Genomic DNA, 57,671 nt, shown 5'->3' with positions numbered 1-57,671 from the left:
TTACAGTGTGCTCAATTCACTTGAGTTCATAGGCGAAATTCTTATTAGCAAAGCAAAAAAATCTTTAAATCCTAAATATATTAATTTAATTAATAAATTTAAAGAAAAGGATTTTATTAAAGGATTTAAAAATAACGGCGAAACAAAGTATCAAAATAATTATACATATACAGAATCAAATAGTTCGGATAGAACACTAGCGCAATTTGCACATATGTGAGTTCAAATTAGCAACGATCAAACTGGATATTTTAATCAGCAGGACACTAAAGATATATTCAGCGCCGCTACGCAATGAAAACCAAATTTATATAATGACAGTTATGTTCAAAATCATAAATGAAATCAATTTCCGCTAGACAATTACTATAATTTAATTGATCAGGCAATTAGTTTAGCTAAAAAAGATAAAAAACTTACGAGTATAGAGGATTTATATGCAACTGTAGATACCATTGCAGGATTTGGCTTTGCAAAATTTAAGGAAAATCCAAGTAAAGATGGAATTTTTTCCGTTGCTGCTTTATTAGATAATGCAAGAACTCATCAAGAAGTTAAAGGAAATGAGTACCTTGTAGCTGCTTTTGTAGGTGGAGCAACAACATACGATTATTTCCGTAGGCAAAATAAAAATAGTAATTTATTGACGCATTACGATTTAGGTTGGAAAATATAAAAAAATGATTTATGCTTTTTTTAAAAAAGAATAAGAATAATTCAAAATATTAATAAGTTTGTAAGTTATTTTAGTAGTGCAAGCAAATTCAAAAACTAAAAAATCAAGAAGTTTTTAGCCTTATCATTGATTTATCTTTGTAGATAATCAATATATTAGTGGGGGTTAATGATAAATATTGAGCAAAATAAAGAATTTGTTATTGCTCAAAATAATTTTAAAAAATGCCATAAACAATTGTTTTAATGAAAAAAATATTATATTTGGATTGTGATTATCTATTTTATTGATCGGGATGCATTTATTGCAAGACGGATGTGCATAATGAAACGCTTTTATGCTACCTTTATTTATATTACCACTTTTTGCAATTGCCTGGATTCTTATATTTGTGATAGAACATTACTATTGGTATAAAAAGAAATATTGATATAAAAAAATGCTAGTGCAAAAAATATAGAAGAAAATAATGATGTGTAGTATGAATGTGGATTTTTAAAATAAGACATTATAATTTTTGCTGCTTTAAATAGTTTTTTAGCAAAAATGTTTTTTGCAATAACTTTGATATTAATTTTTTATAAAAAATAAACCTATATTGATGTATACAGTTTAAAAATCTAGACAAATTAATGTCTAGATTTTTGTTATTAAAAGGAATTAATTATGAAAAAAATCGAATTTTTTTAAAAATCCAAAATAATTTTACACAAGAGAAAAATTATAAAAATGTCAAAAACAAGAATTAAATTTTAAAAAAGTTTAAAAGAATAGTTTTAAGGTTTAAAAATTTTATTTTTTATATTTTCGCTATTTTTTTTTTTTTTTTCAAAAAGCATAAAAAATAATTTAAAATTTTCGCGTATCTATCGGTAAAAACTAGATAGAAAAATCCATTAGTAAATAAAAGAATAAATTTGTAGATTCGTTTAAAAAATAAGCGTTATTTTATTTTCGAATATCAAATATTAATATAAATTGCTAATAAAAATGAAAAGGAGAATATATATGCAAGATGGAAATGTTTCGCAAGAAGAAAGAAAAAATAGAAAAAGGAAAGCATTAGCTATTGCACTTCCGCTTATTTTTGGAACGGGCGTTGTTGTTGGCGCTTTGCTAGGCGGAATTAGGATAGGTCAATCCTATCAAATGAAGAAAGAAACTGTGCTACCAGCGAAAGAAACTAAACCTTCAATGGATAGACAAAATAGTGTGGTTTTAAAAGAAGAAGTTCCATTTCAACCAGAATTATTTAAAGATTTAAAAGATAATACTAAGGTTTTAAAAATAACAAATAAGGATGAGTTAGAATATAACGAGATCAAGGTTGTTGATAAAAATTTCATTAAACAATTAAAAGATGAAAAATATATTATTAACGATCCTAGTGCTGAATTATACATTCTACTAAAATATAAGTACAAAGGCGAGGATAAACCAACCTTAAAATTTTTTGCTCTTAATTATGATGTTAAGGAACTTAATGAACAATATAATTACTTTAAAGAAAAATATAAAGATTACTACCAAAGTGACTATAGATTTAGCAAGTTTCTTAATGATAATTCAGAATTTAATGATGAAAAATTCAAAATCTCAGACGGCTATTATAAGGCAGAATACTTAAATAATATTTTTAAGAATAAAATACTGCCAATTTATCTAAAAGATGTTGAAGAAGTTAAAAAAGCGGGATTGAGACATTATTATAATACCGAAGCATTTATAGAAAGATATGAGCAAAGTGTCAGACAACAAATCAGCCAGCATTATTATAATCCATATGACCCGTCCCCACTTTATCCTAACGAACTTAAAAATGTTTTTGTTTTTAATGATAAATTAAAAAAAGTTCTAGAAAAGGATTATAACGACAAAGGACTTTATTGAAATTATGAAAAATTTATTATTAATAGACAATTAGTCAAAAATCTTGATACACCTTTATTAAAAAGATTTTTAACACTTTTATATACCTATTTTAATAGAAACAATTATGTTTATAACTTTACTAATCCTTTAACTTCTCAAGAAAATATTGAAGAAAAATATCAAAAACTTTATACACCACAAACAACGTTTTTTGATGAACTAAAAAAAGCGTTTTTAGATTTACAACTAGAGTTAAGAATACAAAGATATGGTTTATATGATGATAATTTAAATATTGATATGCCTAAATTGCAAAAATTTTATGATTTACATGATTTGTGATGGGAAAATAAGGAAACATTTAATAAACAATTGATTGACTTTTTATTATCTGCCAATAAATTAATAGACGTTTATAATGACAAGGTTCAAAACGGTAGCCTTGGTAAAGAATATTATGAAAAGTTTTTATTATATCCAATCGAAAAAAATTCACATTATGATGTTGTTAATATTTTATTAGATAAATTCCTTTCGACTGATGCTAATTATCAAACCGTAAAAACTAGAATTGATTTGCTTGGAAAAATTGATGAATTAGTGAATAATTTTAAAAATGATTTGGCTAATGCATTTAAGGATTTAAATATTGAAACTAAAACAAAAGAAATAACAAATTATTATCTTCAAACATTTATAAAAGATATCGATACAGATAAAACTCTTCTTGAATCACAAAACAGTCTTGAAATTTATTTTGAAGATAAAATTTTAGATTTAACAAATCATTACAATTTAGATTTTGAGGATTTTATTAAAAATATTGCTTAAAATTATGGGATTTAATATTACCATTGTATTAGTTTGCTAGAAACAATCAAAAAAATAAGGTACAACCCATTAAAAAAGGTTGTGCCTTATTTTTGTTTTTATTAATAAATATAAAATTAGTTATTATTACCTTCGATCTTTTTTACAGCCTTAGCAACCCCAGATTTTTTATAAGAGCCAGCTACTCATTTGGCTTGAATTTTAATGTTTTTTAACGCATTATTCATAGCGATAAATGCCCCTACATAAGGGATTGTTGAAGTGTCATTACCCGAGTCTCCAAAATGTACAGTTTCAATTGGATTAATATCAAGAAGTCTGCAGACATAATCTATTGCTTTTCCTTTTCCTGCGTTTATGTCATTAATTTCAATCGCATAACCCTTTGAAACAATATGAAGTGAAAGGTTTCTGAATTTCTTGGCCAATTCTTCAGCTAACATTCTTATATATTTTTTGCTTCCGCCAAAGGTAATGATTTTTGTGGCATTAGTAATATGAGGAATATCATCATAAGTTTTTTGAATTAAATTTTTAATTCAAGGTCTGAATAACTTTAGTTTAGAGGATGTACCGTAGATTGTGTTACCACTATTGAAAATGAAAAATAATTTTTTTTCTTTTAGAATTTCAACAATAGACATTACAGTGTCTTTTTGAATTTCGTTTTTTAATATGGTTTCACCATTTGAATCAACAATCAAACCACCATTTTGACATATTACATATGGCGAATTTGTTTGTTTAGCTAAATTAAGAACAAAATCTGATGCGTAACGTCCAGTGGCAATGATGAAAGGTATTCCCGAGTCGTTTTTGCTTTTAACTATTTCAAAATTTTCTTTACTTAGTCCTTCTTTTGTTTTAGGTAAATCTAATAATGTACCATCTAAGTCTGTAAAATAGGCTTTTGGTTTAAAATTAATCATATTTTATTTAGTTGTTAAATTTTTTAATTAATTCTTCAGCAGGCATATATCCTTGTGAAGTATTAATTAATTTTCCATCAACATAGAAGAACAATGAAGGTATGCTTGATACGTTCATTTCACGTGCAAAATCACGATTTTGATCAATATCAAAGTCAAAAACATTAATTCCTTCATTTTCTGTGCCTAAACGTTGGATTTCTGGGCCTATCATTTGGCATGGTGGACATCAAACCGCTCTAAAAGCCAAAACCGCTTTGCCTGTCAAGTGATCGTCGTTTAATTCGTTTTGTAGTAATTTCTTGTACATATTTAATCTCCGTTCATTTAGTATGCTCTAGCAAAAATAACAACTTTATCAGTTTTTTTGTTTGTATAGAAACAATTTTCATACTCTGGCAATATATTGACATTAAAAGGTATGCACCGTGTTGAAGCTCCGGTTTCTTCCTTGATTTTATCTTCATCATCGCCGTTGCCATTAAATTTAGTTATAACTCAATACCCATCTTCAATCAGTTTCTTGAATTCTGTATAGTTTGAAGCTATTCTTATATTGTTAGTTAATCTCTTTTTTGCTTCACTTAATAGGTTATTTTGTATATCTACCAATAACATTTGAGTTTTATTTATTGCCTCATCAATAAAGACACTGATCTTTTCGAGTGTATCTCTTCTGACAAGTGTAACCTTATTTTCATTTAGATCTCGAGGACCTATTTCAATTCTTAAAGGTGTACCATGAATTTCGGAATTGGCAGCCTTATACCCTGCACTTTTATTAGTTTTATCTATTTTTGATTCTATATTTAATTCATTTAGTTTTTCATGAATTTGTTCAGCAACATGTGCCACTCTTGGATCTTTCGAGGCAAATAATTCAAGAATGTCGACTTTTATTTGAGCAATTTTAGGTGGAATAATAATTCCTCTATCATCGCCATGAGTCATTATTAACGCGCCTAGCAATCTTGTCGAAACACCTCATGATGTTCCATAAGCATTTTCGAGTTTGTTTTCCTTATTTTTGAATGTGATATCAAATGCTTTTGTGAAATTTTGGCCCAAATAATGACTTGTTCCAGCTTGCAATGCTTTGCCATCCTTCATCATTGCTTCAACAGTAAAAGTATAATTGGCGCCGGCAAATTTCTCGTGCTCGGTTTTTTGCCCCTTAACAACAGGTATTGCTAGATATTCTTCAATAAAGTTGGTGTATACATCTAACATTTTCTTAGTTAGTTCCTGTGCTTCTTGTGAATTAGAGTGTAGTGTATGACCTTCCTGTCATAAAAATTCTCTTGTTCTCAAAAAAGGATTTGTTGTTTTTTCCCATCTAAGGACATTGACTCATTGATTGTAAATTAAAGGTAAATCATTGTATGATTCAACCTCGTTTTTAAAGAAATCGCCGAATAAAACTTCACTTGTTGGTCTTATATAGAATTTTTCATTAAGTTTCTTTCCACCAACTTCAGTGATTGTTGCTAATTCTGGATTGAAACCTGCAATATGATTTTTTTCCTTCGCTAATAAACTTTCTGGAATCAAAAGAGGTAGGTTGACATTTTGAACACCTAAGGTCTTAAATTTTTTGTCAAGGATAAGGCGAATATTATCTCAAATTCCAAATGATAATGGTTTGAATATAATCGAACCTTTCGAAGAGCCATAAGCCATTAAGTCGCCATTTTGTATGACATCGGTATATCACTTTGCAAAATTCTCTTTTTGAGTTGTAATTTTTTCTAGTTTTTTCACAATTTATAATTTTATAGTTTTTTTTGTTTTTGTATTTTTATTTATAAATAAAAACAGCCAGATAAGCTGTTATATTAAATCATCAAAAATATCATCGCCGGTTGCTACAGTAGGAATATCAAAGTTTCTAGCAACAATATTACCAGCTGTTCCTAATCCTTTTAGCGACCCTAAAACTTTCGGATGCATGAATGATTTTGAATAAACTGTTAAAGGTAGAGCTTCTCTAGTATGGTCTGGTCCAAAGGTTGGGTCATTACCATGATCAGAAGTCATAATTAATAAGTCATCTTTTTTCATAGCATTAATTAGTTTTGCTAGTTTAATATCTAATCTTGAAACATTTTGACTATATCCAATCGGATCTTCTCGGTGCCCATAGTGGCTATCAAATTGGACTAAGTTCACAAATATAAATTGATTCTTTGATGAAGATGCAGCGATATTGATAGCAATGTCCATATTTTCATCATCAGAAGCAGGACCGTACACTTTATCAATACCAACACCACTAAAAATGTCGTTAATTTTTCCGATTGCAATAACCTCAATGCCCTTTTTTTGTAAGTCCTCAAGAATAATGTGCCCTGTTGGTTTGTTTGCAAAGTCGTGTCTGTTGAATGTTCTTGTAAATTTTCCGTTTTCATAAACGAAGGGTCTCGATATAACTCTTGCTACATTCCATTCTGGTTTTGAGGAACAAATTTTTCTTGCTCTTTTTGCATATTCGGTAAGTTTTTCAACACCCAATGTTTTTTCATCACCAATAATTTGCAAAGTCGAGTCAGGAGAAGTATAAATAATCATATCTCCTTTTTCCATATGTTGATGACCAAGTTCAGCTAAAATAACTGTACCAGAAGCGTTTCTATTACCAATAATTTTTCTTCCATCAAATGCTTTTGATAGTTCAGCTACCAAATCATCAGGGAAGCCTTTTTGAGTAAATTGAGGGTTTGGAACTTCTGTATAAATTCCCATCATTTCTCAGTGCCCGGTTAGAGTATCTTTTCCATTTGATATTTCATGTATTTTTGCAACATATGCAAGCGGTTTTTTTACTTTTTGATTATGTCCTGCAATTTTGGCTACTTCGGTAACACCTAATGATTTTCATGTTGGAATTTCTAGTGGTAAGGCTTCAGAGGCATGCAATAAGCTATTTGCACCTTTGTCACCAAATTCTTCTTGACGAGGCTCAGGTCCAATTCCTAAACCATCTGTTACAATAAAAAATATACGATTAAATTTCATAATTTCTCCTTAATGTTTTATTACTTCAACTTGTTCGGTTAAATATATATCCATACTTTTTAAAATTTCTTTATCAGATTCGCTTGATATTGTGGTCCTATGTAAATATAAACCAGCAAGTTTATTAATTTGATCATATGCTTTTTTAGCTATTTTAGATGTTAGCGCACTAATTGAAAGGGCCATAAGTGTTTCTTTAACATCAAGTGATAGATGATTGTAATGTAAGTTTTGTTTTAAATCCTTAACTAATTCTATGACATCAGGATTTAGAACGTCAATTGTTGAATCAATTTTTGCAAAGTACTTTAAGGCATTTAGAACTACAGCACTATTAGAATTTAATAACTTAGATTCTTTCCCTAACAAAACATGACCAGAATTTATTTCAATAGCTGAGCAAACTACATTATTTTTATTGGTATATTCATTTGCAAATTTTATTGATCCTATGATATTAGGGTCAATATTATTATTCTTGATTATTTTATTTAATCTATTTAGATAGACTTTTGGACATTTATCTTGTTGGTAATTTACTTTGGTTTGATAATACCTACATACTATTTCTTTTTGAGAGGCTATGGTAACTGCTTGATCGTTGGTAATACAAAATCCTGCCATATTAACACCCATATCTGTTGGCGATTTGTACAGTGATGTATTGTATATTTTTGTTAATAAATTATTTAATATTGGAAATGCTTCAAGATCTCGATTGTAATTTGTCGCCTTGATTTTATATGCGTTCCAATGAAATGAGTCGACCATATTTATATCATTTAAATCTACTGTAGCTGCTTCATATGCTAGGTTGGTAGGATGATTTACTTGTAGATTTCAAATGGGAAAAGTTTCAAACTTAGCATAGCCAGATTTTATATTATTCTTATTGTCGTGATATAGTTGTGAAAGTATTGCACTTAATTTCCCAGATCCTGGTCCTGGAGCCGTTACGACAATGATTCTTTTTTTAGTAATAGCGTAATCATTTTTGCCAAAACCGCTTTCAGATACAATATGTTCAATGTCGTGGGGGTAGTTTTTTATATGATATTGCTTAACAACATTAATCCTTCGTTTAGTTAGCCTATGAATAAAGGACTTGATTTGAATAGAATCTTCATATTGTGTTATTACAACATTTTTAACCTCAAGGTCATATTTTTTAAATTTATTAATAATTCTAAAAATATCCTCTTCATATGTAATATTAATGTCAGACCTTATTTTTCTGTTTTTTATATCCTGGGCAGCAATTACTAACATTATTTCAACTTCGTCTTTAAGTTTTAACAGCATTTGTAATTTTGCATCATGTTTAAATCCTGGCAAAACTCTTGTGGCATGAAAGTCATTGAATAGTTTTCCACCAAATTCAACATATAATTTATTGCCAAACTTATCAATTCTCTTCCTAATTTCATCAGATTGAAGATTAATATATTTGTTATTATCAAAACCAATTTCCATAAATTTTTCCTAAAATATAAATTTATTTTAATTCTTAAATAATTTTATAACAATTTAATATTATGATATTAAGAAATTACAAATAGTCATCTTTTAAAAGGAAAACAACGCAGCGCTTCATAAACTATATAATGATAATTAGTTTTTAAAGTTTAGATGAGTTTTTAAAAATTATGATTACAAAAAATTAATAAAGGGGAATTTTGACAATTAAATTGCTTCTTTACATTGAACTATGTCATATAAAAATGATTTATATTTTGCAATTAACCGTTTTGAATGCTCATTTTTAATTGCATTATCAAAGGCACCAAGACTATAAATCCTCATACATTTTTGATTTTTGGGTAGTAAATAAACTTTTAAAAGAATACTACATCATCAATGAAATTACTAACATCAAATGATAGACGTTACTATTTATAGTGCAAAAAATTTTTGATGCTTCTTAAAGAAAGATTTATTTATTTTAATTTTTAAATAATATAAAGTAAAAAAGAACCTAATATGTTATTACTAATTTTTTAAATTTCGCTTTTTTAAATATTTTTTTAAACTATGGTTGTATTTATAAAATTAAAATATATTGTTTTTTAGTGCAATTTTTATTGTCAAAATATGTTTTTGGCAAAGAAAGATTCTTTAGGTATAGAAACAAAATTGATTTTAGCATATAAGTTTTTGGTGTTTTAAAAAGTTAATAATTGAATCTTATTTGTTTGTTCCCATCTTTGTGTAGATTTTTATCTACCTTGTATATTTTGTCCCTTAAAATTAGTAGAAAAATAATTTTTTATCTTGCTAATTTATTATTGCAGTCAAATCTTAACTAATGTAAAATTAAAAAATCTTTAAAGGAAAGTAATTTTGGTATTTTTATCATTATTTAAAAAAACAAGTTTTAAATAAAGAGTAAAATTTTATTATATAAAAAATTTCGAAAGGCATAACATGAAATTTAATGAACTAAGAACTAAGATAGTCGCTACAGTCGGACCTTCAAGTGAAAGTTATGAAACAATGAAAGCTTTAATTGAAGCTGGTGTTACAACCATTAGAGCAAATTTTTCACATGGCACAATTGACGATCATAAAAGAAAGTTTGACATTGCTAGACAAATATCAAAAGAAATAGATAGACCAATTTCATTGATGTTGGATACAAAGGGGCCAGAAATCAGAATTGGTAAGATGCAAGATGGCGTTTGCTTAATTCCTGCTAAACATAAATTAACTATTAGAACAGATAAAAAATCATATGAAAATTTAATTGGAGATGAGAATACTATTACCGTTTCATATCGTATGGACCTAGATGTTAATGAAGGCAATAAGGTATTGATTGATGATGGTAAATTGGTAACTATTGTTAAAGAAGTAAAACCTAATGAAGTTATTGTTGAAACTATAAATTCTCATAAATTAAAAACAAATAAAAGAGTTAATATTCCGGGCGTTAATTTCTCTCTACCATTTTTATCAGAAAAAGATATTAATGATATTATTTGAGGAACTCAATATAAAGTTGACTATATAGCAGCATCATTTGTTAATAATGCAGCACAGGTTAATCAAATAAGAAAAATTCTTGATGAGCATAACGGACAACATATTCAAATAATTTCAAAGATTGAATCTCAAATGGCAATTAACAATATTGACGAAATAATTAGAGCATCTGATGGAATTATGATTGCTAGAGGTGATTTAGGTTTAGAAATACCTTATTATGACGTTCCATATTGAGAAAAGAAAATTATTCGTGCAGCAAGAATTCAAGGAAAGAATGTTATCGTTGCAACACAAATGCTTGACTCAATGGAAAATAATCCTTTACCAACAAGAGCAGAAGTTACTGATGTTTATTACGCTGTTGAATTAGGTGCTGATGCAACTATGCTTTCTGGTGAATCCGCATCTGGAAAATATCCAGTTGAAGCTGTTAAAACAATGGCCAAAATAGCGAAGAGAGCTGAAAAAGAATATTTTACTGAATTATTCTATGAGAAACAAATTCAAAAGGTTGCTAATGATCAAAATTCAAGAATGCTAATTGCTTATGAAGTAGCATCAATATTGCAACCTGGCGATTATAAGTTTGCTATTGTTTTATCACATAGTGGTAAATTATTAAAAGAGGTAGCTAAGTATCGTCCTAACGCTCATATTATTGGTGTTGTAAGTGACGACAAACTTGTATGGAGTTATGGAGTAACTGCAGGCGTATTTTGTGAAAAGCATTCAGAAGCTGTAAGATCTTTAATAAAATATAATCACGATGCTGGACGTCAAGTTTTAGAGGAATATGGTGCTAAAAAAGGTGATAAATTTATTGTTGTGGATAGTTTAAATATTACTTCACATGAGTTCTAAGAGTTATTTTTATTAATAAAAAAACCGCAACGTTAGGCATGCGGTTTTAATTTAAACAATTTTAATCTATTTATTTAGATCATATTTTTTTGTCGAGTTTATATGTATTTCTCAACTTTTTTAGTTGCTTAGAAATTTCTTGATTTATGATGTATGAAAAAGGGTTAAATGTAATTCTTTCATTTGTTTCAAAATATTTATCTAAAAAACCAAATGTTGTTTCACCATACATTGAGTATAGAATTTCGCCTATTTTGGTGTCTAGCCAAATATATTTATTAGCAAGAATTTTTCTATCCAAAAAAAGAATCATATTTGGCAATTTGTCAAGAATTTCTAAGGTAGTTAAACTATATAATTTTTCTTCTGATTTTGACTTTGTTAGGAAGAAATCTCTTTTTATTGAGTCAATAATTTTATGTTTACTAAGATAGTAGTAATAACAGAAAAATGTGTGGCCTCATTCTTGGTTATATTCTTCTTCCCCGTCATATAGTTTGCAAAAATCATCATGTTGTTTCTTACTTATTTCCTCAATCGAGAAAATTTTAGTGAAATCTTCATAGGAATTTAACGGCTCATTAAGTTTTTTTAACAAATTTTTTGATTCCTCATATAACACATTTTCATTTTGAATATTTTCGTTTTTCTCTGGTTGCATATTTATTCTTCCCCATTTTTAGGATAATAAAGAATTTATAATTTGATTTCTTAATAACATTTAGTTGTTAAAAATATTAAACGTTATTTATCTTATTATTTCTTTATTCATATATGGAACTAAAACTTTTGGAACAGTTATCGAACCGTCTTCATTTTGATAATTTTCTAAGATAGCAGCAACAACTCTATCAATGGCCAAACCAGAACCGTTTATTGTGTATGCATATTTAGTTTTTCCCTCTTTAGTTCTATATCTAATTTTTGCTCTAATTGCTTGAAAATCCTTATAAATTGAAATTGAACTAGTTTCGCGATATCTCTGCTCAGAAGGAATTCACAACTCAAGGTCAATTGTTTTAGCTGACCCAAATCCCGTATCACCCGTTGATAATATAAGCTCTCTAAAAGGTATTTCTAGTAATTCTAAAATGCTTTTTGCATCATTGACCGTTTTTTGTCATTCCAATAAGCCATCTTCTTGTTTAACGAATTTAACTAGTTCAACTTTGTGAAATTCGTGTTGTCTAATTAAGCCTTTTGTATCTTTACCACCACTCCCAGCTTCAGATCTAAAGCATTTAGTATATGCGACATATTTGATAGGATTTTCAAGATTTAATATTTCATCGTAATGCAAATTGGTGACTGGAACCTCGGCAGTTGGTATCAGTCATAAGTCACTATTTTCGACCTTAAAAAGATCTTCGCCAAATTTTGGGAGTTGTCCTGTGCCATAAAGCATATTTGAATTAACTAGGTGCATTGGCATAATTTCTTTATATCCATTTTTTATATGTGTATCTAACATGAAATTTTCAAGCGCCCTAATTAATCTAGCCCCATCGTTTTTATAAAGTGCAAAGCGTGATTTTGAAAGTTTAACGGCTCTTTGGAAATCCACAATATCAAGCTTAGTTGCGATTTCATAATGCGGCAAGACATTTTTAACTAATCCACGTCCAAGGTTAGCATATTCGCCAATGCAAACATTATCCTCATCGCTTAATCCTATTGGTACGTCATCATACGGGATATTAGGTATTTGTAATAATAACTTATTTACTTCTTTGACAATTTGACTTGTTTCAGATTCGATTGATTCAATTTGTTTTTTGGCTTCATTTACTTCTAGCATTAGCAAGTTATAATCTTGGTTATTTCTTTTTTTGATTCCTATTTCTTCGCTTAGTTTATTTCTTTTGGCCTGAAGACCTTCTAAATTATGAATCAATGAATTTCTTTTGTCACCAAGTTCATAAATTTTATCAAGTGCTAAATGGTCAAAATTTCTGTTAGCAAGTTTTTTAATTACTTCTTCCTTATTTTTTAAAAGATATTTTAGATCAATCATATTTTAAACTCCCTGAATTAAACTATCAATAATTTTATACTTTTTTAATAAAGTATGGTTGTTATTAACTTTAATTTGCATATCCTTAAATAGGTCATAAAAAAGTATGATTGTGCTACAATTAAAAAGATATGCTTAAACAGAATTTTATAGTAACTGGAACATTTGAAAAAGTGTTATGGAGATCAAGAGATCAGCGTACAGCAATTGTGGCTTTTAAAGTTTTAGAAAATGATAAAAAAAATCCCATAATCTTAAATTCCTATAATTCAATAACCATAACTTTTTATGATCATTTATTTGATGAATTAAAAATTGAAATTCACGAAAAAAAATATGAAATAAGCGTAATTAAAAATAACCTTTCAAAATATAATGATAGTTATTTGATCGATTCCCAAATCCCTTTTAAAAAAGTTACGTCTGAGCTTCTAATTGAGGAAAAAAATGAATATTTAAGTCAAGTTTTTAAATTAGAGCTATTTAATGAATTAAAAAATGTTAAGTTTAATACATTAATAAGAGATTTAGGAGAAGATGTTTTTCAAAAAATTTATGACGATAAAAAGCTTTATGGCCAAACATTTGGTATTACGGCGGAAGATTGAAAAAGACTTGTGGAAATAATAAAAAATAACTTTCAATATTTAATTGATATATCACACCTTTTTAAGATTAATGTTTCAAAGGCAACAAGCAGGTTAATTTTAAAGAAATTTAGTAGCCTTAAAAGTTTTTTAGATGAGTATTTTGATAATTTATACGATTTTTATTTTGACCTTGAAGAATATGAAAATATTAAGATATCTGATATTGATAAGATTGCAATTGAATTTAATCCTACATCGCTAGTTCAAAAAAATGCAACTTATTTATATGCATTTGTAGAAGAATATTTTTTTAATTCTGGTAATACGCGAATTAAAGTAGACAAATTTTATAAAACCCTATGTAATATTTTTAATAATGAAATTTTTAATAGTATTAAGAAACATTTTGATGAGACAGTTGCCCAATTATTAGAAAAAAGATTGCTTATTTCTTTAAAATACATTGATGGTGAGTACTATACTACTCGCGATACAATCTATAAAGAAGAATATGTTGTAAAGCGTCTTTCATATATATTAAAGAAATCAAATTACGAAGAGCCTAATATTTTAAATATTCCATCGATTTTTGATGCACAACAAGTCACAGCTATTAGATCAGCTTTAACTGAGAATTTAGTATTAATTACTGGCAATCCTGGGACTGGTAAAACATTAATAACTAATGAAATTATTGACCAATTAGCTAAAAAATATGATCATAACGATATAGCAATTTTAACTCCGACTGGTCGAGCAACAATTAATATTAATATAAAGCAAGAAAATATGAAGGCCCAAACTATTCATAGTTTTTTGCGTTGAGATCAAGAAAGTAACAGATTTTTTACTAATGAAGATTCAACCTCTGATATTAGTATTTTAATTATTGATGAGTTTTCAATGGTGTCATTGGATTTATTTTATAATCTTTTAAAAGGTATATCAAAATATACATTAACTAAAATTATCTTAGTTGGTGACAAGGATCAATTGCCGGCCATTGGCAGTGGGTACTTAATTAAAGATTTTATTGAGAATAATATTTTTAAAACTATTATTTTAACTAATATATATCGTCAATCTGGAAACTTTGATATTGTTAAAGATGCTTTAAAAATAAATGAAGGGGTATTTCCGGATTTTGAATCAAAAAATTCTGAATTTTATCCAACAAATCGCCTTGAACTTAAAAATAAATTAATTAAGAAGATTGAAGAATTATTAGCTCAAGGCTATACAAAAAAAGACATAGCTATTCTTAGCCCAATATATCGTTATGAAACTGGTATTGATGAAGTTAATGAGGCTCTTATTAGTTATTTTAGAAATAAAGAAAAACCTGAAGTCGCTAAATATCGTGAAAGAACATTAGCAATTAATGATAAAATTATCAACCTAGTTAATGATTCTAAATTGAAAGTTTTTAATGGTGAAATAGGTTATATTTCGAAATTTATATATGCTAAATCAACAACAAAAAAGGAACCTATTTTATCACACATTTCCATTGAATTTGATAGTGATGACAAAGTGGTTACCTTACCAAGATCCTATTTCTTTGAAAATACCTATTCAGCCTATTGTACAAGTGTTCACAAATATCAAGGTAGTGAGTGCAAGGCCGTAATTGTAATTTTATTCTCAGAAGCCAAAAAATTATTAAGTAAAAAATTAATATATACAGCAATAACAAGAGCAAAGCAATATAGTGTTATTATAGGCGAAAAAAGTGCGCTAGAATTTGGTATTGCAAATGATGATGATTCCAAAAGAATTACTAATATTCAATATCTATGAATGAAAAATCATAAATAACAAATATTTTGTTTTAATTTTTAATTATTAAGGAGAAATTATGAAATTAATTGTTGGATTGGGAAACCCAGGTGTTGAGTACGAGAGAACAAGACATAATGTAGGTTTCATGGTTATTGACAAACTTGCCGAGAAATTAGAATGTCCCCTAAAGGAAAAAAAGTTTAATGGAATTTTTTATAAGGATAGTGAAATAATTTTAGCTAAACCCTTGACATATATGAATAATAGTGGCGAATTTATTAAAGCAATTTGCGATTATTTTGAAATAATGATCGACGATATCATTGTCGTTTATGATGATATGGATACCGAACTTGGCAAAGTTACTATTAGACAATCAGGCTCTTCAGGAGGCCATAATGGCATTAAGAGCATTATAAACCATCTAGGCACCCAAGATTTTAAACGTTTAAAAGTGGGGATTGGTAGAAAGGAAAACGCTATTAACTTTGTTTTAGGAAAATTTAGTTATAGTGATTCATTGGTAATTGAAAAAGTTATTGATGCAGCATCTGATGCCTTAATTCAATTTATTAGTAATGATATTCGTTATGTTATGAATAACTATTCAGGTAAAATTTATGGAAAATAAGTTAATTGAATTAAGACAAAAATTTTTTAATGAATTTATTAATAACCTTGTTTCATTGGATGAAACCTTTATCCTTGGCATTAGTGGTGGACCCGATTCAATGTGGCTGCTCAATCTTATGAAAAATCAAAAAATTATTGTTGCTTGTGTTAATTATAATAAGCGTGAGGACTCGTGAAAAGATGAAAAAATAGTTCGAGATTTTTGCTATAAAAATAACATAGTATGCGAAATTTTTTCAATAGAAAAATCAAATGATCATGCTGGTAATTTTCAAAAAATAGCACGTGATCAAAGATATACATTTTATAAAAAAATTTATGATAAATATAAGGCTAATTATTTAGTTCTTGCGCATCACAAGGATGATTGTCTTGAAACATTCTTATTTCAGAAGCAAACTTTTAGACACCCCAAACAATATGGAATAATGCCATTAAATAAAATTAATAACATGAATATTTTTAGACCGATGATTAATTTGTGATATAAAGATGAAATTTTAGCATTCTGTAATCAATTTGCGATTCCATATGCTATTGATTATACAAATAATTTGCCTATATATACTAGAAATAAAATTAGAATTGGTCTAAAAAAATGTTCTTCTTTACAAAAAGATGAATTATTTTTAAAATTAAAATTCTTGAATAAAGAATTAGAAAAAAAACAAAATCTTGTAAATAATGAATTTAAAAAGTTTAGGGAATCTAATTACAATTATAAAATTCTAAACTTTGATCATTGTTATATTAATGAAATTTTATTTGAATATTTGCACGCTAATGTTAAGGATATTAAAATATCATTAAATAAATTAAATTCATTTAAAAAGTTTATTATGTCCCAAAAAAATTTTAAAGGTTTTAAAATTAATGATGAAGTAATTATCTATAAGAAGCAAGCGTCTCTAAAAATTTGTAAAAATTAATTTTTATTTTATAATTTTGCTAATAAATTATATTAAATTACTATAGAAAGGAGTTTTATATGGGAAATAAAAATAACTCTCCACAACCGAAAGAAAAGAAAAAAATTGGATTATTTGGAATAGTTGGGATTTTTATTGCTATTGTTGCCTTTATAGTTCTTGTTTTAATTGCAGTTGATCAAATTCGTGCTGCTTCAATCAAATACGAGAATCTAGGTTTTTTAGAAAAAGTCGTAAGAGAAACAGCAAAAAGTCAAACTGATGGTCTTTATGTTTCACAATGATTAGAAAATACTTATTCTGATACTTTAAATATTACAGTTAATGGAACCCAGAATGAATTGCAATTTTTGCTTGGTCGAAAATTTTATCCCTTTTCATCTTATTCATTTACGATTAACTTAAGTGGATTATTAGAAAGGGAATTACCATCTTCATTAATTTCATGAACAAATACTAAAACATATTATGAAGCTCTTAGTGCCATAACTTCAACAAGTGGTGGTATTTCTGGCTCATTTAGTTCAGCACCAATTCCACAGGCTGGCATCTTCGAAAAATACATAAGTCCAGCAATTAATGTAATCTTCTTTGGAATTATTATTATTGCTATTGTATTTAGCTTAAAATCAATGTCAAGAAGAGGATTGGGCGGTGATTTTGGTATAGGCAATAAATCATTAGCACAAAGAGTATATTCAAATAAAAAATTCTCAGATATAGCAGGAAATGAGGAAGTTAAGGAAGAAGTTAAAGAATTAGTTGATTATTTAAAAAATCCTAATAAATATGATGCTGCGGGTGCCAGAATCCCTAAAGGTATTTTACTTGGAGGGCCTCCAGGAACTGGTAAAACCTTAATTGCAAAAGCTACAGCAGGGGAAGCTAATGTGCCTTTCTTCTTTATTTCTGCTTCAAATTTTGTGGAAATGTTTGTAGGTCTTGGAGCCAAACGTGTTAGAGATATGTTTGAAGAAGCAAGAAAACATGCACCTGCAATTATATTTATCGATGAATTGGATGCTGTAGGTAGATCGCGGGGCGCTGGAATTGGTGGCGGAAATGATGAGAGAGAACAAACTCTTAACCAATTGCTAGTAGAAATGGACGGCATTAAGGAAAATAGTGGAATTTTAATTATGGCAGCAACTAACAGAACAGATGTTCTTGATCCTGCCTTATTAAGACCTGGTCGTTTTGATAGAACTATTACCGTCGGACTTCCTGATATTAAAGAAAGAGAACAAATCCTAATATTACATGCGAGAGGAAAAAGAGTTGATCCTAAAATTAGTTTCTCACAATTGGCTAGAAGAACTCCTGGATTTTCGGGTGCACAACTCGAAAATGTAATTAATGAGGCTTCATTATTGAGTGTTAGAGAAAGAACTCTATTTATTACTTTAGAACAAATTGATGAAGCTATTGATAGAGTTATGTCGGGTCCTGCTAAGAAATCAAGAACAATTTCTGAAAAAGAAAATATAGCAGTTGCGTATCATGAAGCGGGTCATGCCGTTGTTGGGATTAAAATGAAAGGCGGCAATAAGGTACAAAAGATTACCATTATCCCTCGTGGTCAGGCAGGTGGATATAATTTAATGATGCCTGAGGAAGAAAAATACAATCGTTCAAAATCAGAGTTAATTGCTATTATTACTTCATTTATGGGTGGCCGTGTCGCCGAGGCAATTATTTATGGAAAGGAAAATGTGTCAACTGGTGCTAGTGATGATATTGCTAAGGCAACATCTATTGCACGTAGAATGGTTACTGAATGAGGTTTATCTGATTTAGGACCTATTAAGTATGAGGAAGATACATCAAATCCATTTTTAGGGCGTGATTATATGAAAAATGCTTCTTTTTCAAACAAGGTTGGCCAAGAAATTGATGAACAAATTCGCAAAATTATTCTTACAGCAGAACGCGAAGCACATAAAATTATTTCAGAGAATCGCGATTTATTAGAGTTAATTAAAGATGCTCTTATTATTAAAGAAACAATCGTTGCTGAGGAAATTGAATATATTGCTGAAAATATGAAATTACCAGAAGGGCTAAGCAAAACAAAAGAACAATTAAAAGTAGATTATTCAGAAGTTGATTTTAATAATTTATTTAATGAAGTTTCAGGAGCTAAAAAAATAACTGAGGATAAATATAAAAACGACTTAGCAAAGGAACTTGCAAAACATGATGTTCCATTGGATGATAATTTGTCTGGTAATGATGAAAATGATGATAATAATTAAAATTGAATAACTTTTTATTTAAAATCCCAATAGACAATAACATAGTGTCTTTTGGGATTTTAATTTAATAATTTGTCATATGTGTTATATTAAGTGTCTTTTTTAGCTTTAATTTGTTTATGTAATTGTTATATATTATAATTTAGTTAATTATAAATTACTGTATAGATAATGTAAATTAAACACGCAAAGGAAGAAAAGATTATGAAGAAGAGTTTATTAAAAATATTATTGCCCTTAACAAGTATCGGAATTGTTCCTGTTTTAGCAGTTTCATGTTCTAATTCTGAAAAACAATTATTAGAAAAAGAAATTGAAAATGTTAATAAAACTATCAAAGAGGATAAAAGTTTAACTGCCGAAACAAAAGTTTTATTAGCGCAAAGTGTTACAAAGACAAGAAATTTATTAGCTCAAGCGAAGTCAGATGCAGAAATTAAACGAATAAAGGATGCATTTATTAATGAAATTAATGAGATTAAATTAAAAAACAAACAACAACCAACACCTAAACCAGATGACAAACCAGGCGATAATCCAAGCGCTCCTATTGATGAAACAAAAAAAGAAAATCAAGTAATTAAGAAATTAAAAGATATCTTTGAGGTTAGTGAAGAAAATAAAACTAAATATGGTGCTAAATTATTAAATAAAGAAGTTTGATTATGATATGGCAGAAAAGATAAAAACATAGTTGTAACACAACAAGGTAAGAATCCTAATTGAAAAAAAGGGGTTGATGTAATATTTACAATAAAAAATGCTAGTTTATTAGAAGATACACAACTTGTTAATTCTGAAAAATCAACCTATGAAAATAAGAAAAGAAATTCAATAGAATTGCAATCACAGCTTAACTATAAAATAGTCAAAAAGAGTGAGAAAGATGATTCTGATGGAAAAAATAAGACTGTTGATTTTGAAGTAATTGTTGAATATAAAAGTGCATCATACAGTAAAGATGGAAATCACATAATTTCCGATATTTCTAATACTTCTAAATTAGAATTTTCAATTAAGGTACCAAAAACTAATGAAAAAATTAGCGATGTTGATACCTTCATTAAAACTACACAAGCTAAGTTTAAACTAAACGATAAATATTCTAAAAAAGATTCTTTAAAAGAAGATTTAAAACAAAAGAAGATTGATCTATGATATTCATACACCTCGCATGCCATTGTTTGGACTCTAAGAGATCAACACCCTAATTGAAGAGATTTGACTGAATTAGACCAGGTTTTATTATCAAACGGTATTGAGTGAAATAAAGACGGAAAGAACTATCAACTTGCAAACCCTTCTAAACCAACATACATTAGTAAAAATCAAACAAAAATTAGTAGCAAGCTTGATTATGAAGTTAATGAAAAAGACAATAAATTTACTTTAATAATTAAATATAAAGGCGCTCAATTTGTTAAAAATAGTGTTCCTATTATTGGCAATGAAGTTGTTTCTTCCGAAATAGAAATTGCTTAAAATAAAAAGAAAATAGAGGGAAACTCCTCTATTTTTATTAGTCTTAAATACTCTAAATATCACCGGAATTTATTAATTGTTTTTTAATATCATTAATAAGTTTTTTAGAAAAAATACCCCTTTTTAATCTGCTTTGTTCTTCTAAAAAATCAAGTTCATTATAGATGCGATAAATCAATTTTAAAGGATAATTTAACTTAGTTATCGATTCTTTAAAGTCAATTCAGTCAATAACATTAAACTCATCATCGTTGTAACATTTAATATCAAGGTCAAAGTCAATGTATTTAATGATATTATCCTCAATAAAAAAAGGACTAGCTAAATTAACATAAATATTGTTTGGTCTATCATCATTAAGAGTTATCGAAGCATTATAAAATTTATTTTTGGCAAAGAAAAACAAAATAGGTTTTGAAACTAGCCAGTTGATATTTGATTCTTGCACTTTTGTTTTCATTAATAAAACAACAACAAAATCATCAAGATTAGCTATGATTTTACACCCTTCATATTGTCGATATAATGTGCCATCGTACTTAAAAGCTTGAACAGAAACTAGCTGGCCCATTTGATATAGTTTCTTAGGTTTTCTTGATTCTAATTTTGATATATTTTCTTGTTTTGCTAAATCATGAAAACTCTTAATCTCATTATTAGAGCTCATGTATCCTCATTTTTAAATAATTAATATATGTATAAGAAACTAATTTTACTTAGTTAGTTATCATAAAAATTATAAACAAAAGTTACGAAAAACCATCTTTTTTAAAAAATATGCAAGAAGGTTTTATACAATTTTATCTATGAGATTAAGACATAATAAAAACGCATTAAGCACTCTCGAAAATAGCGAATTTTATATTAACCAATTCCCTTATACACCTAAAAAGGATGCTGTTGTTGAGATTGGTATGGGAAAGGGCAAGATGCTTTCAGAATTAGCACTATGTCATCCGGAAAATGAATATATAGGTATAGAGAAATACTCGACCCCAGCATTATCGGCGCTCAAGAAGATTGAACAAAAGTCTTTAAAAAATATGAAGATAATTGTGGGCGATGCTGCTAAACTTAATGAAATTATTGCCGATAAGGTAAAAACAATTTGGCTAACTTTTTCTGATCCATGGCCTAAAAAAAGGCATTTTAAGAGGAGACTAGTTTATAAAACTTTTTTAGAACAATATAAATCTGTTCTTGATAAGGAAGGCAAAGTTTATTTTAAGACTGATAATAATGGATTATATGAATTTGCATTGGAACAATTAAAGGAATTTAACGCTGATATAATTTATCATACGTCGGATTTACATAATTGTAATTATCAAATTGAAAATAAATTGACTGATTACGAAGAAAAATTCAGAAATGAAGGCAAAAAAATTTATTTTATTGCTTTTAAATTTTAAACCATAAAAAAGTTTATGGTTTTTTTATGCCTTTAATTTTTATGTCTTTTTTGATATAATTAATATATTACTTTGTAATATATTATAGGAGTAAATATGCTTAATGATGAAGAAAAAAAACTAGATGAACTAAAAATGAGCCAAGAAAAAAGCAAAGAGGAAACAATAGATGATTTTTATGCAGTTAGCGACGAAATTAAAAGAGTTTTTGATGACGAGCCAAAAGAAACAATAGATGATGAAGAGGAATATATTCCCCAAAATAATGAAAGCTATGTTGTACAAAGTCAAATTCTAGATAGTGAAGTAAACGGGCTAAGACCAGCTGATCTTGCAACGGTAATGAAGAGTTCGTTTCTTGAATATGCAATGAGTGTTATTGTTGCAAGGGCTTTACCTGATGCAAGGGATGGACTAAAGCCAGTTCATCGTAGAATATTATATGGTATGAGCGAATTAGGGATGTTTCATAATGTGCAACATAAAAAATCTGCTCGTATTGTTGGGGATGTTTTGGGTAAATATCACCCTCATGGTGATAGTTCAGTTTATGAAGCAATGGTTAGAATGGCTCAAGATTTTTCTTTGAGATATCCTTTAATTGATGGCCATGGTAATTTTGGTTCTATTGATGGCGATTCTGCTGCTGCTATGCGTTATACAGAAGCAAGGATGTCAAGGATTGCAGGCGCTATGGTTGATGGTATTAAGAAGAATACTGTTGATTTTATTGATAACTATGATGGAACAGAAAAAGAACCAGTAGTATTGCCTTCTAGATTTCCTAATTTATTAGTTTCTGGTTCATATGGTATTGCTGTTGGTATGGCAACAAGTATCCCACCTCATAATTTAAATGAGGTTATCGATGGTGTTTGTGCATTGGCAAAAAACCCTGATATTACAATAAGTGAATTAATGGAATATATTCAAGGGCCAGATTTTCCAACTGGGGGGATAATTTTTGACAAAGAAGGTTTAATACGTGCCTATGAAACAGGAGTTGGCCGTGTTACTATACGTTCAAAGGCAACTATTCAGGAATTGAGTAACGGCAAATCTAAAATTATTATTACAGAAATTCCATACGGTAAAAATAAATCAAGCTTAATTGAAAGTATAAATCATTTAATTAAGGATAAAAAAATTGAAGGAATTTCCGATTTTCGTGATGAATCAAACCGTGATGGTATAAGAATTGTAATCGAAATTAGGAAGGCATATGTCCCAGAAGTTATTTTGAATAAATTATTTAAATTAACAGAATTTCAAACTAGATTTTCATTTAATATGGTAGCTCTAGTTAATAATGAACCGCAAAAACTTAATTTAAAAACTGCTTTAGAAGTATATTTAAAACACCAAATTAATGTTCTTACAAGAAGATTGCAGTTTGATTTAGAAAAAGATTTAGCAAGAGCTCATATTTTGGAAGGCCTTAAAATTTGCGTTGAAAATATCGACCGTGTAATTGAAATTATAAAGAAATCAAAAACTGATGTAGAAGCACAAACAGAATTAAGTAATAAGTTTAATTTAAGTGAAATTCAAACCAAGGCCATTGTTGATATGAGACTCGGCAGATTAACTGGACTAGCTATTACTAAGATGAATGAAGAGCTGGCATTAGTTCATGAAAGAATTGGCGAATATCAAAGAATATTGGGCGATAAAAATGCTTTAATTGATCTAATAATAAAAGAGTTAAACGAAATCAAAGAAGCATATGGAGATAGCCGTAAAACACAAATTAATTGAGATGAAGCTTCTGATATTAATAATGAGGATTTGATTCCTAGAAAGGACGTTGTCATTACTGTTACTACAAATGGCTATTTAAAACGTTTAGATTTAGATGAGTACAAAGAACAAAACCGCGGTGGCGTTGGTGTTTCAACTGCTAAAACCTATCAAGACGATGATATTCAAGACATTCTGGTAGCTAATACACATACTGATTTATTGATATTTACTACTGGAGCTAAGGTTTATCGTGTAAGAGGATATGAAATCCCAGTGGGGACTAAGCAATCAAAAGGTACACCAATTATTAATATCATTGGTGCTTTAAGTAGTGATGAACGTGTTATAAAAATATTAAGTGTTGATAATAGCGACTATGATAAAAATAAATTCTTAGTAACTGTAACTAAGAAGGGAATTATTAAAAAATCACATTTATCATTATATAAATTAATTAATCGAAACGGAAAGCTAGCATTTGGATTGCGGGATGGAGATAGTCTTGTCGAGGCACTAGTTGCGACTGATAATGAGGATATCTTTATAGCGGCCAATAATTCAAAATTATCACGTTTTGAGGTGGCTGATATTAATTCAAAAGGTAGATTAGCAGCTGGCGTTGTGGGAATAAAATTAGGAGAAAATGAAAAGGTAGTTTCTGCTTCGACCTCGAGCGAGGGAAATTATATTTTTAGCCTTGGTGCAAGTGGATATGGAAAATTAAGCCTTGTTGATTCATTTAGAAAAACAAAAAGAAATTCAAAGGGTGTTTTAGCTTTAAATGAAGGAAAGGCTGGCGAACTTGCTTACTCAGCAACTGTAAAAGGAACTGAGGATATAATTGTTATAACCGACGAGGGTGTTACAATTAGATTTTCACTAAAAGCCGTAAGTATTACTGGAAGAAATGCAAAAGGAGTTAAATTAATCGATCTAAAGAAGAGAAATTCTTCTATTGTTGCAGTGGCAAAAGTAATTAACGAAACAGGCGAGGAAAATGAAACACGTCAATTGACTGATACTGAATTAAAAGATATTACCAGTGATGTTGATCTTGATATTCAAAATGAAGAAAAGACCAATAATAATGAATAAAAATTGTTTAAATAAAAAATATAATATTAAATTAGTTAGTCAAAATATTATAAAATATTAGATGTATTTAAACCAAGCACAAAATAAATCTTTTGTTGTTATATATTAAATACGCATAGTTGCAAGTAAAAGTCCATTTTAGGACTTTTTTATTACTTTTTCAGTGCTTTTATAATGCCTATGTTAATTATGCTATAATTTCACTATAAAATGAATAAATCAATCAGATTAAGAATTAAAATCAATAAAATCTAAGGGATAAAAAGGCCACTTTTTTGTGGCCTTTTCTTTTAAATTTACGGAGGAACTTTATGTCTAAAAATAGGAGAATTTTATTATCAATAGGGTTAATTTCACCATTAATTACCATTCCTGTGATATCAATTTCATGCAGTCAGGATGCAAAAAAAGATTTAAAAAAAATTAAGAATTTATTAAAAACTTCTGTTGAGGAAACAAACAGAATCTTTAGTGCAAATAAGGCATCGCTAGCTTTTAGCTTCGAAGAAGAGGAAGTTTATCAAAAGGCTATAGATAAAGCTATGGACATCTTAAAAAATAGTAGTGATTTAATTATGATAGAATCTACTACTAACCATATGGAAATAGCAAAAAATGAAATGGAATCTAAAATTGCTAATTTGTCAAAAAAATCTGATCAAGAGTTGCTTAAATTAGCGGAATCGTATACAAGATTTAGTTATCCAAGTATAGAAAATACTACATTAGCGCAAGCTGATTTGAGCAAAATTATTAAGATTTTGCCTAAGACTTTTGAATTTAGTCAATACAAGGCTGTTAAAAACGAAGAAACTAATGACATTACCTTTATATATCGACTACAAAAGAAAAATGCCAATATAAGACATGAAAAAAATAAATTTTTCATTCTAACTGGATGAAAAAAAGGTATGAATCAAATAAACAAAGAATTAGAAGAAAAAACAAAATTAGATGAGAACCTTACAAAGTTAAAGATAAGATTTAATAATGAAAAGGCTTATCAAAACGTACTTATGAATGTATCAATTAATAATTTTGAAAATAAGCCTAACTTTGTTGTTTCGGAATATGATAAAAATTTGTATAATTTTGAACTTTCTAATCTAGTTAAGGTGTCTGATAATGAATATAAAATTGATATTCTATTATATTCAAATACAGACAAAAAAATAAGTAAAAAAATAACCAAAACAATTGATAAAGAAAGATATGCGCATCCTTCTTCTATTAATCCTCATAATTTAACGCAAGAAAAGCAAAAAGAATTTTTAGTTGCACAACTTAAGGATGTTCTTGTTTATCCTTATTATTCAAAAGATAAAACATTTATCGAAAAGGGCGATTATGCAAAATTAACTAATAAATCTTATTGATTAACAACAAAGAATCATCAATTACAATATGTTTTTAAAGATATAAAAGAAGAAAACGATATTAAAAAAATAACTATCGAAGTTTCCTTTGCTGATTGAAGCAAAAGCCCTATGATTTCATATGACGTGCAATTTGATTTGAATAAATTAGGCATTGAAGAATTAAATAATATAAGAAAGAAAAAAGGCCAAGAACCTCTTGAAGATATCCAAGCTCCAACTAATACCATTGAAAATAAACAATATAAACAAATAAAATTAGTCGATTTTAAGGAAACACCTTCTGATGAATATCTAACTAGTGATAATGGTTTTAGGAGAATTCATGATAAGGCTTTGAAGAATCTTAAATCAAAAGAATTAGTTTTAATAAATAATGAAATTAAAGAAAAAATTTTAAAAGATGGTGAAGAATTTATAGCAGCCCAACATTTTGAATTTAACAAAAATACTTATCAAATTGATTCGGAATTATTCTTTTACAATTACACCCAAACCTTTATTGATACACAAAATGTTCTAATATTCTCAAAACCAATTATTGAAAACAAAAAAATTAAATCAATAAAAGTAAGTTTGGGTAGCTTAACCGATGTTCTGAATAAAGATTATGCAAGAATAAGCTCAACAAGAGTTCAAATTAACGATGAAAAAACAGCAGAAGAGGATATAAAGAGACTTCAATTAACTGAAGAAATAAAAGCAAGAGGTTTTGATAAAAAACTTAAATATAGTGGTAGTTTTACCAAGGAAAATTTTGACCTTAAAAATTTAATTTATGATGAAATAAATGTACCTGAAGGATTTGAGATAATTAAACCTACAAAATTCGAGGTTAAGACCAAAAATTCTAAGACAAAAATTTCTGTAATTGTTCGATACAAAAAAAATAATATTGAATCCTTTGCTTTTGTTACTGTATTTGAAGTTAATTAGCATAAATTTTATTGGAAATAAGTAATTTAAAAATTTATATAAATAAAATTCTAGGTTTTTACTACCTAGATTTTTATTTATAGTTAATAAACACGAAAGTAAAAAAAGTCTTAATTTTGAGCCGTGTTGATTTTTATTAGAGACTAGAAATTATTTTTTGCAATATGTTAAAATACACTTATTTTTTTAGATACATAATTAATTTTGTTTCTAATTATTCTAATAATTGGATAAACTGCAAATATAGCAAATGTATAAATTGGTATTTCAACTAAACTCTTAAATATGATAGGTACCATAAAGAAGAAGTAATATTCACTATGTTTCCATGTCCCGCTTCGGAAACGGTTATGATAGTTAATGTATGCATATGGACCTCATAATCATCTAGTTATGATTAGTATTCCAAATACAGTTAATAAAATATTGAATAATAGAAACATTGCATATTTAACGTGGACATTTCTTGTTACTAAATATGTTATTAAGAAAGCTTCCGATATTATTCATATAGACGCTATTCCAAATGTAGATATGCCTATAACAGCGTTGATTGATAGTTTTCTTTTTCTTTTTAGAGACCCCTCACTAATTGGTAGGGAATTATATTCTTTTAGTAGGATTAAAATAAAAATTGTTGTAATAATGGTTAGAAAAATAAAACCAATTGCTCATGTTGCAGTTTCGTTTTTTTTATTTAATCCTCTCATAAAATATCCAGCAAGAAAAGCTATTAAAATAGGGACAATCGCATACTCAGGCATCCATGTTGATATTCCAAAGATCAGTTGATTAATCGTATCACATAATAAACCAATAATTGCCCCTTTTCAAGGCCCAAGCGCAAGACCAAAAATAATAAAAACTGCATATGTTATCGAAATGTTAAAAGCACCAATAAATACAAATTTTTCTATGGCTGCGGACACCATATATAATGATAATAATAGACCAAAAAGTGCTATTTCAAAAATTGAAAACCGATAGGTTTTAGTTTTGATATTTCTATGTATATCTTGAACTCAATTTATAAAGAAAGCACATACCCCCTTAATCACGATTTTTAAGATTAATTAATTATAGCAAATCAAATATAGAAATTAAGCTAATAAATTATAAATATGTATTTGCTGACTATAATTTGAATTATAAAAAGTAAACAAAATAATTATTGAATAATTTTTATAAAGAGCTAAATTTTGCTCATAATTTTAAATTATTTTAGGCAATTCGAATATTTGTACTATTTTTTAAATATTAAAATAATTGTAAATTTCATTTTTTAATGTCTAATATATGTTTTATATTAATTTTAAAATCATAATGGAGGACGGCATTGAAGAAATCAAGTAAAATTTTGCTAACCATAGCTAGTTTATCAATATCAACGGTAGCCGCTTGTTCAGTAATATCATGTAGTAATTTGAACCCTATACAATCAGAAGTCGATATAAATAAAAAGTTAAAAGAAGATGAGACTAAAAAACCTAAAATCAATAAAATAAAGGAATTGAAAGAAAAAGAATTGGAAGAGTCCAAAAAATGAAACATCTAATGGTAAAACCTTAACACCTCAAGGAGATCGAATAAAACAAGAAGAAGATTCAACTAAAAAAGAACAGGAAATTGATAATTCCCAAAATTTGGGAGAATTTAATGATGAAGAATCTTTAAAATCTAAAAACAATGATAAAAATGATCAAGTTAACGACAGCGAAGATATGGATGATAAAGAATTCGATCCAAATAACCCCGAAGATAGCGAAGAAGAACTTAGCGATTCTGAATCTATTGAAGATGTGAATGATAAAAATGATGGTGATGATCTAGGCGATCTAATTATTGAAGATAGTAATGAAGAAGGTGATTTTGAGGATGCTAAAACAGGAATTAGTGAACAAGATTCAGCAACACCAAATGTTGTCCCAAGGGTCGCAAAAATAGTAGAAGAAATCAAAGAAAATGAAGAAATGATTACGCAAAAAAAGTAATCAACTTCAAATTATTTCTAAATCAGAATTGAATGATTTAAATGAAATAATAGAGGACGCAAAAGAACAAATTGCTAATCTATCTGAAAATAAGGCAGATGTTGATAATGCTAGCGAATATGAAGCATTAATAAAGGAATATGAAGATTTAAAAACAAAGAACGAACAAAGAAAAACAAAAGTCGAAGAATTATTAAACTACAAGCCAGATAAGTCTGAATTTCCTAGTCAAATAGCTGAATTGGAACAAGAAAAAACTGATGCTAATACTCAAGTCGAACAAATTAAAATGGATTTACAAGAAAAAATAATCGATAAGAAAAATGCGGAAGAATTAATTAAAATTTTTGAAAAAAATGAAATAGAAATAGATGAGAGAATAGATTTATATAAACGTTTATCGGTAGCTAATTTGGTAATTAAGTATATTGATAATCAAATAGAGGGCCTAATGAAGAATAAAACAATTAGTTCCACAAATGATGATAGTAATGAAACATTATCCATGGAATTGAAGCAAAAGAAGGATAATCTTTATAGATTAAGAGAGAAAATAAAAGATCTAATTGCGAAGGTATTTCAGGAAGAAATAGAGATTTCTAAATATTTATAAGCAAAAAATATAAATATAGGCAAAATGATAATATAAGGTAGTTATATATACTATCCTATTTTTTTATCTTATTTTTTAATGCTTTTAGAACAAAACTAAAAAGCATATTTTATTATGACAAAAATAAATCTATTGTTTTTTGTTGAAAAATTTTCCAAAAAAAATGGTTTAATTTTTTTATCTAAAAATTGCATTAAGGAGATATTATGAAAAAATCTAACAAAATTTTATTAACATTAACTAGCATTTCCTTGCCTTTTATAGCAGCTGCAACTGTTATTTCATGTAGTACAAACAATGATAAAAAACCTAATGATTCTAAAATAGATGATCAAAAGAAACTAGATGATCCTAAAAAGAAGGAAGAAGGCAAAGAACAAGAAAAGAAACCAGAATCAGAAATTAAGAACCAACATAAAAATGGTGAAGGTAAAAATAAATCTGAAACCGGTAAAATAAATGATGCAGATGTCCCTTCATCTTTTGAATTGTTGGGATATGATAGAGAAGATGTTAAGCTAGAAGATTTTAATCGTCAAATTTTTGGAACACCAGATGTACCAAAAGATCATCAAACACCTCCAGCATATGAGTTATTAAACTTCGGCTCGTCAGATATAAGTTATGATGATTTTGATAGACAAATTAATGGATCAATGGTAGTTAATCCTAAAGCACAAAAAATACAAAATGAAATTAAGGTTAATGAAGAAAAAATTGATAAAAAAACCGTTGAACTTGAAACTATTTCTAAATCAGAATTGAATGATTTGGAAGCAGTTATTGAGGATGCAGACGAGCAAATTGATAATTTAACTCAAAGCAAAGCCGACGATGCTGATAATGCTAAGGAATACGAAGCATTAATAAAGGAATATGAAGATTTAAAAACAAAGAGCAAACAAAAAAAGAAGAATTATTCAATTATAAGGAAAATAACTCTAAGTTTTCTAATCAAATAGTCGAATTAGAACAAGAAAAAACCGACGCTGATTCCCAAATTGTTGAGTTAAGAAAACTATTAAATGATGATGATTTCAATAGTAAAAATATTAATGATTTAATCAAAGTCTTTGAAAAAAATAAACAAGAAATTGATAAAAGAATTAATATATATAAACGTCTTTCAATAGCTAATGCCATAGTAGAAGATATCAAAAAGGAAATAGAAAAATTAGAAAAATCTACTGATAAAGATCCTGAAGATGAAGAGTTAAAAACACAATTAAATAATAAAATGAAAACTTTAAATAAATTAAGTGAAGAAATTGAAGATTTAATTGCAAAGGTATTTCAAAAAGAAATAGAACTTGAACTAAATTTGTAGGTAGCACAAAAAAATTTTAATAAGATGATTTTGTAGTCATCTTATTTTTTATATTAATGGCTTAAACCAACAGACTTAATTGATAAAACTAAGAATAACTTTTATTTATAAAAACAGAATTTTTTGATATTTTGTTGATAAATTTCACAAAAAAAAAAAAAAAACTATGGTGTAATTTAGTAAATTAATAAACATTTTAAGGGGAAATTTATGAAAAAATCTAACAAAATTTTATTAACATTAGCAAGTATCTCAATACCTTTTATAACGGCTGCAACTGTTATTTCTTGCAGTTCAAATAATGATAATAAACCTAGTAATCCTAAAATAGATGATCAAAAGAAACCAGAAGATCCTAAAAAGAAAGAAGAAGGCAAAGAACAAGAAAAGAAACCACAAGATCCTAAAAAGAAAGAAGAAGGCAAAGAACAAGATCATGATAAAAAACCTCATAAACCATCTATAAAGTTAGACGAGAATGCTTTCAAAAACATTGCTCCAGATATTATTTTTGATTATAATGAGCCTTCAAATGAACAAATTCAAAAGATAGTTAATAATTATTATAATCAATATCTATATCAAAAATACGACCCCTCAAAAGAGGGAGAAGGAATTAGATTTTCTTTTTCATTAGAAGAAGAAAATAAAAATCCATTAAATACTGATAAGATTATTCTTAATAAAGACATCATTATCGATGGTAAAAAACAAAAGCAAAAACAACAAGAATATTTAAAACAATTATCCAAAATCATTGTTTCTGATTTAAAAAATAACACACAAGCCTCTTTAAATGGTAATAATAACAGTATAACATTATCTTTATTTGAAAAAGAACAACAAAAAGAAATTTTAAATACCTTTGAAGAACATATTAAAAATAAATGAAATGATATAACAAAATCTTTTGTTTATGATGAAACATTATTCACTTCTAACAATCTTAGTGTTGAAAGTTTTAAAAACAGCATAAGTGAATATTACAAAGCAGCTGATCCTACAAAGAGAACTATTAAACAACTATTGCAAGACAAAGCAGATGTTGATAGATATTTCAATATGCTAAAACCTTTGTTGGGCGGGTATGTAGATTTAAAAGAATTTGGAGATAAATTTGTATTATTCGGTTCAAATTCAAGAATTATTACTAAGGAAGATATTAAAAAGAAAAATAACGCTATCAAAACTGGAGATTTTGAAAAATTAAAAACATATCGTAAAGAATCAATTAAAAAATTAGAAGAAAAAATCATATATAAAAATTGATTAGAAAATTTAAATGATAGTTTCTATGTCCTTCAAACAAATAAGGATATTCATCGTATGCAAAATTACAATATCGCTTTAACTCAATTGTTTTATGCACTTGATGAATTAAAAATAGGACAAGCACAAAACCTTTTGATGCATAATACTTCAAAACTTGATTCTTCTAAATATACAAAATCGGAAGTTATAGACGCAATAAATTCTCAAGGTAGAAAAAATAAGGAATTATTTGAAAAACTTAATGAGGCATTTTATGCTACATATAAAACTGATAAAGTAAATGTACTAACTCGATTATTTGAAAGAAATAATAAAAAAGAAAGATTTTACAAAACAGAACTATATTTTGTTGAATATTTAGTCGTTGTAGAAGGTGGAAATATTAAAACATTAAGAAGATTTTATTTTGATAATAAAGAAAAAGACGGGTTTGAAATAACAATTGACAATAGGGCTGGGCAAACTCTTTACCTTAGTTGAAAAAATAAAGAAAAAAAATAAATCGATTCTTTTTTTGACGATTTTTATTCTTTTGTTGCAAATATAAAGCAATAGCTAAAAATATTCAAAGAATATAAAAACCCTAAATTAGAAATTAGGTACCATAGATAATTTTGTTTAAAAATCTCCCAATGTCAAATATTTAAATTTAAAATATTTACACAGGAGATTTTTTAATATGCCAAAAAAATATTAAAATGCTAAGCTCAAGAGAATTACATGATAAATATAAACCAACAACCAAAGAAGATGTTTATGAAATTGTTAAGAAAAATATAAAAGATCTTATAGAAATTATGATGCAAGAAAAAATTAAAAAACTTTCTTGAATGAGATAAATATGAACACGAAAGAGCTATAAAAGACAACTATCGAAATGGTAGTTATTCCAAAATGTAAGATCTAATTTTTGAGAAATTGAACTAAATTCCAAGAGATAGAAATTCAAGATTTGTACCAAAAGTAGTTTCTAAATTTCAATACGATATTTCCAAAATTGAAAGCCAAATTATCAGCTTATATTCAAGAGGTGTATCAACTAGGGACATATCAGATACATTAAAAGATATGTATGCTATAGATGTTGATCCAAGTTTTGTAAGTAGAGTAACTAATAAGATAATAGCTCAAATTACAGAGTAGAAGAAATAGACCTTTAGAAAAAAACATATGCTATGATTTTATTGATGGAATAAAGTTTAAAATAAAAGAAGAAAATAAACTTGCGGAAAAATCTGCTTATATTTATTGTGGTTTACTCTCTTGATGATTATAAGGATGTTTTGGGATCTTGAATAGGAGAATCCGAAAGTGCAAAATATTGGATTCAAGTTCTAAATGACCTTAAATTAAGAGGGATTTAGGAGATATATCTCATGCCAAGCAATAATTTAACAGCAATTAAAGCAGTCTTTCCTAAAACACAAATTCAAAAGTGCATAGTTCATCAAATAAGAAATTCGACAAAACATGTTAACTATAAAGATTTAAAATAATTTGCCCAAGACATAAAAAATATTTATAAATCCAACAGTATAGATGAAGCATCTAGATTACTAGATATTTTTGAAGAAAAATGAGATTCTAAATATCAGTATGCGCTTAAAAGTTGTCTAAAAAACATTGATAAATTTTAACTTTCCAACAGAAATTAGACAGCTAATTTATATAACAAACGTCATCGAAAATTTAAATAAAAATATTAGAAAAATATCAAGAAACAAAACTCCATTTCCTGCCGATGGCTCTTTAATAAAAATAGTTTATTTTGCAATTCAAAATCAGTTAGAAAAATGAAATAAAGTTTTTCTTAATTGAGGCCTTGTTTTTGTATAATAAATTTTTGATTTGTGTAATTGCTATTCTCAAATTACTTATAAAAAAATAAGTCAGAAATTAATTTACACAAAATTATCTACAGTTCCGGTTTTAGAGTCATCTTATTTTTTATATTGATGGCTTAAACCAGTAGACTCAATTGATAAAACTAAGGATAACTTTTATTTATAAAAACAAAATTTTTTGATATTTTGTTGATAAATTTCACAAAAAAAAAAAAAAAACTATGGTGTAATTTAGTAAATTGATAAACATTTTAAGGGGAAATTTATGAAAAAATCTAACAAAATTTTATTAACATTAGCAAGCATTTCAATACCTTTTATAACAGCTGCAACTGTTATTTCTTGCAGTTCAAATAATGATAATAAACCTAGCAATCCTAAAATAGATGATCAAAAGAAACCACAAGATCCTAAAAAGAAAAAAGAAGGCAAAGAACAAGAAAAGAAACCAGAAATTAAACATTTAGGAAAAACCCTTCCAGAAGGCAGAACAGAAGACGAGGACACTAAAGACACCCTTGTATCACCATCTCTTCCAGAAGTTACACCTGACCCTAAAGAAGATGAATTGCTAAGCAACTTGACAGATGAAGAAATAGAAGAAATGTTTAAATTAGAATCATTACAAAAAAGTTTACAAGAGATTGAAACACAAATCAAAGAAGAGGATTTAATTAAACTTTTTAATTCTCTTAAAGAAAGGGGTTTAATCAAAACACCTGATACTAAAAAAGATGATATAACACCAAAAATTAGTCCAGAAGCACAAAAAATACAAAATGAAATTAAGATTAACGAAGATGAAATCGATAAAAAAATCGTTGAACTTGAAACTATTTCTAAATCAGAATTGAATGATTTAAAACTAGCTATTGAAGATGCAGAAGAACAAATTGAGAATCTAACTCAAAGTAAGGTTGACGATCCTGATAATGCTCAGGAATACGAAGAACTAAAAAAAGAATATGAAGATTTAAAAACAGAGAGTCAACAAAGAAAGCAAAAAGTTGAAGAATTATTAAACTACAAGGTGGATAAATCTGAGTTTCCTAAACAAATAGCAGAATTAGAGCAAGAAAGAACTGATGTGATTGCTCAAATTGAACAAATTAAAATGGATTTGCAAGAAGAAATAATTGATAAAAAAAATGCGGAAGAATTAATTAAAATTTTCGAAGAAAATAAGAGCGAAATAAATAAGAGAATAGATTTGTATAAGAATCTGTCGGTGTCTAATTTGATAATTGAGGATATTGATAACCAAATAGCAGAATTGATGAAAAAATCTGATCCTTTAGCTAAAGAAAAACTAGAAAAATTGAATAAAAAGAAGGACCTTTTGTATAAATTAAGAAAGGAAATTAAAGAATTAATTGATAAAATTTCTCAAGAACAATTACAACTTGAAAAATACTTATAATGGTTACTGAATTTAATAAGATGATTTAATAATCATCTTATTTTATTATTTATATTTTTTTAATATTACTAAGATCTAATAAAAATAGAGTTTTACATTTTAGAAATAAATGAATAGAAAATTAAATTTTAATATTTTTAAATAAATAACAATTTTAATAAAGTAGATACACTTTGCAAAAAAAATAAAAAAACTATGGTATATATTATATTGAAAAGCACATTAATTAAAAAGGGGAAAATATGAAAAGATCTAGTAGAATCTTGTTGTCACTAGCTAGTTTGTCTGTTCCATTTTTCACAACAATAGTTGTAATGTCGTGCAGTAAAGGCATGACTAATAAGCTAGAAAAAATGACTGATAAAAAAGACAAGCAAATTAGCAATGCGAAAGGTTTAGAAAAAAATACCGATAGCCCAAAACCTGAAACTCCTGAGGGAACAATGCCGAATATCGAGGGTAATAATTCAAGTGAAAATAGTCCCGAAACAAGCCCTGAAATAAAAAAACCAGATATACATGAAGATGAATCTAAAACGGATGAAAATGATGGTGATGATCCTAGTGATAAGGATTTTGATCCTAATAATCCCGATGCCAGCGATAATGAAGAATCAGATGATTCTGGATCTAATCAAGATAATTCACAAGGCAATGATAATGAAGGCAATAATGAATCCAATAATGCAAATAAGGATGATGCGAAAGACATGATTAAGCCTAATCCTGAAGCAGAAAAATTAGAAAAGAAAATTAATGAAAATGAAAAAATAATTGATCAAAAGAGCCAAGAACTAAAAAATGTTATTAATCAGGAATTAGATGAATTAAATAACGAAATTAGTGAAGCGAATGAACAAATTAAAAATCTTAATGAAGAAAAAGAATTCGATAAGGAAAATGAATCTGTTTTTCAAGAGTTGATAAAAGAATTTGAGGAAATAAAAAAGAATGATGAAAAAAGAAAATTAGAAGTTATTAAACTTTTAACTTATGATCCAAATTATTCTGAATCTCGTCAGGAAATAATGGAACTTGAAGATGAAAAAGAAAATATAAATACACAAATCATGCAACTTATGGAATTAAGGAAAGAGGAACAAAATAATTCTTTTGATATTGATAATTTAATTAAGACATTTGAAGAATATAAGAAACAAATAGATAAAAGAATAGTGCTTTTTAAGGATTTATCGCTTGCTAATTCTGTTATAATGAATATTGATGACCAATTAGAACAAATAATGAAAAAAAACAGTAAAAATAGCGAAGATATGGAGCTAAGTTTAGAATTAAATAATAGAAAAACTAAACTTACTACTTTAAGAGAACAAATAAAAGATTTACTTGCCAATATTTTTCAACAAGAAGAACAATTATCTTTAATTCAATAAATAGCACTAATGGTAAAAATATAGTTCATAAGAAAATCATCATTTTCAAGGAGGTTTTTCCAAATTGAAGCATAAAAAATCAACATTATTTACTTTTGAGATTGTATCAGTAATTTCTATACCGGCAATTGTTTTGTCATGTCAAAAAATAGATGACATAAAACCAAAACCTCAACCTGAACCAGAACCAGTACCAAAACCTACTCCTGTCCCACCTGATCTAAAGCCAGCTCCGCCTCATAAACCACGAAAAACATTGGGTAATGATAGGACACAGCAAATCAAAGGAACAGAACTGGGCAAATTTTTACACAACGAGGAGGTTGTGGAAACTCTGTTTTTAAAGGATGTAAGTCCTAACTTTGCAAAATTTATTCACTATGTTAATCAAAAAGATGGTGTTGATAGCTGATGGTATGCTCATAATGATAATGAAGAAGGATGATTTGATATCAATAAGGAATTTACTCGTGGCGATAACTTTTTATGTGGTGCTATTGTAGTGGTTAATGCTTTACATTATTGAATTAAACAAAATAGGCAATATTTAGATAAATATTTACTAGATCCTAGAAAGGGAGTAATTTCATTTAAAAACTCATTGCAGGATATTACAATTGATTTTCGCAACTTGAATACCTTTGTTAATCATATGGGAAATGATGGAATTCGAACTACAAGAGAAAATAGCGTACTTTTTGAATGAATTAAAAAAGATTATGGTGGTAATGTTGATAAAAGAACTGGGAAGGGCTTTGTTACACCATTTAAATTATTTGATGAATTAATAAATGGATATCCGTACTTTCGCATCGGACCGAAATCGCAACAGTTAAATAATCCAAATAATTGGAGTCTCAAAGCTAACTGAAAAGGATTTTTTAAAGATGTGTTTGAAGGTAATATTTTATCAAATAGATGGTCATTTAGAAATGCACATAGTGCAAAGAATCTAAGTGAAAGATTAAGAAACGAAATAATATCAAATAAGGCACTTGCTATCTCTCATACCTATGGTTCAGTTGTTGTTAATCATATTGTTAATGTTTGGGGAGCTGATTTTGATAAAGACGGGATAGTTAAGGCCCTTTATGTAACTGACTCAGATGATCAGGAAGCCTTCTTTGAACAAGACGGAATCAAAAAACGTCTTGGTATTAAGAGATACAAGGTGAATTTTGATACTCAAAAAGGAAAAGTTTTTATCGGTGCTAAAAAAGAAAATATAGCTGAGGCATTAGATATTTACACTTTTAGTTTAGGAACCACATATTGAGAGCAATACTTTAAGAATTTATCTAAAAATAAGCAATAAAAATTTGGGTTATTAATAAAAACCCGAATTTTTTTCTATGCTTCAAAATGCTTCTTGAGTAAATTTTTTTCAAAAGATGCAAAAAAAAAAAAAAACTATGGTATAAATTATATTGAATAGGGCAACAAACATCGGCTCGTTTATTATGTTTTTTGCTTTGTTAAACTAATTTTAAATGAGGTATTCAATATTGAGCAAAAGAAAGTTGTTTTTATTAACTTTAGGCATTATTCCGACTTTATCTATGTCGTCTGTTGTTTTATCATGTCAAAATAGAAATGTTATGGAGCCATCCCCTAAACCAGATTCTGAACAACCACATAATAATACACATATGCATAATCCTAATGAAAATAATGTTGAGGAAAGAATCAATGATTCAAAACCTTTAACTCCTCCGCATAAAAAGAAAAAAGAAGAAAAAAATCCGCAAATTATCCCGGATCCAACTATTAAAAATAAAGGCAACAATACTAATGTTATTCCGCAAATTAAATTAGGTCCCTCTATAAAAAAGAATAAAGAAAATAATATAATTCCACAAATACCACTCGGACCATCGATTAATAATAAAGCAGATGAACCAAAGAAAATCCCGCAGTTAGAATTAATTCCTGCCCCAAAGTCAGAAGTCCCAAATTTACCAAAAATTCCTTCGCCAAACGATAAAACACAACAACTATTGAATACTCCGTTAGGTGATTTTCTAAAAAGTGAAGGTGTAGTTGAAACTTTATTTTTAAAGGGTGTAAATCCTAATTTTAGTAAATTTTTCCATTATATTAACGCAAGCGACGATATCGATAGCTGATGATATGCTCATAATGATAATGAAGAAGGATGATTTGATATCAATAAAGATTTTGACCGTGGTGATAATTTACTTTGTGCTGCAGTAGTTGCAGCAAATGCTATTCACTATTGAAGCATACAAAACAAGGACTATATTAATAAGTATTTAAATGATCCACAAAAAGGAATAATAGGAAAAAATAAAGAAATAGATTTTCGCGAAATTAATAAGTTTCTTGAGGCTAATAATGATAATATAAAAACAAAAACAGAACATAGTCAATTATTTGAAATTTTTAAGAAACTTTATGTCGGGCGCACTGTTTGGCCAGATAAAATTTTTGATACTTATATAAATGGTTATGGTTATTCTAATAGGCAACAACGCAACCAAGAAATTAATTATGAAAAAGGTAAATCTGGATTTCTTGGGTTCTTTAAGGACGTTTTTGGTAAACACTTATTAACGGACCGTTGACATTTTGGTTATGGCGCCTACGCAAAACCACTCTCAGATAGACTTAGACGAGAAATTGAAGCTAATAAGGCTATTGGTATATCTCATACATATGGTAGCGTTTCAATTAATCACATTATAAATGTTTGAGGAGCTGATTTTGATAAAGTCGGGATAATAAAGGCTCTTTATGTAACTGATTCAGACGATCCGAGATTTGCATTTGAACAGGAAGGCGTTAGAAAACGTCTTGGTATTAAAAGATATAGAGTTGATTTTAGCGCTGCCGATGGAAAGGTATATATTGGAGCAAGAAAAGAAAATATAACGCAAGCATTAGATATATATAGTTTTGGGTTAGGCGTTAACTATTGGGAAGATTATTTTAATAATCAATCTAAAAATAAGCCATAAAAAAATTCAGATTAAAAGGATCTGAATTTTTTTATTATTTTGGTATCGTAGATAATTTGGTGTAATTATTATTCTCAAATCACTTACTAAAAAGTAAGCCAGAGATTAATTTACACAAAATTTTTTTATAATATCCTTATTTATGCTATTTTGATACTAGTTCTGATATTGTTTTAACCATTGCAAACATTGGTTTTTCATTAATATCACATGTCCCTGCTATATCAAAGTGTATATATTCTATATCATTGGTAAATTCTTTTAAAAACATCGCAGCTGAAGAAGAACCAGCATTTCCGGTAAAATCTGTATTTTTTAGATCCGCAACAATTGAACCTTTAATATATTCAGCATATTCATCATCAAGTGGCATTCTTCACACTAATTCATGTTGAATTTTTGCGGCATTTTTTGTATCTTCTCAACCCTTTTTAGTTGTTGATCATACCCCGGTGTATGTGTCACCTAAAGCCATAATCATTGCTCCAGTTAAGGTCGCAACATCAATTAATCTTGTAGCTTTTAGTTTTGTTGCACCATAGTATAAACCATCAGCCATAACTAAACGACCTTCGGCATCAGTATTATTTACCTCAACAGTCTTTCCGCTCATTGAAGTTCAAACTGAATCAGGAAGTGAGGCGTCACCATTAACTCTATTATCGGTAATGCACATGATAGCTGCTACATTAGTTTTTGGTTTAGTTTGAGCAATTATTTTCATAACGGCAGCTACAACAGCAGATCCACCCATATCATATTTCATTCCATTCATATGGCGACCGGTTTTAATATTGTAACCACCCGAGTCGAATGTAATACCTTTACCAACCAAAACGGTTTTTTCTTTTGATAATTCGTTACCATTATATTCTATAATAACAACACGTGGCTCGTAAATTGAACCTCTATTAACTGATAGTAGCAGACCCATGTTTAGATTTTCAATTTGTTTTTTGTTTAAAACTGTTATCTTTAGATTTTGATATTGGCTTAGTTCCTCTTGTGCAATTATTGCTAGTTGTTCAGAGTTTAGTTCATTAGGAGGCGTAACGCCTAAATTTCTTGCTCAATTTAGTGCTTCAGATAGAATCACCGCCTTGTTAAAGTGGGCTATTAAATCGCTTGTAGGATTTTGCAAATATAGTGAAAGATTGTTATGATTTTCTTTTTTATAGATGGTTTTTTTATTATAAAGTTTGGCTGCTGAAAAATTTATTCCTTTTGTAAATGCATCAACAGTGTCATAGATACATATTTTGTTATCAACAGGAAATGTAGCGACATCGATTTGATAATTTCTTGCAGCATTTGTAGCTAATGATTTAGCAAAATCAAAAATATTATTATAATTGATTTTTTCTCTTTCTCCCATGTAAACATAAGCAACATTTTCGCTAAGAAATTCTGTAATTGTAAAATCCTTTTCGACAAGATTTTTTGGTAATTTATCACCCTTAAAGACTGCTTTTAACAATAGAAAATCATTACGTTTTTCATCAATTTTTTTAATTAGTTCCATAGTTTTAAATTACCTTTCTATTTTTGCTTTTCAGCTAGTTCAACTAGTGTTGAAACTAGGATCCCCAAGCCCATATTTTTTGCATCAGCAGTTCCAGCAACATCACAGTGAATAAAATCAACTTTGTTTGCAAATTCATTTAAAAACATCGCAGCAGAATTGGAATCAGCCTTTGATGAATTATTGTAATTATTTAAATCAGCAATTAGTGATGACTTATTGGTTTTATGAAATTCTTCATGCATTGGAAGTCTTCAAACTTTTTCACGAGCTATCTCTGCCGCTTCCTCAAATTCTTCTCATCTTTTGTCACATGAAGAATAAATACCTGAGTATGTTTTTCCTAGTGCCCTTAACATTGCGCCAGTTAGAGTTGCTACATCAACAATCAAAGAAGCATTTAGCTTTGTGGCACCATAGTAAATTCCGTCAGCTAAAACTAAGCGTCCTTCAGCATCTGTATCAGTAATTTCGACAGTCTTTCCACTCATTGATTTAATAACAGATTCAGGTAGAGTTCCATGGGTATCGATAGCATTATCGGTTAGCATCATGATTGCAGCTACATTTGCCTTTATTTTTAGCTGTGCAATTGATTTTAGTGCGTAGGCTACGATGGCAGAACCTGACATATCAAATTTCATCCCATCCATATGGTAACCCTTGGTGTTATATCCACCTGTATCAAAGGTTATACCTTTACCAACATAGACAAATTTTTCTTTGCTATTTGGATTTCCGTTGTATTCGGCAATAACAACTCTTGGCTCATATGAAGAACCAGCATTAACAGCTAACATTAGACCCATTCCTAGTTCTTTAATTTCAGCCTTATTTAATACTTTAACCGATAATCCTTCAACTCCATCGAAATCCTTTTTAACTTCATCAGCGATTCACTCACTTGTCGCTATGTTAGGTGGTGTGATTTGCAGATTACGTGTTTTTGAAACATTTTTGGAAATTATCGTTAATTTTTCAATATATTCAGCATAACTATTTTCTTCAAGAAAAAGTGTTAGTTTAATTTCGTTTTTTTCTTCTTCATTCTTATTTTCACATTTTTGTTTAGCAGAATATAATTTTGCTCCGTGAAATTCCATTCTTGTTATAAACGCTCTTAAAACTTCCTTAACAGTCAAAAAAGGAAGATTTGCAAATGATAAAACATCAATCTGATAACTTCTACGTTTTACATTGATAATATGATCAACCACTTTTATAAAACCGTAGTAATCCTTAATGTCTTTTGAAACATAAATATAAGCAATATTTTTATCAAAGTTTTCGCTAATAAACAAATGAGTTTTTGCTACGCAAGAACAAAATTCTTGTCCCTCATAAGCAACTTTTAATAACATATTTTCATTACGTTTTGTTTCGCAATTCGATATCATAAAGTCTCCTTATTAATAAAAAATACTATTTACATAATAGTATTCTTAAATTATAATCATTTTTAGTTTAAATATATTATTTTGTACTTCAATCAATTTCATTCTTTCCTAGCGATATAAGTTTTTCATTTATTCTTTTAAATATATTACTATTAAAGAAACCCCGCCAACAAGATAGGGGCGAAGGATGTGCCGTTTTAAATATATATTCTTCCTTAATATTTAGAGTTTTAATAAAGTTTTGAGCATCGATTCCCATGGCTAGAAATAAAATCCCATCATAATATGAAAGAATTTCTCTTATAAGATTTAAGTTAAATATTTCTCAACCTTGATTTTTGTGAGCTTGTGTTTTGTTTTTGAGTGTTGTTAATATTGTATTTAATAATAAGACGCCTTGATTTTTTCAATTTGTAAGATCATTGCTATTAAACTTAATTTGAGGATAGGAATTTTTGATTTCTTTAAAAATATTTTTCAAGGACGCAGGCGTTATTTTATTTTTTGAAGAAAAACAAAGCCCGTCGGCATTATCATTTGTAGGATAAGGGTCCTGTCCTAAAATAATGAGTTTTATATTACTAAAATCAAAATTTGTAAAAGCGTTAAAAACATTATTTTTTGATGGTACTAGATCTTCATTTTTTAATATAATTTCAATCTTTTTTCAATATTCTTGTTCCTTTTGCTTAGCAAGAAAATTTTCAAAATTAAAATTCATGTTTAACTTTTTTCTTGCCTTCATATTGGTATTCAATTAGATATAAATAACCATCTGAAAACTTTATTTTTATTGGTGTTTGGATTTTGTTTTTTGTCGCGCGATAAATTTTTAACCTTTTATTATTAATAATTATGAAAGCGCCTGGCTGATCATTGAATGCCCTTATTTTATTTAGCGCTTCTTGACAGGTTAATGTTTCAAAAATTTCAGCTTCCTCATTTTGAATTTTAGGAGCAAATGTTACTAGATTTTCATCTTGAATTTTTCTTGTGAAATCATTATTGTAAATTTGTTGCAACCAATTACCAATTACTTTTGAGGTTTCTAAGCCTAGTCTATCAAATAGTTCAATAGCGCTGTCTTGTTCAGATATTTCAATTTCTAATGTTTTCAAGATATCACCTGCATCCATTTTATCAATCATTTCAATCAAAGAGATTCCGGCTTTATTATCATTGTTTAAAAGTGTATATTGTATTGGCGAAGCTCCACGGTATTTCTCTAATAAACTGCCATGAACATTTAAGGGTAGTTTATTTGGTAATTTTAAAATGCTGTTTGGAATAAATTGCCCGAATGATGCTGTGATAAAAAAGTCAAAGTCAATTGCTTTTAGTTCTTCATAGATATCTTTGATTTTTTCTGGTTGGTAGAGTTTAATATTGAATTCATTAGCAAGTTGCGCAATTGGGGTTTGTAATACATTTTTGTTTCTATCGAATTTTTTGTTTGGTTGGCTAATTAGACAAGAGACTTCAAAACGTTCATCTTTTATTAATGACTTAAATATTGTTTTTGAAAATTCGGCGGTTCCAGCTAAAACTAATCTAATTTTTTCCATAAAAAAAATTATACTTGATATCTTAAATAAAAATAAAAGCTAACAAAAGTTAGCTTAATAGTTTTTAATTGTATAGTAATATTTTTTTGTTTCATTATTTTGGTTGATGCTAAAAAGTTCATATTGTAAATTGTTTATAAAATTTGATCTGTTATTTCGATATGTTGTGGTGCGGCGCTTATTATTTTTAAATCTAGCATAGAATTTTTTGCCGCTATTATTTCATACATTATCATTTAATAATGAAATAATTTCCTTATTATCCTTTTTATTCAGGTCATATGTGCCGTTGTTATCAAGGTCAACTCATAATTTAACATCAAACTTCTTATTTTTAAATTTCTTATTAAGAATATTCCTATCTATATTTTTAGCAAAATATGAAACATATTGATATTTGTCTTTAAATAACTTTGGATATACTCATGATTCATCATAGTAATCTTTTTGTTTGTTATCTTTGATATCAAAATAGTATATAGAATTTCAGACCTTTTTCGTTGTAAGGTTATAATTTTGCAATTTATAATCAATTTCCAGAGTATTATTGTTATCATTTAGGTCTACAAAAATTAGTTTAGATTTGATACGATTATTTTTCTTTTGTTCAATAATTTTTTGTGGTAATTCAAAATACCCACCTAGATTAATATTCTTTGAATCGTTATTTTGAATATTATAATTCGCAAAACTTATAAGTTCTCCTCAGCCCATTAGGTCAACATAAGCTTTGAACAAACCTTTATGGTGCGAGTTACCAACATTTGCAAATGGACGCTCATATTCATTTGTTCTAATATTATAAATACTTGAACGGAAGTTTTCTAGTTGGTCTTTAAAAACTCAATTGGATGCAAATGTAGCTAATTCATTTGAATTTGAAAAATTGCCTTTTCTCAAGATAGCGATATTTTTTAGGATATCATCACCAGCAGCATTAAAAATTAATTCGCCAGTTCGATTGTTTTTTCGAAAATAAAAATAGTTTTCAAATTGGCTTCGATTAGAGTTATAAAACCAAGCATTTGGCCCTAGTGAAAGCTTAATTATTTCTCTTGGTACAAGCTCAGTAAATGAGAAAAGATATCTTATTGATTGCAAATTAGTTGGTTCAATAAAAGAAACGTTTTGATATTTATTATTATTGAAATAAAACCTTCTAGAATCAAGGGGTTCATATTTTTTAGCCTCAAGAGGTGTTATTTTAACGTTTGCTATCCTAAAAAGTTCATTGGCACTATAAAACTTGTAAACTGGTAATTGGTCTTGGTCATGCAGAAAATCTTGACTATTTCTTAATAAAAGTTTATTATCTCTTGTGTTATCATAGTTTAAATTTTTACGAAATTCATTCAAAAATTTAGCATTATTTGTTTCTATATGATAATAGTTGTGATCACCCTCATATTCAATAAGATCACTGTTTGCAAGTTCATCACCCCTTTTTATCGATTTATTATACATATTATCAATATGATGAGTGTATTCATGCATTAGAGTACCAAAAATAATTTCAATTCTTTTTTCTACTGGTTGATTCAAAAGTTTTAGATTGTTTTCAACTATTTTATTTACAAAGATGTACATTTCGCGATTTGCAGGAAAATAAGCCCCGTTAGTTCGATCTTCTTGCAATTCATCATTTGGCACATTTATATTGATTCTTTTAATTGCGTTTATTTCTGGACCATAAAGTGCTCTTTGTTTAAACATTTTATTTAGTAAAAGCATTCCTTCTTTTCCTAGATAATAGACAGGTTCTCCGTTTGGTTTTCTAGCAATTGGTTTTTCGACAAAACTTAAATTTCCCACTTTAAAATTTGGATTAAGTTCTCTTGATGAATTACTTGTTTTTCTATTAAAAATAAGGGCATCATCGCTTGTTCTTATTTCAAAAGGAATATTATCTTCGTTTAATGATGTTTTGCTTAAATCATTTTCTGAATTTCGCAACGGAACAATCCCCTCATCAATAGCGCCACCATCTAATTTCTCAAAAACTGCTTTATAACCAAAATAACCAGCCGTGGCAATAAAACCTGCTGATATAGCAAAAATTGATAAACCTAGTAGAAATTTTTTTCCACTAGGTTTTTTCTTTTTTTCTTCTAACATAAGCCTCCAGTTTTTGAATATTATATTTTTTTAAGGCATTTAATAAATCAATATTAAATATTTTACTCTTATTTTAAAGTTATTATAATTATTAGTATGTTAAGAATTATAGCCGGAAAATACCGTTCAAGATTATTAAAACAACCTTCCTCTAAAACAACAAGGCCAACAACTGATAGAGCAAAAGAGGGCATTTTTTCTTCAATTCAATTTAATATTGAAGGTCGAGAGTTTCTAGATTTGTTTTCTGGATCTGGTTCATTTTGTCTTGAAGCCTTATCTCGTGGAGCAAAAAATGCCACATGTGTCGAAAAAGACTACGAAGCATATAAAATAATTATTGAGAATAAAAATAGTCTTAAAGAAAGGAATTTGTTAATTATTAATACTGATGCATTATCTTTTTTGTCCAAAAATAAGGATAAAAAATATGACTTTGTTTATTTAGACCCACCCTTTAGGGAAAAAGAATTGCTTGTTAAATGCATTGATATATTAACTTTAAATAATATGATAAATTCTAATGGAAAGATTATTATTGAAACTGATTGGAATAATTTCACATATAAAAATAATCATTATGAGGTAGTAAAACAAAAGAAGTATGGAAAAATTTTTATTTACTTTATTGAAAACATAAAGTAAATATTTTTTATATAATTAATTATTAATATAATTAATATTCTAATAGTACTTTAAATATTCTAAAATAAAAAAGATGAAGGAGAAAGCATGGAGAAAAAATTAATTATTTTTACCGGACCTTCTGGTGTTGGGAAGGGCACAATTGAAAAATATTTGTTTGATAATAAGGACTTAAAATTAAAATTATCGGTTTCAATTACTACCCGCGAGCCAAGAGAAGGTGAAGTTGATGGTATTCATTATTATTTTGTTCCAATTGATACATTTGAAACATTTATTAAGGAAGATAAGGTTTTAGAATATTCAAAGCATTTTGATAATTATTATGGAACACTAAATTCAGAAGTGGCAAATATTTGCGCCTCAGGAAAAATCCCATTTTTAGAAATCGAAACTAATGGTGCCTTGCAAATTATTAATAAGTATCGTAAAGAAGGTAGAGAAGGTGAAATATGTTCAATATTCTTAATGCCTCCATCATTAACAGAATTGGAAAGAAGAATTGAAAATAGAAATACTGAAACATATGACCTTATTTTAAAAAGATTAGATAAAGCAAGAGAAGAAATAATTCTTTCTTCGATTTTTCAACATGTTGTTATTAATAATTCAATTGAAGAAACCGCTAATAAAGTTAAGGAAATTATCAAGCAAAATTTTTCTCACATTATTGATGTAAAACAAAAAGCAGAACCTGGTAGAAAGGCTTAAAAAAAGTAGAAAAATGAAATATGTTATTAAAACTGATAAAGGAAAATATCGTAACGAGAACCAGGATTGTGCATCAATCAGTTTTTTAAATAATTGAACATTAGCTATATTATGCGATGGGATGGGGGGTCATTTTGGTGGTGCCTTGTGTTCACAAAAAACAGTGGAATTACTAGTTAGCTATTTTCAAGAAAGTTTTAACGATAATATTCAATTTAATGATAGAAAAAATATAAATAAATGATTTAATACCACACTAAGCTATATTAAAAAATCACTTAAAGATATAGTTAATAGTAAAAATATTGTAAATTATCAAGATATGGGCACAACTTTAACGGCTGCCCTAGTTTTTAATTTAAACAAACAAACTTATGTATTTAATATTGGCGATTCTCGTACATATGCATATAATGGCTTATTACATCAAATAACTATTGATCAAAACGTTTTACATGAACTTGCAGAAATCAAAAAAATAGATATGGATATTGTTAAATTATTACCTGATGCCAATAAGTTAGTTAGTTGTTTGGGGCCTAATAAGAATATGAAATGTGATAGTTTTTTATTGAAGAGCAGTGAAGAAATTAAATATATTTTATTGACATCGGACGGAATACATGATTTTGTTGATAAACCAACAATTGAGCAAATCCTTTTAGATAAAAAACTTAACCTTGATAAAAAAGCTCAAAAATTAATTGATATTGCGAAGAAAAATCAATCAAGAGATAATTTAACAGCATTGATATTGGAGCTTTAATTATGTTGAAGAGATTGGATAGATACGAAAATGTAAATAAACACTTTGAGGACTTTGCCTTAATAGGAAAAGGGGGGTATGGTGAGGTTTATTCTGCTTGTTATAAGAAGACACAAAAGAGAATGGCAGTTAAAATACTCACTGTTCCAGATATAACAAAAAAACAAGTTAATCAAATCCGCTTTCAGAACGAGTGCAACGTTTTGAAAACAATTAAATCGCCGAATGTAATCAAGATGATTGGCTACTATGTAAGCGCAGATGAATCTTATTATGCAATGGAATTAATCAAAGGAACCAATCTCAAGGCATTAATTGCAAAACACAAAAAAATACCTGTTGATGAAGCAATAAGAATTGCGAGAGAGATATGCAGGGGATTGTATGATATCCATTCATCTAATGTTATCCACCGAGACTTAAAACCAAGCAATATAATTATTGAAAATGATACCAATAGAGTTAAATTAATTGATTTTGGGATATCAATTAACGAGGATAGTTTGCGAGTTACAGCTGATAATAAAACAGTTGGATCAGTTCAATATTTAGCTCCTGAGATTCCCTTGAAAAGTCAACCAGCCTCAATTCAAAGTGATATCTATGCTTTTGGTATGATTTTGTATGAAATGCTTTCAGGACATCCTGTTTATCAAGGGATTGATGCCCAATCTATTTTACTGCTTCAAATAAACGGTACAATACCACCTTTAGAAGGTGTTGGGAAAACTATTCCGCAAGCTGTTGAAAATATTATAATAAAATGTACAGCTAAAAATCCTCAAAATCGCTATTTAAATTGCTTAGACATAATTAGTGATCTAGATCATTGTTTAACACCGCAAGCAAGCATGGAAAAGCGGCTTGATCTTGAAAATCATGAACAAAAGAAAAAAAAGAAATCACACAAGGTACTAAACATTGTTTTGATAACACTGGGTTCCTCAATAATTTTTGGATTATTAATTTATTTAATTGTATATTTAGTTGAATATTATAAAAAGTAGAAGTGAAGGTGTTAAATGGAAAAAGGAAAAATTATTAAGTCGTTAGCAGGTTTTTATGATGTTAAGTCGTTCGGGGATAAACAAATTTATAGAGTGAGAGGTTCAGGAAAACTTAGATTGCTTGATATGAAACCTATCGTCGGCGATAATGTTGAATTTGAAAAAGAAGGATTGATTCATCATATTTTAGGACGAAGAAATTTCTTTATTAGGCCTAAAATTGCTAATGTTGACCAAGCGATTGTTGTTATGTCATTAGTTGAACCGGAATTTAGTTCTCAATTAGTTGATAAGTTCCTTATTATTATTGAAAGCAAGAATGTAGAACCAATAATTGTTTTAACCAAGAAAGATCTAACATCTGCTTCAAGGATAGATTTTTACAAGGAACAAGGTTATAAGGTATTTGAAATAAATTATGAAAATGAAGCTAGTTTTGAAGGCTTGCGAGAAATTTTTAAACATAAGACTAGTTTTTTTGTGGGCCAAACCGGTGTCGGAAAAACGACACTAATAAATTATTTAGCTAGCACAAATTTTGAAACACAAGCTATTTCAAAGGCGCTAAACCGCGGTAAACATACAACAAGAGAAGTGAGTTTAATTAACTTTAATGGCGGCGAGATTATTGATACTCCTGGGTTTTCATCTATTGAGTTTGATTTAACAATTGATGAAATGCCTGTTGCTTTTAATTCTTTTAGAGAAGCATCTCCTTTTTGCAAATTTAGAAGTTGTAGACACTATCATGAAAGAATTGAGGATTGTGAAGTTAAAAGACGCGTTCAGTGTGGAATTATTAAAGAAGAAAGATATGAAAATTATAAAAGCTTTATGAAGCGTATGTTAGAACCAATATATTAAGGTGGAAAAAAATGGATAATAGACAAATAAGCCCTTCGATATTAGATGTAAAAAGTGATCAACTAATTTCCTATGTTAATTCATTGATTAAATGAGGTGTTAGTAATGTTCATTACGATGTTATGGATGCCCAATTTGTACCCAATACGGCCTTAACATATGAAGAAATTAAAAAAATATTTGATCAGTGTCCAAAGCATCATATGGATATTCACTTAATGGTTAAAGATGTTTTTTCTTATTATCATAAATTTAAGGAATTTGGAGCTATTTTAACATTTCATTATGAAGCTTTTGAAAATGAAATAGAGCTCAAAAAACTTATTAAATTAGCAAAAAAGGAAGACATAAAACTCGGCTTAGCCTTTAATCCCGATACAGATGTAAGCAAAGTTATACCATTTCTCAAGGATTTAGATTTAATATTAGCCATGAGTGTCTATCCTGGCAAGGGTGGCCAGAGTTTTATTGAATCTACTTATGCAAAGGTAAGACAACTTAGAAAATATATTGATCAAAAAAAATTGAAAATAATAATTGAAATTGATGGTGGTATTAAGGACTTTAATATTAAAAAATGTTTTGAGAGTGGCGTTGACTTAGCGGTTGTTGGCTCTTATTTAGTCAAAAATTTTTCAAAGGAAACAATTAAATTGTTATTGGGTTAATTGCTATTTTTAAATCAGTTACTAAAAAAAGCAAGCCAGAGATTAATTTACACAAAATTATCTACGGTTCCTGTCTATAACCAATTGCAAATAATTTCCAAAGAAGAGTAATAATAATTTAAAATAACCAAATAACATTCAGAAGATTAAATTCTCCGATTTTGTTATGTTATTTGGTTATTTTTGTCTAATAAATTTAGATTTGTGTGATTACTATTCCAAATCTCTTACTCAAAAAGTAAGCAGGAAATAAATTTACACAAAATTTACTACATTATCATCAGCATCAATTGCTGATGATTTTTTAACAATGAAAGGATGATTATTGTTTATTTTCGTCTTGTTTTTGATTTTGAGCGCTTAACATTTTATCGATTTTATCGTAGTTATAGAAATCTTTATAATCTAATTTGATGTCTGGTTGAACACCACTTTCAATTTCTTTGTTATCTTTACCAAATGTAGCATTATTTGGACCGCTTATTGTAATAGTTGTTCCATCGCTTAGAGCTAGAGGCATAATTGCTGACATACCGCCACCAGTTTTTTGACCAATAATTTTAGCAATACCCATTTCTTTAACAATACTTGTCAATTGGTTAGCAGCACTAAATGTATTTATACCAACTAGGATGTTTCAATTGTATTGTGTATATGCATCCCCTTCGTATATATCGTCACCATTAGTATCAACTAAGCCTTTACTTAAACTACCTACTCTATTTAAAATATCGAATTCACGATTTAGAATTGGTTTATCAGTCATAAAACCTAGTGTTTTAACCATTGATCCAACGCTACCACCACCATTAATAGCAATGTTTAGAACAATGTTTTTTATATTTTTATGTTCTTCTTTTGCTACCTCTTTCATTAGATATCTCATTAAATGGTATGTATCATGTTTTCAAGCTTCATCAGATTTGTTTTGTTCTTTAGTTCCATCTTCAAAATGTAATAGGGTGACAAAAGCGGTATTGCCAACATATTTCACATAGTCTTCTGGTTTGAAGTCTGCAATTTTCTTTTTGAAATATGCTTCAAAGCCTTTAACCAATTCTGCTCTTTGTTTATTGAAATCAATTCTATATTGACCATAGTCTTTAATTTGTAATTGTAGAGGTTTAAGATAATTAGTTGCTTCATAGTATGAGAATGAGTTCATTCTTGTATGTAATTCATTTAATTGCTTATGGAAAATACTGATGTATGCTTCATTTCATTTTTTAGGATCAGTCGATAGAAGTTTTTCTTTATCTTCTTTTTTGATATAGTCTGCAAAAGATTTAATTTGTTTATATTCTCTTAAGCCATAAAAGTAGTCCATTGTAAATGATAAATGGTTAAAGTTTGCTTCTCTTTCTTCCTTGGTTGGTTTGCTGCCATGGAGATTGTTATCTTTTCTAATTCTTTCTCTTGCTTCTTCTTCAGTTTTACCAAATGAGTCAAGTCCAGCAAAAACATTAGTGAATGTTTTTCCATTGTAGTAGATATTGTTGAATGTTCAACTCATAAATAGAGTGTTAAATACTGAAAATGGCACTAGAACTTTATCATCTTTGTAAAGGATATCCATATGATATTTACCTAGATCGAAAGTAACGCCTTTATCACTTTCTGGAATTCTTTCATATTCATATTTAGCGAATTCTCCACCATCTGTTAATTCTTGTGGTCTTAATATTTCATAAAAGAAGTCTGTTGTGGTTACAAAAATTGTATTTTTATTTCAATCAATTACCAACTTGTTTGAAATAGTTCCATCAGGATTGCTTGTGTAATAAGTTTTTCTATTCTTTTGTTTATCAACATATGAACTAAATTGTTCTGGGCCAATCAAGCCAGTTAGAGCACTTAAAAATTGATCAATATCAACATAAGCTGTCTTTGATTTATCATCCTTAATTTCATAAACATTAACATCTGAATCGTTAACTGTATATTCGGGATTATAGTTTTTGAAACTGTGAGAGGTGGAACTAATGTTAACCTTGTCATCGTTTTGAGGCTTGATATTGTTTTCTCTTTCAATATCATTTATTATTTCGTTTTTCTCATTTAGTTGATCTTTGATTTTGTTTAATTCATCGTTAGTATTATTTTTTTCTTTTTGTAATTCTTGAATTTTTTGTTCTTTTTCTTGAATTTCTTTATTTAATTTATCGATTTGTCCAGATTGACAGCTTGCAGTTAGTATAGCAATTGGTGCTAGACCAATAGCTGATAATGGAAGTAAGCTTGCTAAAAGTTTAGCTTTTCCTGATTTTTTCATATTTTTTCCTTCTTTACAATAATTTCTTCATTTTAAGAAAACACCGGAATTTTTTGGCCGATGTTATTAATTATTATTAATTTTGTTTTGAGTTAGCGCTTGTTAAAGCCTTGTCAATTGCCTCATCATTATAGAAGTCTTTGTATTCGATTGCAATGTCAGTTGGAACACCACTTTCTATTTCTTTGTTTTCTATTCCAAAAACAGCATTGTTTGGTCCACTCATAGTAATGGTTGTACCATCTGGCATTACGTTTGACATAATAGCTGACATACCACCACCAGATTTTTGACCAATAATTTTAGCAATACCCATTTCCTTAACAATACTTGCTAGTTGGTTTGCGGCGCTAAATGTAGTTACACCAACTAACAAGTTTCAATTGTATTTATCATAAGCATCATTTTCGTATTTGCCATCACCATCGGTGTCAACTTCTGATTTGCTTAAACTATTTGTTCTATTTAGAATATCTTGTTCGCGGTTTAAAATAGGTTTATCGGTCATAAAGCCTAAAGTTCTAACCATAGCAGAAACGCTACCGCCACCATTTAAAGATAGATCTAATACAATATTTTTAATTTCTGGTCTCTTCTTAACTTCTTCAATTAGACGTTTCATTAGGAAGTATGTATCATATTTTCATGCATTGTCTTTATCACTTATTTCATCCTTTGTTCCGTCCTTGAACTCAAGAAGGGTTACAATAGCTGTATTGCCGTGGTATCTAATTAAATCTTTTGTATCAATATCCTCAACATCCTTATGAAATCTTTCTTTAAATAGCTTTGTTAATTTTCTTAAGGTATCTTGCTCATTCAACAATTTTTGTCCAAAGTCATTTCTTGTTAATGATTTAAAAATATCGGCATCTCATTTTTTTTCACGATACGAAAAAGTATTTAGGTTTGTGTGTAAATCATTTAATTGTTTATGGAAGATATTTATATATGCTTTGTTATATATTTCTGGGTCAGTTGATAATAATTTTTCTTTATCTTCTTTTGAAATATAGTCTGCAAAAGATTTAATTTGTTTATATTCTCTTAGGCCATAAAAGTAGTCCATTGTAAATGATAAATGGTTGAAGTTTGCTTCTCTTTCTTCCTTTGTAGCCTTATTGCCATTTAGATCATCATTCTTTCTTATTCTTTCTCTTAGCTCTTCATTTGCAGTTTCAAATGCATCAAGTCCATCACTTACATTTGTAAATGTTTTACCATTAAAGTAAATATTGTTTGATGTTGTACTCATGAATAAGGTATTGAATATTGAAAATGGAAGTAATACTTTATCATTACTATATAAGATATCCATATTGTATTTGCCCAGGTCAAAGTTGATAAGTTTGCCTTCATCACCTTTGATGCGCGATAATTCATATTCGGTTTTTAGGAATTGCTCACCATCGGTTAATTGTTGTGGTTTAAAAATTTCATAAAAGAAATTAGTGCTTGTTAATTGAATGGTGTTTTTGGCTCAGTCAATAATTAATTTATTTGATATTGTTCCATCTGGATTTTTTGTAAAATATGTTTTTGTATTTTTATCTTTTTCAACATATGAACTTAATTGATTTTGGTCAAATAAACCATCTAAAATCGATATAAACTGATCTAAGTCAATATAAGGTGTCTTAGACTTGTCATCTTTAATAAAAAATGCTTCAGCTTCATTTGTTTCTTTTACTGTGTATTCAGCATTATAGTTTTTAAAGTTATATTTTTTGGTCTCGAAAACTTTTTTATCATCATTTTGCGGAGTTACTTTTTCTAATTCACCCTTTAATTTTTTTATTTCTAAATCTTTTTTTGGAAGTTGTTCTTTAGCTCAATTTAGTTGATTGGTAGCTTTATCTTTTTCAACTTGTTCCCTTGAAAGTTGCTGTTCTTTTTTTATAAGTTCTTGGGTTAGTTTATCTTGTTCCCCCGATTGACAGCTTACTGATAGTATAGCAATAGGTGCTATGCCAACTATAGATAATGGTAAACTTGCTAGAAGTTTATATTTTCCTTGTTTTTTCATATTTTCCTTTCAATGTTGTATCTTTTTATCTAGTTTTATACTATCTAAAAACAATTTTATTACTTTTGGCTAAAAGCACAAAATTTATACTAAAAAACATAGAAAAGTTTTAGGTTCAAATAATTTAATTAAATAGATAGTGCTTTATAGTTGCTGTTTTAAATGTTAAAAAATGATAAAATTTAGCAATTACCTTAAAGAAAAAAACTAGATTGTATTTTTGTTTTGAGTTTTAATTTGAAATTAACATTTTTTTGTGAAATTAGAAATTTTTATTAAATCTTACAAAGAGAATTACCATCCGTTTTTGCTTATTTGATTAATAAAGACATGGAAATAATTTATTTTGTAAGATATTTTGAAAATGTTATTAATCTTAAAATGATTTTATGTTAAAATTTATTGTGCTTTTAATAGCAATAAGTAGATTCATTTCTCACCTAAGTGATTTTTTGCTGGGTCGCTACAGATAAAGATTATTTAATATTTTTGTAGTTAATGAGAAGTGGTCTAAACCCACTTTTTATTTATTTAAGGAGGAAGTTATATATCAAGATAACTCAAACTTTGCAAATAGTCAAAGTAAAAAACCAAAATCAGAACACGTTGTAAATAATGACATACCTTATAAAAAAGTTTTTGTTTTAGGCCCTGATAATGAAAAAATAGGAGTTTTAACTAAAGAGGATGCTTTAGAAAAAGCTTCTGAATATAAAATGGATTTGGTTCTTATCTCAATTGAAAATAACAAACCTATTACTAGAATTATGGACTATGGTAAGTTTAAATATGATAAGAAGAAAAAACAAAAAGCAATTAAGGAAAAACAGTCAGTAACTATTAACCGCGAAATAAGATTAACCCCTTTAATTGGACAACATGACCTTGAAACAAAGGCACGCAAAGTGCGTGAATTTATTTTGGAGGGAAATCGTGTAAAAGTGTCGGTTAAGTTTAGGGGTCGTGAGCGTAGCAGAACTGATTTGGGGCACGAAATTTTAGATAAGTTTTATGCGCTTGTCGAGGACATTGCAAAAGTATCAAAAGAGCCAACTTTAGTAAATGAACGTTTTTTAGATATGTATATCGAAAAAGATAAAAAGAAAGTTGAAGCCTTTAACAAAAAAAATAACGAACCTTCACAACCACAAGGAGAATAACATGCCAAAAATGAAAACCAAGAGCGGTTTAAAGAAGAGAATTAAAATAACTGCAACAGGTAAAGTTAAACGTGGAAATGCATATCGTTCACACTTAGCACAAAACAAAACAACTAAGCAAAAACGTCAATCTCGTAAATCATCAACCTTATCAGCATCAGATTTTAAGAGATATAAAGAATTAATTTAATTTTTTAATAAATTATTTGGAAAGGAAAATATTATGCGTACAAGAGGCGGAGTAGTAACAAGAAGAAGACGTGTTAAATGATTAAAACTTGCTAAGGGATACTGAGGACACAAATCTATTGGTTATAAAGTTGCTAAGCAAGCTGTTGTTAAATCATGAACATATGCATTTAGAGATAGAAAACAAGTTAAACGTGAATTCAGAAAATTATGAATTGCTCGTATTAACGCAGCAGCAAGAACAAATGGTATTACATATTCAAGACTAGTCGAAGGATTAAATAAAGCAAATATAAATATCAATAGAAAAATGCTTTCAGAATTAGCAATTAACTATCCCGAATCATTTACTTCGATAGTGGAAACAGCCAAAAAAGCTCTATCATTAAAATAATTTTTAACAGCTTTAGTTAGCTGTTTTATTTTTTATGTATATTAATACATAATCATTTTATTTTCGTTAAATTGCAACAAAAATGAGCCACCTAACATATATAGTAAAATGTTAT

General features: G+C 28.1%; 49 protein-coding genes (1 of these 49 running past the window's edge). 34 read left to right on the top strand and 15 right to left on the bottom strand.

Annotated elements, in window-relative coordinates; translation table 4 throughout:
- Together ACWXVO_RS00245 and ACWXVO_RS00240 are read left to right on the top strand one after the other, a co-directional pair.
- On the top strand, positions 1-676 hold the end of the coding sequence (locus ACWXVO_RS00245; protein WP_456001729.1) for a hypothetical protein. 9,881 nt of this gene lie to the left of the window's left edge; the window shows 676 of its 10,557 coding nt (coding positions 9,882-10,557); the start codon falls outside the window, past its left edge; it ends in the stop codon at positions 674-676.
- A gap of 1,008 nt (positions 677-1,684) precedes the next feature.
- Positions 1,685-3,379, top strand: a complete 1,695-nt coding sequence (locus ACWXVO_RS00240; RefSeq protein ID WP_456001726.1) for a hypothetical protein — start codon at positions 1,685-1,687, stop codon at positions 3,377-3,379.
- A gap of 116 nt (positions 3,380-3,495) precedes the next feature.
- Here the strand turns inward: ACWXVO_RS00240 and ACWXVO_RS00235 are convergent, their stop codons facing one another.
- The 5 genes from ACWXVO_RS00235 to ACWXVO_RS00215 all read right to left on the bottom strand — a co-directional run bounded on the left by ACWXVO_RS00235 (position 3,496) and on the right by ACWXVO_RS00215 (position 8,796).
- The gene (locus ACWXVO_RS00235; RefSeq protein ID WP_438340529.1) at positions 3,496-4,308 is read right to left on the bottom strand and encodes a Cof-type HAD-IIB family hydrolase; all 813 of its coding nucleotides are present in this window, start codon (positions 4,306-4,308) and stop codon (positions 3,496-3,498) included.
- A 7-nt stretch (positions 4,309-4,315) separates the two neighbouring features.
- Entirely contained in the window at positions 4,316-4,618 is a 303-nt protein-coding gene (locus tag ACWXVO_RS00230) for a thioredoxin family protein (RefSeq protein ID WP_444704934.1), read from the bottom strand.
- Positions 4,619-4,635: 17 nt separating this feature from the next.
- On the bottom strand, positions 4,636-6,069 hold the full coding sequence (gene proS / locus ACWXVO_RS00225) for a proline--tRNA ligase (RefSeq protein WP_456001723.1): 1,434 nt from the start codon (positions 6,067-6,069) through the stop codon (positions 4,636-4,638).
- A gap of 69 nt (positions 6,070-6,138) precedes the next feature.
- Entirely contained in the window at positions 6,139-7,323 is a 1,185-nt protein-coding gene (locus tag ACWXVO_RS00220) for a phosphopentomutase (RefSeq protein WP_455965985.1), read from the bottom strand.
- A gap of 9 nt (positions 7,324-7,332) precedes the next feature.
- Positions 7,333-8,796 (bottom strand): DUF1846 domain-containing protein, encoded by a 1,464-nt coding sequence (locus ACWXVO_RS00215; protein WP_455965987.1) that lies wholly within the window; start codon positions 8,794-8,796, stop codon positions 7,333-7,335.
- A gap of 951 nt (positions 8,797-9,747) precedes the next feature.
- Between ACWXVO_RS00215 and pyk the strand changes: the two genes are divergently transcribed.
- Positions 9,748-11,169 carry a pyruvate kinase gene (pyk, locus tag ACWXVO_RS00210; RefSeq protein WP_438340534.1) on the top strand — a complete coding sequence of 474 codons (1,422 nt, stop codon included), beginning with the start codon at positions 9,748-9,750 and terminating at the stop codon, positions 11,167-11,169.
- A gap of 70 nt (positions 11,170-11,239) precedes the next feature.
- Here pyk and ACWXVO_RS00205 read toward each other — a convergent pair whose 3' ends face one another.
- Together ACWXVO_RS00205 and serS are read right to left on the bottom strand one after the other, a co-directional pair.
- A complete protein-coding gene (locus ACWXVO_RS00205) occupies positions 11,240-11,830 on the bottom strand; it encodes a hypothetical protein (protein WP_456001720.1) in 591 nt (196 codons plus the stop codon).
- Positions 11,831-11,917: 87 nt separating this feature from the next.
- A complete protein-coding gene (gene serS, locus ACWXVO_RS00200) occupies positions 11,918-13,183 on the bottom strand; it encodes a serine--tRNA ligase (protein WP_456001717.1) in 1,266 nt (421 codons plus the stop codon).
- A gap of 131 nt (positions 13,184-13,314) precedes the next feature.
- On the opposite strand from serS, the gene ACWXVO_RS00195 reads away from it, so the two are divergent.
- The 5 genes from ACWXVO_RS00195 (at position 13,315) to ACWXVO_RS00175 (ending at position 20,854) form a co-directional block, all read left to right on the top strand.
- Positions 13,315-15,591 (top strand): ATP-dependent DNA helicase, encoded by a 2,277-nt coding sequence (locus tag ACWXVO_RS00195; RefSeq protein WP_456001714.1) that lies wholly within the window; start codon positions 13,315-13,317, stop codon positions 15,589-15,591.
- A gap of 40 nt (positions 15,592-15,631) precedes the next feature.
- The gene (pth, locus tag ACWXVO_RS00190; protein WP_444704941.1) at positions 15,632-16,186 is read left to right on the top strand and encodes an aminoacyl-tRNA hydrolase; all 555 of its coding nucleotides are present in this window, start codon (positions 15,632-15,634) and stop codon (positions 16,184-16,186) included.
- Positions 16,176-17,117 (top strand): tRNA lysidine(34) synthetase TilS, encoded by a 942-nt coding sequence (gene tilS, locus ACWXVO_RS00185; protein ID WP_456001711.1) that lies wholly within the window; start codon positions 16,176-16,178, stop codon positions 17,115-17,117. Before pth ends, tilS begins: the two co-directional genes overlap by 11 nt.
- Positions 17,118-17,176: 59 nt before the next feature.
- Positions 17,177-19,372 carry an ATP-dependent zinc metalloprotease FtsH gene (gene ftsH / locus ACWXVO_RS00180; RefSeq protein WP_444704943.1) on the top strand — a complete coding sequence of 732 codons (2,196 nt, stop codon included), beginning with the start codon at positions 17,177-17,179 and terminating at the stop codon, positions 19,370-19,372.
- A 204-nt stretch (positions 19,373-19,576) separates the two neighbouring features.
- Positions 19,577-20,854, top strand: a complete 1,278-nt coding sequence (locus ACWXVO_RS00175) for a hypothetical protein (protein WP_456001708.1) — start codon at positions 19,577-19,579, stop codon at positions 20,852-20,854.
- A 52-nt stretch (positions 20,855-20,906) separates the two neighbouring features.
- On the opposite strand, the gene ACWXVO_RS00170 is transcribed toward ACWXVO_RS00175, so the two are convergent.
- Positions 20,907-21,521 carry a DUF402 domain-containing protein gene (locus ACWXVO_RS00170; RefSeq protein WP_438340542.1) on the bottom strand — a complete coding sequence of 205 codons (615 nt, stop codon included), beginning with the start codon at positions 21,519-21,521 and terminating at the stop codon, positions 20,907-20,909.
- Between the two features lie 139 nt (positions 21,522-21,660).
- Here ACWXVO_RS00170 and trmB point away from each other — a divergent pair, with 139 nt between their 5' ends.
- From trmB to ACWXVO_RS00085, 17 genes are all read left to right on the top strand, one after another.
- Positions 21,661-22,266: a tRNA (guanosine(46)-N7)-methyltransferase TrmB gene (gene trmB, locus ACWXVO_RS00165; RefSeq protein ID WP_455966003.1), complete on the top strand. Its 606-nt coding sequence runs from the start codon at positions 21,661-21,663 to the stop codon at positions 22,264-22,266.
- A gap of 96 nt (positions 22,267-22,362) precedes the next feature.
- On the top strand, positions 22,363-25,104 hold the full coding sequence (gyrA, locus tag ACWXVO_RS00160; protein ID WP_456001706.1) for a DNA gyrase subunit A: 2,742 nt from the start codon (positions 22,363-22,365) through the stop codon (positions 25,102-25,104).
- A gap of 311 nt (positions 25,105-25,415) precedes the next feature.
- Positions 25,416-27,416 (top strand): variable surface lipoprotein, encoded by a 2,001-nt coding sequence (locus ACWXVO_RS00155; RefSeq protein WP_456001704.1) that lies wholly within the window; start codon positions 25,416-25,418, stop codon positions 27,414-27,416.
- Positions 27,417-27,776: 360 nt separating this feature from the next.
- Positions 27,777-28,403, top strand: coding sequence for a hypothetical protein (locus ACWXVO_RS00150; protein WP_455966009.1), 627 nt, complete (start codon positions 27,777-27,779; stop codon positions 28,401-28,403).
- Positions 28,404-28,752: 349 nt separating this feature from the next.
- The gene (locus ACWXVO_RS00145; RefSeq protein ID WP_444704948.1) at positions 28,753-28,971 is read left to right on the top strand and encodes a hypothetical protein; all 219 of its coding nucleotides are present in this window, start codon (positions 28,753-28,755) and stop codon (positions 28,969-28,971) included.
- An 88-nt stretch (positions 28,972-29,059) separates the two neighbouring features.
- Positions 29,060-29,407, top strand: coding sequence for a hypothetical protein (locus ACWXVO_RS00140; protein WP_438340548.1), 348 nt, complete (start codon positions 29,060-29,062; stop codon positions 29,405-29,407).
- Positions 29,379-30,020, top strand: a complete 642-nt coding sequence (locus ACWXVO_RS00135; RefSeq protein ID WP_438340549.1) for a hypothetical protein — start codon at positions 29,379-29,381, stop codon at positions 30,018-30,020. The genes ACWXVO_RS00140 and ACWXVO_RS00135 overlap by 29 nt, the downstream gene beginning before the upstream one ends.
- Positions 30,021-30,226: 206 nt before the next feature.
- Positions 30,227-30,982, top strand: coding sequence for a hypothetical protein (locus ACWXVO_RS00130; protein ID WP_438340550.1), 756 nt, complete (start codon positions 30,227-30,229; stop codon positions 30,980-30,982).
- A 575-nt stretch (positions 30,983-31,557) separates the two neighbouring features.
- Complete coding sequence (locus ACWXVO_RS00125; protein ID WP_456001702.1) at positions 31,558-33,120, top strand: hypothetical protein; 1,563 nt, start codon at positions 31,558-31,560, stop codon at positions 33,118-33,120.
- A 197-nt stretch (positions 33,121-33,317) separates the two neighbouring features.
- The gene (locus ACWXVO_RS00120) at positions 33,318-33,458 is read left to right on the top strand and encodes a hypothetical protein (protein WP_456001700.1); all 141 of its coding nucleotides are present in this window, start codon (positions 33,318-33,320) and stop codon (positions 33,456-33,458) included.
- Positions 33,459-33,546: 88 nt separating this feature from the next.
- Positions 33,547-33,762 carry a transposase gene (locus ACWXVO_RS00115; protein ID WP_456001900.1) on the top strand — a complete coding sequence of 72 codons (216 nt, stop codon included), beginning with the start codon at positions 33,547-33,549 and terminating at the stop codon, positions 33,760-33,762.
- Between the two features lie 233 nt (positions 33,763-33,995).
- Complete coding sequence (locus ACWXVO_RS00110) at positions 33,996-34,115, top strand: transposase (protein WP_456001698.1); 120 nt, start codon at positions 33,996-33,998, stop codon at positions 34,113-34,115.
- A 127-nt stretch (positions 34,116-34,242) separates the two neighbouring features.
- Positions 34,243-34,455 (top strand): transposase, encoded by a 213-nt coding sequence (locus tag ACWXVO_RS00105; protein WP_456001696.1) that lies wholly within the window; start codon positions 34,243-34,245, stop codon positions 34,453-34,455.
- Between the two features lie 273 nt (positions 34,456-34,728).
- Positions 34,729-35,883: a hypothetical protein gene (locus ACWXVO_RS00100; protein WP_456001694.1), complete on the top strand. Its 1,155-nt coding sequence runs from the start codon at positions 34,729-34,731 to the stop codon at positions 35,881-35,883.
- Between the two features lie 242 nt (positions 35,884-36,125).
- The gene (locus ACWXVO_RS00095; RefSeq protein ID WP_456001693.1) at positions 36,126-37,277 is read left to right on the top strand and encodes a hypothetical protein; all 1,152 of its coding nucleotides are present in this window, start codon (positions 36,126-36,128) and stop codon (positions 37,275-37,277) included.
- 64 nt (positions 37,278-37,341) lie between these two features.
- Positions 37,342-38,592, top strand: coding sequence for an IdeS/Mac family cysteine endopeptidase (locus ACWXVO_RS00090; protein ID WP_456001692.1), 1,251 nt, complete (start codon positions 37,342-37,344; stop codon positions 38,590-38,592).
- 190 nt (positions 38,593-38,782) lie between these two features.
- The gene (locus tag ACWXVO_RS00085; RefSeq protein WP_456001691.1) at positions 38,783-40,255 is read left to right on the top strand and encodes an IdeS/Mac family cysteine endopeptidase; all 1,473 of its coding nucleotides are present in this window, start codon (positions 38,783-38,785) and stop codon (positions 40,253-40,255) included.
- A 145-nt stretch (positions 40,256-40,400) separates the two neighbouring features.
- Here ACWXVO_RS00085 and ACWXVO_RS00080 read toward each other — a convergent pair whose 3' ends face one another.
- The 5 genes from ACWXVO_RS00080 to ACWXVO_RS00060 form a co-directional block, all read right to left on the bottom strand.
- Positions 40,401-41,777, bottom strand: a complete 1,377-nt coding sequence (locus tag ACWXVO_RS00080) for a M17 family metallopeptidase (protein ID WP_444704956.1) — start codon at positions 41,775-41,777, stop codon at positions 40,401-40,403.
- Positions 41,778-41,794: 17 nt separating this feature from the next.
- On the bottom strand, positions 41,795-43,174 hold the full coding sequence (locus ACWXVO_RS00075; RefSeq protein WP_456001690.1) for a M17 family metallopeptidase: 1,380 nt from the start codon (positions 43,172-43,174) through the stop codon (positions 41,795-41,797).
- Positions 43,175-43,250: 76 nt separating this feature from the next.
- Entirely contained in the window at positions 43,251-43,919 is a 669-nt protein-coding gene (locus ACWXVO_RS00070) for a uracil-DNA glycosylase (protein WP_444704958.1), read from the bottom strand.
- A complete protein-coding gene (locus ACWXVO_RS00065) occupies positions 43,885-44,739 on the bottom strand; it encodes a methionyl-tRNA formyltransferase (RefSeq protein WP_456001689.1) in 855 nt (284 codons plus the stop codon). Before ACWXVO_RS00065 ends, ACWXVO_RS00070 begins: the two co-directional genes overlap by 35 nt.
- Positions 44,740-44,793: 54 nt before the next feature.
- On the bottom strand, positions 44,794-46,854 hold the full coding sequence (locus ACWXVO_RS00060; protein WP_456001688.1) for an MYPU_1760 family metalloprotease: 2,061 nt from the start codon (positions 46,852-46,854) through the stop codon (positions 44,794-44,796).
- Positions 46,855-46,950: 96 nt separating this feature from the next.
- Here ACWXVO_RS00060 and rsmD point away from each other — a divergent pair, with 96 nt between their 5' ends.
- From rsmD to ACWXVO_RS00030, 6 genes are all read left to right on the top strand, one after another.
- Entirely contained in the window at positions 46,951-47,499 is a 549-nt protein-coding gene (gene rsmD / locus ACWXVO_RS00055; RefSeq protein WP_456001686.1) for a 16S rRNA (guanine(966)-N(2))-methyltransferase RsmD, read from the top strand.
- Between the two features lie 87 nt (positions 47,500-47,586).
- Entirely contained in the window at positions 47,587-48,210 is a 624-nt protein-coding gene (gene gmk, locus ACWXVO_RS00050; RefSeq protein WP_438340563.1) for a guanylate kinase, read from the top strand.
- A 13-nt stretch (positions 48,211-48,223) separates the two neighbouring features.
- Positions 48,224-48,976, top strand: a complete 753-nt coding sequence (locus tag ACWXVO_RS00045; protein WP_456001683.1) for a PP2C family protein-serine/threonine phosphatase — start codon at positions 48,224-48,226, stop codon at positions 48,974-48,976.
- 2 nt (positions 48,977-48,978) lie between these two features.
- Positions 48,979-49,983 carry a serine/threonine-protein kinase gene (locus ACWXVO_RS00040; RefSeq protein WP_456001680.1) on the top strand — a complete coding sequence of 335 codons (1,005 nt, stop codon included), beginning with the start codon at positions 48,979-48,981 and terminating at the stop codon, positions 49,981-49,983.
- A gap of 15 nt (positions 49,984-49,998) precedes the next feature.
- Positions 49,999-50,847 carry a ribosome small subunit-dependent GTPase A gene (gene rsgA / locus ACWXVO_RS00035; RefSeq protein ID WP_455966428.1) on the top strand — a complete coding sequence of 283 codons (849 nt, stop codon included), beginning with the start codon at positions 49,999-50,001 and terminating at the stop codon, positions 50,845-50,847.
- Between the two features lie 11 nt (positions 50,848-50,858).
- Positions 50,859-51,515 carry a ribulose-phosphate 3-epimerase gene (locus ACWXVO_RS00030; protein WP_456001677.1) on the top strand — a complete coding sequence of 219 codons (657 nt, stop codon included), beginning with the start codon at positions 50,859-50,861 and terminating at the stop codon, positions 51,513-51,515.
- A gap of 322 nt (positions 51,516-51,837) precedes the next feature.
- Here the strand turns inward: ACWXVO_RS00030 and ACWXVO_RS00025 are convergent, their stop codons facing one another.
- Positions 51,838-53,787: a S41 family peptidase gene (locus ACWXVO_RS00025; RefSeq protein ID WP_456001674.1), complete on the bottom strand. Its 1,950-nt coding sequence runs from the start codon at positions 53,785-53,787 to the stop codon at positions 51,838-51,840.
- A gap of 76 nt (positions 53,788-53,863) precedes the next feature.
- The gene (locus tag ACWXVO_RS00020; protein ID WP_456001671.1) at positions 53,864-55,813 is read right to left on the bottom strand and encodes a S41 family peptidase; all 1,950 of its coding nucleotides are present in this window, start codon (positions 55,811-55,813) and stop codon (positions 53,864-53,866) included.
- Between the two features lie 476 nt (positions 55,814-56,289).
- On the opposite strand from ACWXVO_RS00020, the gene infC reads away from it, so the two are divergent.
- The 3 genes from infC to rplT are packed head-to-tail and all read left to right on the top strand — an operon-like array spanning position 56,290 to position 57,556.
- Positions 56,290-56,973 carry a translation initiation factor IF-3 gene (infC, locus tag ACWXVO_RS00015; RefSeq protein WP_455966439.1) on the top strand — a complete coding sequence of 228 codons (684 nt, stop codon included), beginning with the start codon at positions 56,290-56,292 and terminating at the stop codon, positions 56,971-56,973.
- 1 nt (position 56,974) lies between these two features.
- A complete protein-coding gene (gene rpmI, locus ACWXVO_RS00010; RefSeq protein ID WP_004416337.1) occupies positions 56,975-57,163 on the top strand; it encodes a 50S ribosomal protein L35 in 189 nt (62 codons plus the stop codon).
- Between the two features lie 33 nt (positions 57,164-57,196).
- On the top strand, positions 57,197-57,556 hold the full coding sequence (rplT, locus tag ACWXVO_RS00005) for a 50S ribosomal protein L20 (protein WP_456001668.1): 360 nt from the start codon (positions 57,197-57,199) through the stop codon (positions 57,554-57,556).
- Positions 57,557-57,671 lie beyond the last annotated feature (115 nt).

This window comes from Mycoplasma sp. 1890 (assembly GCF_053851615.1).
The sequence above is the reverse complement of the archived record's forward strand: the minus strand, read 5'-3'. Positions and strand labels throughout refer to the sequence as shown.